The sequence below is a fragment of the Austwickia chelonae genome, from assembly GCF_003391095.1.
In the GTDB taxonomy this organism is placed as follows: domain Bacteria; phylum Actinomycetota; class Actinomycetes; order Actinomycetales; family Dermatophilaceae; genus Austwickia; species Austwickia chelonae_A.
On the sequence record NZ_CP031447.1, the window covers coordinates 1 to 57,671 of the forward strand.

The window sequence follows — 57,671 nt, forward strand, 5'->3', positions numbered from 1 at the left end:
GTGACCGACCAGAGCGACGACTACACCGACATCTGGCGGGACGCCCTCGACTCCTTAGAACTCACCCCCCGCGACCGGGCCTTTCTTCATCAGGGGCGACTGCTCGGTCTGTTGAACGGTACCGCGATCGTCGCCGTTCCGGACGACTTCACCAAGGACGTCATCGAGACCAGAGTCCGCGCTGAGCTCGCTGCCGCCCTCTCCACTCGGATCGGTGAGCCCACGACCGTAGCCGTGACCGTTGATCCACAGCTGAGACATGACGCGCTGCCGCTCGACGACCTGAGCACCGACCCACTTCCGCTCGTACCGAGCTCTCAGCCTTCCGAAGCGGATCCAGCACCGGAGCTTTCTACAACAGAACAGCTTCAGGAGAACTCGCCCACCTCGGTCCGCCGTCAGGAGAGCAACGGGCGGGTCGTCTCCGGAGAAGCCAGACTGAATCCGAAACACACCTTCGACAGTTTCGTGATCGGGGCGAGCAATCGTTTCGCCCATGCTGCCGCCGTTGCCGTTGCCGAAGCCCCTGCAGAGGCCTACAACCCACTGTTCGTCTATGGCGATTCGGGATTGGGTAAAACCCACTTGCTCCATGCCATCGGCCACTACGCCCGGCAGATCTATCCCAACGTCCGAGTGACATACGTCAACTCCGAAGAGTTCACGAACGATTTCATCAACTCAATCCGCGACGACAAGGCGGCCAGCTTCCAGCGCAGGTACCGCGAGGTCGACGTGCTGTTGATCGACGACATACAGTTCCTGGGCGGCAAGCTCCAGACACAGGAAGAGTTCTTCCACACCTTCAACACCTTGCACAACAGCAATAAGCAGGTGGTCATCACCAGCGATGTCCCACCGAAGATGCTCCAGGGCTTCGAAGCCCGGATGAGATCTCGCTTCGAGATGGGGTTGCTGACCGATGTCCAGCCTCCGGATCTCGAGACAAGGATCGCGATCCTGCGGAAGAAAGCGATCCAGGAGCGGTTGACCATCCCAGACGAGGTTCTGGACTTCATCGCCTCGAGGATCTCCACGAATATCCGCGAGCTCGAAGGCGCGCTGATCAGAGTGACCGCTTTCGCGAGCCTCAACCGCCAACCAGTGGATCTCACCTTGGCTGAGATCGTCCTGAAGGACTTGATGCCTGAAGGAAACTCAAGCCAAATTACAGCTGCAGCGATCATCGCTCAGACCGCGCAGTATTTCGGGCTGACCGTGGATGACGTCTGTGGCAGCTCGCGGTCCCGCATCCTTGTCACAGCCAGGCAGATCGCCATGTATCTGTGCCGCGAGTTGACCGATTTGTCCCTGCCCAAGATCGGGCAGCAATTCGGTGGCCGAGACCACACCACGGTCATGCATGCAGATCGGAAGATCCGGACGTTGATGGCGGAGAAAAGAAGCGTCTACAACCAGGTGACCGAGTTGACGACAAGGATCCGCACGACGTCGGTCTAAGACCGGTCTGGCTCGAACCACCCTGTCAGCGATCGGCCTGGCGGCTGCGACTGCTCCTCTGCCCAGCCTCCTGTGGACGACCCTGATCTGGAGCAGACGTCGGGCCACCAAGGAGCAGAAGGACTTCTGCAGCACGTCAGCGGCTCTGTGGGTGGTTGTCCACAGCTCTGTGGACAACCACCCACAGAGCCGGACGGGGGAGGCCACTCAGGGCATTTCCTGAGGTCACAGCAGAGTTACGGTTTCGCAACTTGCCCGTCCTCAGGAGCACCTGTCCACACAGTCATCCACAGGTGTGGATAAACCAGTTCTGAGAACTACAAAAAACTTGTCATTCGATGGCTTCCACGTGCCCATACGTCATACACAGCTGTGGATAACTCTGTGGATAACAAGGGGGTGCGCACAGCGGAAATCGCCCCTGCAGGCTGCCGTTCACCAGCGGTGCAGCCCTGTCATGGACAGGACCGCAGCGGCAAGCCAGCAGCGGGGTCGTGCTCCACCCACAGGGCAGTGGAAAACATGTGGACAATCGACCATTTCATTGTGGACAACCTGTGGACAGACAGAGGCCGCCTGTGGATTCTTGTCATTCGTCCACAACGACCGCCTGTTATGCACAGGTGTTATCCCCAGATAAATCACAAGTTCTCAGCGCAGCTGAGCTGCGCAAAAGGCAGTTATCCACAATATCCACAGGCCCTACTACGACTATGAGACTTAAGTGGCATGAACGAGCTTGCGTACGAGCGCTGTGGACAACTTGCCCCTACGGACTCCACATCGACCGGATGGGATGGGCTCTGAGCACTCCACATCATTTGTGACTCACATCACAAGTGATGTGCGCGACGCTCCGTACCTCTGGTGGCCGATTGGTGTTGGTCCCCAGGGGCACTACAGTCGGAAGGCACTGAATTCGGAGTACAGAGGGGCGGAGAGTTCGCATGAAGATCCGTGTGGAGCGCGATGTCCTCGCGGAGGCCGTCACCTGGGTCGCCCGAGGTTTGCCTAATCGTCCGCCAGTTCCAGTCCTGGCTGGGGTGCTTATCACTGCAGATGAAGCCGGGACCTTGACCCTCTCGGCCTTCGACTACGAGACCTCTGCGCGCATCATCGTGCCTGCGGACGTGAGTGAGTCAGGTACCGTCCTGGTGCTTGGGCGTCTTCTCGCTGACATCTCCCGCAACTTACCGATGCGGCCGATCGAAATCACCACAGAGGGCAATAAGGTTCAGCTGACCTGTGGCTCCAGCAGATTCAGCCTGCTGCAGATGCCGAGTGACGAGTATCCGTCGTTGCCTATCTCCCCCGACCCCAGCGGCTCCATTGCAGGAGATCTGTTCACACAGGCCGTCGCCCAGGTCTCGATTGCAGCAGATAAGAGTGACACCTTGCCGATTCTCACCGGGGTCCGGGTAGAGATTGAAGGCTCGAAGATGACTCTGCTCGCCACTGACCGATACCGGCTTGCCATGCGTGAAATGGATTGGAACCCTCGGGACCCCGAAGCCTCTGGTGTCCTTCTGGTGCCTGCTCGTACTCTGTCTGAGACCGCGAAGTCCTTGGGGGCCGCGGCTTCAGTGGAGGTCGCATTCGGTGAGGCGGCAGGCGGAGACGGCTTGATCGGCTTCGAAGCCGGCCAGCGACGAACCACGAGCCGCCTACTGGACGGTGAGTACCCGAAGGTGTCGTCCATTTTCCCGTCCAGCGTCGAAACCGAAGCGGTCATCGAGACCTCCGCTCTTGTCGAAGCAGTGAAGCGTGTGTCGCTGGTCGCAGAACGCAATACGCCGGTGCGCTTGCGTTTTTCGGAAGGACAGCTTTCGATCGATGCAGGTACCGGAGATGATGCCCAGGCGTCGGAGGCCATCGAGTGCTCTTTGTCCGGTGAGGATTTCGAGATCGCGTTCAACCCCCACTACCTCCTAGACGGTTTGCACGCGATCGGAACGGATCATGCGAGGCTGGCCTTTACCCAGAGCAACAAGCCTGCTGTCCTGACCGGCCAGAGCTCAGCCGACGGAGAGGCGGACAACTCCTACAGGTATGTGCTGATGCCGGTACGTTTCGCAGGCTGATCAACCCTCTGTCGAATGGCCCGGATCGGAACAGTTCGGAAAGGAAGATGCCGTGACATCGCCTGTCTTCGAATCCTGCCGAGTCACGACCCGATCCCGCTGAGGCAGGGGTGTATCTCCGACATCTGTCTTTGACAGATTTCCGCAGCTACGAGGTTGTCGAACTGTCCTTCTCTCCTGGTGTGACCACGCTGGTTGGTTTCAACGGGCAAGGGAAGACCAACCTCGTCGAGGCGGTGGGATATCTGGCCACCCTGGGAAGCCACAGGGTCTCCCAGGACGGTCCGCTGGTCCGACATGGTGCGGATCGAGCTGTGGTGCGGGGAGCCATCGTCCGTGAGAATCGGGAGCAACTCGTCGAGATCGAGATCATCCCAGGCAAGGCGAATCGTGCCCGGCTAAATCGTTCGGCGCAGAGCCGGCCTCGGGATGTCTTGGGCACTCTGCGGACTGTCCTTTTCGCGCCGGAGGATCTGGAGCTGGTCAAAGGTGATCCAGCTGAACGTCGACGATTTCTGGACGCGTTGCTGATTGCGCGTCAGCCACGATGGGCTGCAACCAGGTCGGACTACGATCGGATCCTGAGGCAACGCAATGCTTTACTGAAGTCCGCCGCACCTGACCTCCGTCGTCGGGCGGGACGAGGACGAGGTAGATCGTCCCAAATCTCCTCGAGCCATGATGAGCGGATCGCCTCGGCCTTGCACACTCTCGATGTCTGGGACGATCAGCTTGCAGGAGTGGGCGCGCAACTCTTGTACGGAAGGTTACGGATCCTGCAGGATCTGAAGCCTTTTCTCTCTGCTGCCTACGATGAGGTGAGCGCAACCTCCTCGTATGCGCATGCGGTGTATCGCTCTTCACTTCAGGAAGAGACCGCCAAGGAAATCCTGGACGGTGAAGTGCCGACCGTGGAGGAGCTGCGGGAAGCTTTCCACGCCACACTCGTTGAGCAACGTGCTGTCGAGATCGAGCGTGGGTTGTCGCTGTCGGGCCCCCACCGAGATGAAATGGTGCTCTCGCTGGGAGGACTACCTGCGAAGGGATACGCCAGCCATGGGGAGTCGTGGAGCTTTGCGCTTGCACTGCGGCTGGCGGCTTTCCAGCTGTTGAGGCGAGATCTTCAGAACGACCCGGTATTGATCCTCGATGATGTTTTCGCCGAACTGGACTCGGGGCGAAGAGATCGGCTCGCGGCACTCATCGCCGATGCCGAACAGGTTCTGGTGACTGCTGCTGTTCCAGAAGATATCCCTGCCGCGTTGCGGGGCGTGGTCTGTCGAGTTTCTCAGGGGACGGTCACCTCGGACGACGGGGTTCTCGTGGAGAGCGAGACCGGGAGCCTTCGTCATGACTGAAGGCCCGCACATTCCCATATCATCCACAGGATCTGTGGATAACCAAGAGATTTCTGTGGATGAAGGTAGACCCGCCTCCCGGAAGGAGCTTGCCGGGGAAGCTGAAGGATCTTCGGCTGGTGATGTATTCGCTGCTGAGGAACTACCGATCGAGTCAGCTGTCGAAGCAGCAGCCGCATCGGCGCTGGCCAAAGCCAGGGAAAATGCTCGTTCGGCAGGATTACGGCCGTCCTCAGGGCGGATCCGTTCGCGTGCCAAGGCGCGCCCCTCGGAGTATTCCGGTGCTAGAGCAGACGGGCGGGATCCGATCCTGGTGGGTGACCACTTGGGACGTTTGCTCTCTGAACGTGGGTGGCAGGTCGAGGTCGCCGTCGGGTCGGTGATCTCGCGTTGGCCTGCAGTCGTAGGTCCTGAGGTAGCGCAACACGTCGCTCCGGAATCCTTCGAAGACGGCGTACTGACGGTGCGGGCTGATTCGACCAGCTGGGCCACCAACCTGAGATATATGGTTCCGCTCCTGCTCGAACGGCTTGCTGTGGATGTCGGCGAGGGGAAGGTCACCGACCTGAGGATCGTTGGCCCAGCCTCTCGGAACTGGCGTAAGGGGCCGCGGCACTCGCGTTGGTAGCTGTGGTCATCTGCGCATGATTTAGCTCTAGATGGTGAGCCATAAGGTAGGGACTGACTGATGAAAGGACCTGTTTTTCTGACGAAGAACCAGGTCAGACCCCTATTGGATCTCGGATCGATTTCCTCTCCAGTGCCTCGCTGATGAAACTGGATTAATCCGATATGTCCTAAGAGTCGATTCTTCGCAAAGGGCCCTCAGGCGCGCGTAAACCCCGGGCCGAATACAGGGAGTCATGAGCCCGCTCATTCGCGCCTCAGTGTGGCTCGCCAGGGCCCCACTGATGCATGTCTGTCCTATGACGCGGGTAGACTGTCGATGCTACAAACGTCTCGTCGTTCGTGCCGGGGCCGTACACCGACGAAGCCCCCATCCCAGGGGCTCGTAGAACGACCGACACGAACGCCCATTCCCGGCAGGAGCGTCGTGACCGAGTCCAACGCTGAGCATCCCCTTCGCGAGGCACCAGAGAACCAGGCAGCGCCGATGGACCACATTGGGGAGACCGACCCCAACTACGACGCCAGCGCCATTACGGTCCTCGAAGGGCTAGAGGCCGTACGCAAACGCCCTGGCATGTACATCGGCTCCACCGGAGAACGAGGACTGCACCACCTGGTTTGGGAGATCGTCGACAACTCGGTCGACGAGGCGCTCGCCGGATACGCCGACCGGGTCGACGTCACTCTTCTCGCCGATGGCGGAGTACGCGTTCGTGACAACGGGCGAGGCATCCCCACCGACATCCACCCGGTCGAAGGTGTCTCAGCTGTCGAGCTGGTTCTGACGCAACTTCATGCCGGCGGAAAATTCGGTGGCGGCGGGTACAAGGTTTCCGGTGGTCTGCACGGTGTCGGTTCGTCCGTCGTCAACGCGCTCTCATCCAGACTCGAAGCCGAGGTGCGCCAGAAGGGCCACATCTTCAGGATGGCTTTCGAACGGGGTGTTGCTGTAGCTCCTTTGGCGCAGATGGAGCCCACCGAAGAGACCGGGACCACCATCACCTTCTGGGCGAGTCCAGAGATCTTCGAAACCACCACCTACGACTTCGAAACGGTTCGCGCGCGTTTCCAGCAGATGGCCTTCCTCAACAAGGGACTGACCATCACCCTCACCGACGAACGCCCTCAGGCGATCCAGGTCGCCGAAGACGAACTCGAGGAGGAAGCCGAGCTCGCGGCCGCCGAGGAAGCACCCGAACAGCCCAAGGACGACGCTTCAACGGCAGCCGAAGAAGCGCGTTCGGGTGAGGTGGCCAAGGACGCCCAGGGCCGAGCCACCGGGCGTACGGTGAGCTACCGCTACGACAACGGGCTCATCGACTACGTGACCCACCTCAACGCCAGCAAGCGCAGTGAACACGTTCACCCCGAGGTCATTGCCTTTGAGCTGGAGAATTCCGATCGGAATCTCTCCCTCGAAGTGGCCATGCAGTGGACGACCGCGTACAGCGAGTCCGTGCACACCTATGCCAACACGATCAACACGCACGAGGGTGGCACCCACGAGGAAGGCTTCCGAGCTGCATTGACCCGGTTGGTCAACGAATTTGCCCGCAAGCAGAACCTGCTCAAGGACAAGGACGAGAACCTTACCGGTGACGACATCCGAGAAGGACTGACCGCCGTCGTCTCGGTCAAACTCGGCGAGCCGCAGTTCGAAGGGCAGACAAAGACCAAACTCGGTAACTCCGAGGTCAAAGGATTCGTTCAAGGCGCGATGACCAGTGAGTTCAGCGACTGGCTGGAGCGGCACCCGAACGAGGGCAAGGACATCGTCCGCAAAGCCGTCCAAGCCGCAGCCGCACGGATCGCTGCGCGCAAGGCCCGTGAGAACACCCGCCGCAAGGGCCTGATGGAATCCGGTGGTCTTCCTGGCAAACTGCGGGACTGTCAGAGCAAGGACCCCAGCGTTTCCGAGATCTACATCGTCGAGGGAGACTCCGCAGGCGGTTCGGCGAAGGACGGGCGCAATCCCTTCAACCAGGCGATCCTGCCCATCCGTGGAAAGATCCTCAATGTCGAGAAAGCCCGCATCGACAAGGTGCTGGCCAACCAGGAAGTCCAAGCACTGATCAGCGGATTCGGCACTGGCGTGGGTGAGGACTTCGACCTCGCGAAGGCTCGGTACCACAAGATCGTGCTGATGGCCGACGCCGACGTCGACGGCATGCACATCCGTACCCTGCTGTTGACCCTGCTCTTCCGCTTCATGCGGCCGTTGATCGAAGCCGGGTACGTCTACCTGGCCCAGCCACCGCTCTACCGGATCAAGTGGAGCAACCACCCTCATGAATTCGCCTTCTCCGACCGCGAACGTGACGAAATGCTGCGTGCGGGGCAGAGCCAAGGTTGGCGTCTGCCGAAGGACTCTCCCGTCCAGCGGTACAAGGGTCTCGGCGAGATGAATGCCACTGAGTTGTGGGAGACCACGATGGATCCCGAACACCGGGTCCTCCTCCAGGTCACCCTGGACGATGCTGCTGCTGCCGATGAGATCTTCTCCGTACTGATGGGTGAAGACGTCGAATCGCGGCGCAGCTTCATCCAACGGAACGCCCGCGACGCGCGATTCCTGGACCTGTGATGCCAGGCCCGACGGAAACGGACCACCGTCGGGCCCAGGCCACGGCCCTCCGACAGGGGCCCACCTCCTGGACAACGATCTACCAACCATCTTGCGAACAGGACGACGAGCGTGAGTGACGAGCAGACTCCCGGCGGCACACAGCCCATCGAGGACGCAGCGGACGGTGTGAACGGGACCGTCGAGCATGACCGCGTCGAACCGGTCGACCTGAACGCGGAGATGCAGCGTAGCTACATCGAATACGCGATGAGCGTCATCGTCAGTCGGGCGCTTCCCGATGTGCGGGACGGGTTGAAGCCGGTGCACCGGCGGATCACCTACGCCATGTACGACGGCGGATACCGACCCGACCGTGGCTACAACAAGTGCAGCCGCGTCGTCGGCGACGTGATGGGGCAGTACCACCCGCACGGTGACACTGCTATCTACGACGCACTGGTCCGCCTGGTGCAGCCGTGGAACATGCGTTATCCGTTGGTCGACGGTCAAGGAAACTTCGGTAACTCCGGTGACGACGGCGCAGCAGCCGCTCGATACACCGAGTGCCGGCTGCAGTTCCTGGCCATGGAGATGGTGCGGGACATCCACGAGGACACCGTGGACTTCCGGCCCAACTACGACGGGAAGAACCTCGAGCCGGACGTCCTGCCGGCACGTTTCCCGAACCTGTTGGTGAATGGGAGCGCAGGTATCGCCGTCGGGATGGCCACTCAGATCCCGCCGCACAACCTTCGTGAGGTTGCCGAGGCAGCGCAGTGGGTGCTCGCGCACCCGGATGCGACCAAGGAAGAACGGCTCGAAGCCTGCATGGGCATCATCAAGGGGCCCGACTTCCCTACCCGTGGGCTCATCATGGGACGCAAGGGGATCGAGGACGCCTACCGGACTGGGCGTGGTTCGATCGTCATGCGGGCCTCTGTCCAGGTCGAGGAGATCCAGGGACGGACCTGCTTGGTGGTCACCGAGCTTCCCTACCAGGTCAACCCGGACGCCCTCAACCGCAAGATCGCCGAACTGGTGAAGGACGGGCGACTGGCCGGGATCGCGGACCTGCGCGACGAGACATCCGGCCGAACCGGGCAACGGCTGGTGATCGTGCTCAAGCGTGACGCGGTGGCCAAGGTCGTGCTGAACAACCTCTACAAGCACACCCAGTTGCAGACGACCTTCGGAGCCAACATGTTGGCGCTGGTGGACGGTGTTCCGCGGACTCTTCCGGTCTCCGCCTTCGTCCGGTACTGGGTTGAACACCAGATCGAGGTCATCGTTCGTCGGACGCGTTACCGTCTGAAGAAGGCTGAGGAACGGATCCACATCCTGCGGGGTCTGTTGAAGGCCCTGGATGCGCTGGACGAGGTCATCGCCTTGATCCGTCGCTCCCCGAGCGCCGATGAGGCCAAGTCGGGTCTGATGGGTCTGTTGGAGATCGATGAGATCCAGGCTCTGGCGATCCTGGACATGCAGCTGCGTCGATTGGCTGCTCTGGAGCGACAGAAGATCATCGACGACCACGACGAGCTGGCCCGGCAGATCGAGGATTTCAAGGACATCCTGGAGACCCCGGCGCGGCAGCGGTCCATCGTCTCCGAGGAACTCGCCGAGATCGTCGACAAGTACGGTGACGACCGTCGCACCCAGATCATGCCCTTCGACGGCGACATGTCGATGGAAGACCTGATTCCTCAGGAGGATGTGGTCGTCACCATCACCCGAGGCGGATACGCCAAGCGAACCCAGGTGAACGCCTACCGCAGCCAGAAACGCGGAGGCAAAGGCGTCCGCGGGGCACAGCTGCGTGGAGATGACATCGTCGAACACTTCTTCGTCACCACGACCCACCACTGGTTGCTCTTCTTCACCAACCTGGGCCGGGTCTACCGGGCGAAGGCCTACGAACTCCCGGAGGGGAGTCGCGAGGCCAAGGGACAGCATGTCGCCAATCTGATGGCCTTCCAGCCGGAAGAACGGATCGCGCAGGTCATGGCGTTGCCCGATTACCAGGTCGCGCCCTATCTCGTGCTGGCCACCAGGAACGGCCTGGTCAAGAAGACACGGCTGGCCGAGTACGACTCGCCCCGCTCCGGTGGTCTGATCGCGGTGAACCTACGCGATGGTGATGAGCTGGTCGGAGCCCGGGTCTGTTCCGCTGAGGACGACCTGTTGCTGGTGAGCCGTCAGGGGCAGAGCCTGCGTTTCCATGCTACCGACGACGTTCTGCGTCCGATGGGACGAGCCACCAGCGGTGTGACAGGGATGAAGTTCCGTGGCATGGACGAGCTGCTGTCCCTTTGTCTAGTTCCTGATGGCGAGGATCCCGATGTCTTCGTGGTCTTCGAAAACGGTCTGGCGAAACGAACTCCGGCGTCCGGCTATCCGGTCAAGGGTCGGGCCGGCCTGGGCGTGCGGGTGGCCGCGATCTCGGAACGTGGTGGGAATCTGGTCGGTGCCCTGACCGTCGGCGAGAACGACGAAGTCATGGTGGTCATGGAGAAGGGCAAGATCGTCCGCAGCCGGGTCGACGGAGTCCGTCGGACCGGGCGTAACACCATGGGAGTCCAATTCGCTAAACCGGATAACGGTGACGCCATTGTTGCAGTTGCCCGAAATGCCGAGGCAGAGGGTGACGACTCGGAAACGAATGAGGATTCCGCTGGTGAGGGCCTCGAAAATAGTGCCCCGATGAGGAACGATGAGAGAAATGACGAAACCGTCTCGGACACCGGAGTCACCTCTTCGGAGCAATGAGGGTGGCGGTAGCGTGGTTCTGAAAGATGACGACGCCGGAGGTGGCGAGTGACGACGAAAAGCGGCGCGCCTGGAGTGCCGAGCGCAGCTCGGGGAGAGCCGCGCCCGACGCCGGGCAAGAAAAATAGTCCGGCGAAGACGGCCAGCATGCCTACCACGCCGGTGCCGATTTCCCCTGCTAAATCTGCTGGGGGTTCTGGAAAACCAGCTCCTGGCACTGGAAAACCTGCTGGAGGGCCTCCTCCGCAGGCGACTTCTGGGCAGACCAAGCCGATTCCCGGGCGAGGACGTCCCGCGGGGGTACCGCCTCGGCAGGCTCCCCCTGCCCAGGCCAAGCCCGGACCGGTGAAAGCGCCTCCGCTCAAGCCGGGCGCGGGTCCTGCACCGAAGGCTGCACCGGGGCCGGCTAAGACAGCTCCTGTGCAGGCTCCGTCCCCGGGGCCAGGTTCAGGTCCTGCCGCGACGCAGCAGTCCGGTGCACGCCAGTCCGATGCTCGCCGGGTGAAGCTGACCCTCTCTCGGGTCGACCCGTTCTCGGTTCTGAAGATCTCCTTCTTGCTCTCTGTGGCTTTGGGGATTGCTGGAGTCGTAGCGGTGTCGGTGTTGTGGGGTCTGTTGAGCGGGATGGGGGTCTTCTCCACGATCACCGACTCGGTCAACGAGCTTCAAGCAGGGGCCTCGAGCAACAGCAAGGTTGATGTCTCGGACTGGTTCTCCTTGGGCCGGGTGGCTGCGCTCTCTGTCGTCTTCGGTGTGTTCAACATCGTGATGATGACGGCGATCTCCACCTTGGCAGCGGTGATCTACAACGTGTGCGCGGCCATGGTGGGCGGCGTACAAATGACGCTTTCGGATGACTGAACAGGGTCGGGGATCCCGTGTCCTGGTCGCGTTTTGGACGAGCAGAGAACCTGCGGTAGCCTAAGGTGCCGCCAGGTCGAAAGTCCAGGCGTGATGGGCCTATAGCTCAGACGGTTAGAGCGCTTCCCTGATAAGGAAGAGGCCACAGGTTCAAGTCCTGTTAGGCCCACCCATGTGAGAGGCCCCGGATAAATCCGGGGCCTCTCACATTTTCTCCGGACCTTGTGATCACTGCTGGTCACTCTGCGTGTCGTGGGGTCTTCTTGGTGTCTGGTAGGCGCTCCATGGCCTGCAGACCCCGGCACATGTCAATTAGCCTGAAAGACGACAGCTGCGGGGGTGGGAAGGTCAAGCTCGACTCCGCTACCTGGTCATGTCCTTCATCAGCTCAATCCAGGATCGGAGAAACCTTTGCGGGTTGCCCTTGCCCATGGAATCGCCTCATGGACGGCCGTCGTGCCGATCGGTGCCGTTCTGCTGCTGGCAGCCAGTTGGGGAAGGGAGACCCCTCCACTACTCGTCGGGTTGGTCGCGCTGACCTTAGCGATGAGCGTGTTGGCTGCGGTCCATCACGCTGAGGTGGTGGCACATCGGGTCGGGGAACCCTTTGGCTCGCTGGTCCTTGCGGTGGCAGTAACCGTCATCGAAGTGGGTCTCATCGTGACGCTGATGTCTGCGGGCGGCGAAGGAGCAGCCACCTTGGCCAGAGACACGGTCTTCTCCGCGGTGATCATCACGGTCAATGGGATCGTCGGGCTCTCGCTGCTGGTCGGTGCCCAACGACATGGGCTGCTCTATTTCAACGCTGAAGGAGCAGGCGCCGCCTTGGCCACGGTGCTCACCTTGTCCACCTTGGGTCTGGTGTTGCCCACCTTCACGACTGCTGAGCCCGGGCCACAGTACTCAGGGAGCCAACTGGCCTTCGCTGCCGTATCGGCACTCGTTCTCTACGGGCTCTTCGTCCTCACCCAGACCCGGCGTCACCGGGACTTCTTCCTGCCTGTCGAAGTCGACACAGAATCGAAGACGGGCCAGTCCGAAGATGACGAGACCCATGCCGAACCGCCCAGCCTGCGGGCGACTCTCACCAGTCTCGTCCTGCTGATCTGCTGCCTGGTGGCCGTGGTGGGGCTGGCGAAGGTGGAATCTCCTGCCATCGAGGCCGGCGTGCGTGCGGCAGGGCTACCGCACTCCTTCGTCGGTGTGGTGATCGCCCTGCTCGTCCTGGCCCCGGAGACTCTTGCCGCGGTGCGCGCTGCTCAACGCAACCGCATGCAGACCAGCTTCAACCTGGGGCTGGGTTCGGCCATTGCTTCGATCGGTCTGACGATCCCCAGTATTGCTCTGCTTTCCTTGTGGCTGCCCGGTCCTATCCACCTGGGGCTGGATCCGTTACAGATGGCGTTGTTGGTGATCACCGGCGGGGTGGCGACCTTGACGATCGTCCCAGGCCGGGCCACCCGGCTCCAGGGGACGGTGCACCTGGTGCTGCTGTCGGCATTCGTCTTCCTGGCCGCCAACCCCTGACCCTGAGGCCCTGGCGGGTGGTTGGTGCTGCGCACTACGGTAGGGGTCCTCGGCGAAGGAGTGAGGACAGATGGCGATTCCCCTGGTGATCGACACCGACACCGCTCAAGACGACTGTGTAGCACTACTGGTGGGTCTGCTCGATCCGGCAGCAGATCTGCGTGCCATCACAATGGTGGCCGGAAATGTGGGCTTCGACCGTCAGGTTCGTAATGCCTGGATGACGCTGTCGGTCGCGGGGCGGCTTGGCGAGATACCTGTTCATCTCGGATGTCGCCGTCCGCTGATGCGGGAGTGGGTCTCTGCGGAGGACGTACACGGTGACGGTGTAGGCGGGCTCACGATGGACGACTTCGGATGCGAGCCAAGCCCGGAACACGGCGTGGACGCTCTGATCCGGTTAGCCGATGAATACGCCGGCGAACTCACCATCGTGGCGATCGGGCCGCTGACGAATATCGCCGCGGCCGTGTCGAAGGATCCAGGATTCGTCAACAAGGTGAAGACCTTGGTGGTGATGGGTGGATCCAACAACGGGCGGGGAAATATCACCGCTGCCGCAGAGTTCAACTTCTATGTCGACCCGGAAGCCGCCAGGATCGTCTGCGAGGCCGGTTTCAAGGATCTGGTGATCGTGCCCTGGGCTCCGCTGACCGTCCGGGACGCCACCTTCGGGCGCGACCGGTTGGCCCGGTTGGCCGCCCTGGGTACCCCGCTGTCGCTCTTCTTCAGCAGGATCATCGAAGCCACCCTGGCGTTCGACGAAGCGGTGGGTATACCCGGGTCCACTCACCCGGATTCGCTGTCTGCTGCGATCCTCCTCCACCCGGAGCTCGTCACCAGGTCTGCGCCCTACCACGTTGCTGTCGAGACCTCTTCGGAAGCGATGCGGGGTTACTCGGCGATGTCATGGCTCGGGCCGCAGGCCTCCGCGCAGCTGGCAGAGGGAACCTCGATGGCCTCAGTGCGCACCGTTCACCAACTGGTGCCGAATGCCACTGTCATCGAGGAGATCGACGCCGATGCTTTTTACGAGTACGTGGAGGCTTTGTTGGGGACGGGTACTTCACCCTCCCGGCCAGTCGCGTAGGCTTGAGCCATGCGGAAATTCGTCGTATTGGGCGTGGCCGTCGCCACGGGATTCTTCGTCGCACGGAAGCTGCAGGCGAAGCAGGAGGACCAGGCGTTGTGGGCAGAAGCCACCGACCCTGCACCGGCCCCGGTTCGGCATCTGGGCTGAGACGTCGTAGGCTGTCCCTCGACACCCGCACTCGCGGGTAGGGCGCAGACGCGTCCATTGGGGCCTTGGCGCAATTGGTAGCGCACCTGCTTTGCAAGCAGGGGGTTAGGGGTTCGAGTCCCCTAGGCTCCACCCAGGTCAGAGGGCCCCTCCCACTCGGGAGGGGCCCTCTGACTTTTGTCGATTCAGTTATTCGCTCAGTCACCGACCGTGGAACGGCCCGTCGTCAGGCACCCTGGAGAGCATCCGGACGACGGGTCGAACAGTCCGTCACACGATCTCCAGGGGCGGGTATTTCGGGGTCCACATTCGCTGGAAGACGTCGTCGACCGGGTCGGTCAGCGGTCGACGAGCCACGCCTTCGGCTTCTGCGGCACGAGCCACTGCCAGGGCGACCTGTGCCGACACCGGACGAAGCTCGTTGATGGAGGGCAGCAGTGAGGCTCCTGGTCGGTAGGCGTTCGCGTGGGATGCAAGAGCCTGAGCTGCCGCAGCGATCATCGAATCGGTGACTCTGCTGGCCTGGCAGGCAGCGACGCCTAGACCGATCCCCGGGAAGATGAGGGCATTGTTGGCCTGAGCGATGTAATGGCGGATCTCCTGATGGTCGACCGGTTCGAAGGGGCTGCCCGTGGCGACCAGGGCTTTCCCGTTCGTCCATTCGATCAGCTCTGCCGGGGTTGCCTCGGCGCGTGAGGTCGGGTTCGATAGCGGCATGATGATGGGCCGTTCGCAGTATCGGTGCATGGCCTCCACGACTTCGCGGGAGAATGCGCCGCCTGCGGTGGAGGTGCCGATGAGCATGGTCGGTTTGACCTGTCGGACCACGTCGAGCAGGTCGATCTTCTGATCAGGGGTGAAACCCCAATCGGTGACCTCGGCCCGGGGGCGGGCGAAGGTCCGCTGGAAGTCGAGCAGATCGGTCATGTCATCGACGTACAGGCCCTGGATCCCGATGGGATAGAACTGGCGGATCGCTTCAGCCCGGGGGATACCTTGGCGGCCCATGTGGTCGAGAAGGAGGTTGGCGATACCGATACCTGCGCTACCTGCACCGAAGGAGACGATGCGGTGGTCGGTCAGCGGATGCCCGGCCACTTCGACACCGGCCAGGATGGCAGCGAGGACGACAGCTGCGGTGCCCTGGATGTCGTCGTTGAAGGTGCAGTGATCGTGGCGGTACGTCTCCAGGATGCGGTGAGCATTGCCGGTGCCCAGGTCTTCCCAGTGCAGCATCGCGTTGGGGAAAACTCGGGAGGTGGTCTCCACGAAGGTACGGATGAACTCGTCGTACCGCTCTCCGCGTACGCGGGCGTGGCGTTCACCCAAGTAGAACGGGCTGGTCAGGAGGCCGAGGTTGTCTGTTCCGGTGTCGAGGACGACGGGGATTGCACGGCGGGGGTGGATGCCGGCCGCTGCGGTGTAGACGGAGAGTTTGCCGATGGCGATCTGAATGCCACCGATACCCTGGTCGCCGATACCGAGGATGCCTTCGGAATCGGTGGCGACGACGAGGTCGACCTCGTCGGGGTCCAACCCGTGTTCGAGTAGGGATTTCTCGATCAGGTCGGGACGGTCGATGGACAGGAAGACTCCGCGCGGACGGCTGTACTCGACGCTGAACCGTTGGATGACCTCGCCGATGGTAGGGGTGTAGACGATCGGCATCATCTCTTCGAGGTGGTCGGCGAACAGCCGGTAGAAGAGGATCTCGTTGCGATCGCGCAGGTTGGCGAGGTAGTTGCTCTTGGCGAAGGGTGTCTTTGCCGACTTGTACTGCTCGTAGACGCGGCGCGCCTGGTTGGACATGGAGGTGACGCCGGTGGGCAGGAGTCCGCTGATGGCGAGTTCGTCGCGCTCGTCCTTCGTGAAGGCGGTTCCACGGTTCGTCATGGGGTTGGCGAGGACAGCTCGTCCTCGGGCGTGGATACGCAGCGATCCATCGCGGTGCGTGGTGTCGAGTTCGTAGTCGGGCATCGGTCCGTTCCCTCGGCCGTGGGCGCTGGCTTCGCGATCGTAGTGCACTGACCCGGGCCGTGGAGCGGGTGAAGGTGGCCTGGATCTGACTTCCTTGTCGGCCGAGGAGGACAACCTATGGACGGTTTGGGCGGAAGCTCTGGGAATTTACGCGAATTTTATTGTCTTATAGGCGAAACGATTTACATATGCGTCGTTCCGCATATTAGTATCGATGCATGAATCCTGAACGCATGGAGATCGCCTCGCGCTGGCTTGCCACGGCAGACCTGTTCAAGGTGCTCTCCGCCCCGTTGCGCATCGGGATCATCGAGCTGTTGGTGGAACGGCCTCGAAACGTGTCCGAACTCGTGGACGCGCTCGGAGCCCCACAACCATTGATCTCCCAGCACCTGCGCATTCTGCGCGAGACCTGCCTGGTCCAGGGCAACCGCTCTGGACGGGAGACCATCTACAGCCTGATGGACGATCACGTCGCCCACATCGTTCGAGACGCGATCGCCCATACATCGGAACACGATCCGAGCAAGCCCAAAGAGACCCACCGACCCCGGAAGGATCCGACATGAGCCACGTTCTCGCCGAACCGCACACCGACCACCAGCACGGGCCGAACTGCGGACACGAAGCAGTCGTCCACGAGGACCACATCGACTACCTCCACGACGGGCACGCCCACCGTCTCCACGAGGACCACGTGGACGAGTGCAACAGTTGCCAGTGCGAGCACTGCAGCGATCTGTGCGTGACCTGCGACTGCACCGACTGCGCATGCCCCACCTGCAACCACAACACCTGCCAGTGCGAGCACTGCAGCGACCAGTGCGTCAGCTGCGACTGCACCGACTGCGCATGCCCCACCTGCAAGCACGTGGCCTGAGCAGCAGATACCTTCCGGTTGCCCCGAAACCGGAAGCAACCGACCAGGACGTGGCCGATGTCCCATGACGGCTACGATCAGGCATCGAAAGAGGGCGTCATCGATCAGATGGCGCCCTCTTCTGAACTGTCGAGGCGGGAAGAATCACAGGCCAGGACGCAGGAGATCCCCCAATTCCGCCACGGAATCGACGACAGCGAGCGCATCGACCCACTCTGACGGCTCGCCGTAACCCCAGGAGACAGCGATGGTCTGCACCCCGTGGATGCCCGCGCCGATGATGTCGTGATGACGGTCGCCCACCATCACCGGGTACGACAGGTCGGCGCCTGCCGTGCCTAGCCGCTCCAGGGCAGACGCCACTACGGCGGCTTTGGTGCCGGTGCTCTCGTCAGGCGGGGAACCACAGATGGCGACGAAACATTCGCCGATTCCGTAGCCGTTGACGACCTCGACGGCCATCGACTCCAATTTCGATGTGGCGACTGCGAGCGGAAGGCCTGTTGCGGCCAGCTCACGGATCAGTTCGAGCATCCCCTCGAAAGGCGGGGTGCGGTCCAGCTGGGTGTGCAGCGAAGCTCGGTAGCGTCGGACGACCTCAGGGATGTGTTCTTCCGGTACTTGCACGATTTCACGCAGGGTCTGCCCCAGTGGGGGGCCGACGATGCGTCTGGTCTCGATACCGGACAACCCGAGGAATCCCATCTCGGTCAGGATGGAGTGCAGGGTCGAGACGATGGTTTCCCCGGAGGCGCTGATGGTGCCGTCGAGGTCGAAGAGGACAGCGGTGGGCTGTCCCGGTGTGCGGGTCACAGAAGCCTCTCCTGTTGCCGATGAGGGTGGGCAGAACATGACGTCGGTGGCCCGATCAGCTGATCGGGCCACCGACGTCATGTTCTGCGGTGTCAGTAGATTCTCTTGTCGCTGTCTGCTCCGGAGGGCGGAGGCATATCTGCGGAACGGGCCTCGGTGGACGGCGGGATCAGGTCGTGGTTCTCCTGGGGTACTTCGGAGAGCTGGCCGGGCGAAGTCTCCGGAGTGGTGGATTCACGACCTGTTGTCGGGGGCACGTACGGGTCGGCCAGCGGGCGGGCCCACGGGTCGTCCTGTTCCGCGGCTTTCTTGTTCACGTACCAGGCGATCGCGCCAGCGATGGCGACGATTCCAGCAGCGGCCAGCAGGCTCGACCCGAAACGAGATTTGCGGCGTTCCGGTGCGACGACGGCGTCACCTTTCAGGACGAGTGCGGCGTCGGTCGCCCGGTGCATCGCGTCGGATTCCTTCACTTTCTGGAGGGCGTCGGACTTTGCTGCGGCGCCAGCTGCGACTGCTGCTGAGACGGCGCCGACGACCTTGGGGACGACCTCGTCGACGAAGGTGTCCTTGGCCTCGGAAACGCGGGGAAGGACATCGTCCTCGACGCGGGCTCGAGCCTCGTCGAGTTTGGGTGCGACGGCGGCTCCTGCAGCAGCGAGGGCTGGCGCGGCCAGGTTCTTTCCGTGGTCGGCCTGCTCGGCGACCTTGGCTCGGACCTTGGATGCGGCTTCGCTGGCGGCGGGGATCAAGGAGTCCTTCAGTTCGCTGACGTCGGACGTGCTGACTGGCAGCTTCTCGATCGTGGGGACAGTGACCTTGTGCTTCTTGCGCTGGAACACGGTTTTCCTCGCTCTCCTAGCATCGCCATCGGCATCGAGACCGGAAGGTGGGGCGACGTTGCGGCTCTCACGAAGCCCATTGCCCATCCTGCCGTTTTTCATGCCTCTCCGACCAACGTATGACGTCTCGTGAACTATCCCGGGGCAAGCGCGGAAGGTGTTTCGTCACATCTGTCCGACATCGCGGCAGGTTCAGGTCGACCAGTGGTGGGGTGCTCATGGAAGGATGGCGTTCATGAACGTGACGCTGCACACCAATCACGGCGACATCAACGTGGTGTTGTTCCCCGACCACGCCCCGAAGACGGTCGACAACTTCGTGGGTCTGGCCAAGGGCACCAAGGAGTACAAGGACGACGCAGGGCGGACGAATCCCACCCCGTATTTCGACGGGCTGACCTTCCACCGGATCATCCCCGGTTTCATGATCCAGGGTGGTTGCCCCTTGGGTGAAGGCTTCGGTGGCCCTGGGTTCATGTTCGACGACGAGATCAGCCCGGACAAGGACTTCTCGAAGCCGTACATCCTGGCCATGGCGAATGCCGGTAAGCGCGGCGGACGGGGGACCAATGGTTCCCAGTTCTTCATCACCGTTGCGCCGACGACCTGGCTGCACGGCAAGCACACCATCTTTGGTGAGGTCGCCGATGAGGAGAGCCGCAAGGTCGTAGACGCCATCGCCGGTGTCCGGACCGGAGCGAACGACAAGCCGGTGGAGCCGGTGGTCGTCAACAGCGTGACCGTGGCTGAGTGACCTGTCTGCAAGTTCCACGCTCGTGAACCAGAGCGTGCAGGACATGTGACGCCCCCCGGCACCCCCGGGGGGCGTCATGCGTTGGGGGTCGTGACAAGGAGGAAGTCCATGACCACGCCGTACGGTGCACCTTTGCCGGTGTCCGGCCCCATGTGCCCGCGCCATCAGGGTGTACTCACCTATGTCACCTGCCAGCGGTGTAACCGACCCGTCTGCCCGCAGTGCCAGGTTCCGGCCTCGGTGGGTGTCCACTGCGTGGATTGCTCCGCGGAGAGCCGTCGCAGCCGGCCTGCGGCGGTGCGACGTGCTTTGTCCGCAGAAGCGCAGCCGTATGTGACCTATGGGTTCACTGCGGTGATCTGTGTGGTCTACGTGGTGCAGCTGATCGTGCCCTCGCTGACGTCGAAGATGACTTTGGTGCCGATGCTGGCTTGGCGAGAGCCGTGGCGTCTGTTGACCAGTGCTTTGGTCCACGATCCGAACTTTCCGTTGCATCTGGTGGGCAATGCTTTGCTTCTGATCCTCCTGGGGAGGGTGGTGGAGCCGGCCCTGGGACACCTGCGCTACGCGGTGATGTGTGTATTGAGTGCCTTGGGTGGCTCGGTAGCCATCGTGTGGATGAGTGTGCCGCCGGAGAGTCCATTGACTCGGGATCTGAGCTGGGTGACTCCGGTGTTGGGTAGTTCGGCTATCGGCTATGGACTGATGTGCGCCCTTCTGGTCCGGGAGATGCGGGGGCGAGGCGATGTTCGAGGAGTGACCGTTCTGATCGTCCTGAACGTGGCTTTCTCCTTGATGATGCCGAATGTCTCCTGGCAGGGGCATCTTGGTGGCGCTGTGGCCGGTGCTTTGGCGACATGGCTGCTTTCTGCTGTGGGCTCACCGTTGAGGCCGCGGGCGCTCGCCTGGGCGGTGGCGGGAGTCGGGAGCCTGGTGATGGTGGGTGCCATCGTTGCCAGATTCGCTCTGGTATCTCCCTATTGGGGAGGTTTCTCCATCTGATTCCCGGGCTGAATCGCATAGCTCGTCGTTCAAGTGGGTCGCCTTGTGTCTCAACATGATCAGAGGGTTATCCACAGACTTATCCACAGTTGGGGATGAATAACAGCGGTGTAATCACAGTGATGTGAACAGCTGTGGACGAAGGAGGAAGCTCTCGTGGAAAACAGGGCTGGCCTCGGTGTTCATAATCCTGGAAGGACGTGCCGGTCCGAGTTATCCACAGAAGTTCTCCACAAGGCGTGTGGATAAGAGTGCTGATCTGTGGACAGAGCGCTCCGGACAGAACACCTCTGGGCACACAAGGGCAGCAACTCGTTCAGTAGGACGACCCACGCACGAAAGCGCGGCCACCCTACGGTGACCGCGCGCTCGTCAGAACTGCATCAACGCCAATTCGTCGTCATCAAGAAACCGGCTATCAGCAAACCGCCGCCGACTGCCAGGTTCCAGTTGCCCCACTGCTGTACTGGCAACTTACCCAGACTCACGTAGTAGACGACCACCCATAGGCAGCCCAGAATCATCAAGGTGACCATGACCGGAGCCCACCAAGAGGGACTCACATCATCGACCTTGGACTTCGGTTGAGACACCGGACGACGCACGCTCGTCGGAGCAGACTTCGCCTGTTTCTTGGCCGGGCGGGACTCACTCACTACGAACTCCTGATCGAACGCGATCCACAAGAAAGCCAGAATACCTCTCTAGGGTAAGTGCAGTCGGGTCGAAGGGTGTAGAACTCCGCCGAGTCGGGGAAGAGCCAGCGACTCACCGACGTCCCAGGACGATAGCCGACGGCCTTCTCGGCGGAAAGTACCCAGGAGAACATGCCCGACCCAGGCAAGATTCACTCAACGGCGACCGAACCGGGCCGACAATCAAATGTGACCAGCGAAACAGGAGCTCGTGGACAGCCTCCGAGCCGACACCGGGCCGTCGCTACCGTGACCGGAGTCCTCGGTGAACTGCTCATCACCTTCGGTCTCCTCGTACTCCTCTTCGTGGGATGGCAGGTGTGGTGGGTGACCCGTGCAGCCTCCCAGGCATCAGCCAGTGTGGTCTCCGACCTCGGCCGAGAATTCGCAGATCCCACTCTGCTCGGCGCATCCGGCACCACCGGCCCGGCACCAGCCACCGCCAGCGCGATCACGAATGCCAATACCACCGTTGGAAAAGCCTTTGGACTGATCACCGTTCCCCGCTTCGGCAATGGTCCACAACCGGTGCTGCAAGGTACCTCCACCGCTCAACTGGACAAAGGCATCGGACACGACCCCACCTCTGCCATGCCGGGTCAGATCGGCAACTTCGCCACCGCAGGCCACCGCGACACCTACAGTCACCCCTACAACCGCATCGATGCTCTCCGTGAAGGAGACGACATCGTCGTCGAAGTCAAGGATGGATGGGCTATCTACCAGGTCGACAACTCGAAGATCGTTCTCCCACATCAGGTCGAGGTCTTCGCCCCGACGCCCGACCGACCCGGAGTCACTCCCACCGAAGCCTGGATGACGCTGATCGCTTGTGAGCCGCACTGGACTGCACAGAAACGCTGGGTGGTCCACGCCAGACTCCACCACTGGATTCCTCGCAATACGGATACTCCTGATGCAGCCGCCAACCCTCTCGTGCGGGCAGCTCTCGCTGCGCCGAGCGATCGACCCCAAGGAAGATGACATGTACGCCGCACTCTGGCGCGTTCTACCAGGGCCAGCTCCTGCCCGTGCCCTGATCTGCGCCATCCTGCTCGCTATCGTCATCGCAGTCTGCTTCAGCTGGGTTTTCCCCTGGGTCGCCGAACGCTTGCCGGTCAACGATCCCAGCGTTACTGCACATGTCACCATGCCGGCGGGTACGACAGTACGCTGACGGGCGAGACAGCCCATCGAAGAGCGAAGAAGAGCCCCGTGACCAGGATTCTCGTCGTCGACAACTACGACAGCTTCGTCCACACCATCGTCGGATACGTCGAACAGATCGGCGCCGAGTGCGATATCCGTCGCAATGACGACATCGAACCGGACGAGTGCCGCTCCTACAACGGTGTCCTCATCTCACCAGGGCCAGGCGATCCCGAATCTGCGGGGGTCAGCATCGACATGATCCGAGCTTGTGCACGGGAAGACATCCCGATGCTCGGTATCTGCCTAGGACACCAAGCACTCACTGTGGCCTACGGAGGTGTCGTCGGTCGGGCCCCGGAGCTCCTCCACGGAAAGACTTCTCCAGTGCATCACGATGGTGAGGGAGTGTTCGAAGGCTTGACCTCGCCTTTCACCGCGACCAGGTACCACTCCCTGGCCAGCGTGCCGGAAAGTCTCCCTGACGTCCTGAAGGTCACGGCACACACCGAATCCGGGATCATCATGGGCATCAGACACCGTGACAAAGAACTTCACGGCGTCCAATTCCACCCGGAAAGCGTGCTCAGCGAAGGCGGACATCGACTGATCGCCAACTGGCTGCTCAGGTGCGGACTCGAGGACGCCGTCGAGCGTGCCACCGGACTCAGCCCGCTGGTGGACAGCGACTCCGTGGCGAACGTACGGGTCAGCGGCTAACGGACAGGGTTGCCAGCCGGAGGCTGCAACGGCGGCGCGACCGGCGGCGGCGGAACCGGCTGAGGCAATGATGCCGTCGGCGACGGGGGCTTCGGCGTAGTCGTCGGTTTCGTCGGGGGCAGAGGATCTGACGGAACCGTGACTGTCACCGTGGGTACTGCACGGGGTCGTTCCCGGATGATCGTAGTCCGTACCTCGGTGCCCATCGGGACGCTCTGCCCTGCATAGTCATGACGTTGGACCGTCCCGGCCACACCATGGCCGTCGATATATGAGGGCACCAGCTTCAGCCCCAGCTTGATCAGGATCGCCCGGGCTTCGCTCTCCGGTTTGCCGGACAGATCAGGGACCCTGACCTTGCCATTGCTCACATACAAGGTGACCGTGGCGCCTTCAGGCACTGTGGCGCCCGCCTTGGGATCGGTTCGGACCACCCGGTCAGGCCCTTGCTCGTTGCTCTCCACCGATTCGACCCGGACCACCAGGCCCGCATCCTTCAGGATGGACTGAGCCCCGGCCTGGTCGTAATTGGTCAGCTCAGGGATCGTCACATTGCCCGGCCCTGAACTGACATCGAGACTCACCCGGCTGCCGGAAGGAGCCTGCAAGCCCCCCTCAGGGCTTTGACGCACCACAATGCCTTCAGCTGCTTTGTTGGGAACCCGGCGAATATCGGCCGCCAAGCCCAGTCGCATCAGCTCGTCCTGTGCATCCTGCAAGGTCTTCGTTCGGACATCAGGAACCGTCACCCCACCGACATCACCGATCTTGCCCTGATAGGCCAGGATGCCCATCGTGACCACCAACGCCAGCCCGATCGCGGAGGCCACCGCGATCAAGAGCTGCCGACGCCGCGAAACCCGAGGCAGAACCAACGGTAGCGAATCCGTCGAGGAATCCTTCTTCCCCGATGATTCTCCCGGCTGGCCACCTTCCCCGGACTGCTCTGGCTCACCGCCCTTGGCGGTCGCCACCTCCTGAACCGTGGTTTCCGCATCGGCTGGATCCACAGGAACAGGGAGAAGCACCGCGATGCTTGGCTTACGCCCTGCGGCCAAGGCCTCCAGATCTGCGGCGAACTCGCTCGCGCTGGAGTACCTCTCCTGAGGCTCCTTGGCCAAGGAGTGCAGCACCACAGCGTCGATCTCGGCAGAGAGTGTCTCATCGTGGACCGACGGAGGCTGTGGGGTCTGTCCGACATGTTGATAGGCGATGGCCAGCGGGCTGTCCCCGGTGAACGGTGGACGGCCGGTCAGCAACTCGTAGAGCACACACCCGGACGAATAGACATCGGCTCGAGCGTCAATGCTCTTCCCCTGCGCCTGCTCCGGGGAGAGGTACTGGGCGGTGCCCACCACTACCGATGTATTCGTCAGTGTCGCAGCTGAGTCGGCGATAGCCCGGGCAATGCCGAAGTCGGTGAGTTTGACCTCGCCTTCAGTGGTGACCATCACATTGGCCGGTTTGATGTCCCGGTGTACCAGCCCGTTCGCGTGGCTGAACGAGAGCGCCCGCAAAGTGGCTGCCATGATCCGGCAGGCCTCTGCCGGCTCCATCGGCCCGCCACGTTCGTGCAGCATCTCCCGCAGGGTTTTGCCGTGGACCCGTTCCATGACGATGAAAGGAACGGCGATGTCCGCGCCGCCCAATTCCGTGGCCGAATCCTCACCGGAGTCGTACACCGCCACGATCGAGGCATGGTTCAGACCGGCCGCAGACTGAGCCTCTCGTCGAAAACGTTGGAGGAAGCTCACATCCCGGGCGAGATCCGAACGAAGAACTTTGACCGCGACCTCACGGCCCAGACGGGTGTCCCAGCCGGCGTGGACCTCAGCCATACCACCGCGGCCGATGAGTTCGCCGATTTGGTAGCGGCCGACCAAGACCCGTTCGTCGGTCATGGTCGATTCACTCCCCTCAGCAGGCATCGGCTCGGTCAACACAGCTCCCTAGAAAAGCGTCTGGACAAGGTGGTGCGGTCGCTGGGTCAGTTAACGCTGCCCGGAGGTCGGCGATGTGGAAGAACGCTCCCGCAACCCCATACTGACGGTCAGCGTGATCGGTCGGTCCAACGGTTGAACACCCGCGGGACTGATGTCAACGACCGTACCTGCTGGGAGCTCCGACTCCACATCCTTGGTCGAGATATTCGTGAAGCCTCGCCGGCCCAATGCTCCCGCGACGATCTGAGCATCCTTGCCGCGGTAAGTAGCTAGATCAATGCTTCCTGAGGAGGATGCAGGTTTCTGGGGCGACGAGGGTGCGCTACTCGGACGAGAAGGAGGTTGCGAGGAAGACGAGGACGATGAAGACGAGGACGAAGCCGACGAGGATGACGAAGACGACGACTCCGAAGAAGTGTTCGGCGGAGCCGAGATCGACACCCCGGACGAGGGCTTCGGTGATGACTTCCCGCTCTCGCCCACCAGGCCGGTCATCCGCAACACGGCGAAGATCGCCACGAGGGTGAGTACGCCGAAACCGGCCACCATCCACGGATTCGTCTTGCGGCTCGGCGGGGGCACCGGACGCGATGGCCCTGACTGTGCCGCACCGTACCGGTCAGCAGGGTGAGTCGCATACGCGGTGGGTGAGGTCAGTTGCCTGGTCGAGGACTGCTCTGGCATTTGCCTGGTGTGTGCAAAGCCCTGGGGTACGGCCGCTGCGGCCGCAGCAGGCCCGCCCTTCATCGCTTTCGCCACGGCCCGGGCGCTTTCCGGGCGTTGCGAAGGATCCTTCGCCAGGCAGCTCTCGATCACCGCAGCCATCGCATTGGGCACGGTGACCGGCAGCGGCGGCGGCACATTGTGGACGTGGGCCATCGCGGTGGCCACGGCCGACCCCTCGTCGAAGAGACGCTCCCCGGTCAACAGCTCGTAAGCCACGCAACCCAACGAGTAGATGTCCGAGCTGCCGGAGACCGTCTTCCCCATCGCCTGCTCCGGAGAGATGTACTGGGCGGTGCCCATCACCTCGCCGGTACGAGTCATCGGGGCAGCATCCTTGGCCCGGGCGATACCGAAGTCGGTGAGCTTCGCCACCCCGTCCGGACGCAGCAGGATGTTCGCCGGCTTCACATCACGGTGGATGACCCCGGCTTCATGGGCTGCCTGCAAAGCCTCGGCGCACTGCCCGATGATCATCGCGGTCCGTCGAGGAGACTGCGCGCCCTGCTCTCGAATGATCTGTGAGAGCGGCTCTCCCTCCACGAATTCCATGACCAGCCAGGACGCACCGTCATCTTCGCCGTAGTCGTACACCGTGGCGATATTGGGGTGACCCAATAGCGCCGTATGACGTGCCTCCTCGCGGAAACGCTCAGCGAAACCCTCCTGCTGGGCCAAGTTCGCGGAGAGGAGCTTGATGGCGACGGTGCGGCCCAGGACACGGTCACTGGCCCGCCACACCTCACCCATGCCACCTACGGCGATGCGAGAGACGAGGGTGTAACGATTACCGAAGACGGTACCCGGGTCGATGCTCATCGATTGATCACAGCCTTCATGACTTCCTGCGCCAAAGGTGCGGCGTTGAACGAGGGACCGGGGCCCGGCGCAGGCAGACCGCCGTTTTCGACGAGAACCGCGACCGCAACTTTCGGGTCGTCAGCCGGGGCGAAGGACATGAACCAGGCATGAGGTGCAAGAGCACGACCCTGAGCGTCGTGGTTCTCCGCAGTACCGGACTTTCCTGCGACCTTCACACCAGGGATCCGAGCAGCCGCGCCGGTGCCGACCGGTGACTCGGTGACCTGGACCATCATGCGGTTCAGCGCGGCGGCGATCGGCTCGGTCGTCGCTCGGGAGTACTCCTGGGGTTTCGTGGTGTCGATCACGTCCAGGCCGGAGCCTCGGGTCTGACGCACGAGATAGGGCTTCATCACCGAGCCCTTGTTGGCCACACCCGCGGCGATCATCGCGATCTGCAAGGGGGTGACGTGGACGTCCTGCTGGCCGATGGCGGTGTAGGCGATCTTCGGCGGAGTGTCCATGACCCCGGTGGTCGACGGAGTGACCTTCATCGGGATGGAGAGTTTCTCACCGACCCCGAACTTCTTGGCCTGAGCCTTGAATGCATCCGCGCCCAGATCCAGCCCCAACTGGCCGAAAGCGGTGTTGCAGGACATGGCCATGGCCTCGGTCATGGTGACCTCACCGCTGCCGCAGGGACCACGCCAGTCGTTGGGCAGCTTCGCCGACGTCTGCGGGATGGACAGTTGCGCGACCCCGGTCAGCTTCGAGTTCTCGTCTTTTCCTTGTGCCATGCCCGCCGCTGCGGTGATGACCTTGAAGACCGAACCTGCTGGGTAGAGGTCACCGGCGATCGCACGGTTCACCAACGGCTTCGAGGGGTCGGTGTTCAGGCTCTTCCACGCTTTTTGCGCATTGCTGCCGTCGAGAGTGGCGATGGTGTTCGGGTCGTAGTGGGGATGGCTGACCATCGCAAGGATCGCCCCAGTCTTCGGGTCGAGGGCCACGATCGCGCCTCGACGATTACCCAAAGCCTTGTCGGCGGCCTGCTGGACCTTCGGATCGATCGTGAGCTCGAGGTTCACGCCAGTAGGGCGTTTTCCGGTCAACAGATCGCCTAGACGCCGATAGAAAAGAGCGTCCGACTGCCCGGACAGCAGTTCGTTGTTGGTCAGCTCGAGAGCATTCGCTCCATACCCCAGGGAGAACCACCCGGTGAGATGCCCGTACAACGGGCCCTGCGGGTAGGAACGCTTGAACTTGATGTTGCCGTCGTTCTTGTCGGAACGTGCAATCTGTGTCTGATCGACCAGGATCGCTCCACGTTCCTGCTCGTAGGCGGACAACAACGTACGTCGGTTCCCCGGGCGGTCACGCAAGGTCTTGGCGTCGGCGTACTGGACCCATGACCCGAAGACCAGCAGTAGCGCGAACATTCCGGCAACCAGGACTGACAGGCGGCGGATAGGCGCGTTCATGGACTCTTCACCACACTCGTGGGCGCGTCGGCAGCGGCAGAGGTCTCATCGGGATCCGGCAGCGGCCGACGCGCGTGATCGCTGATCCGAAGCAGGATCGCCACGATGGCCCAGTTGGCCAAGAGCGATGAACCGCCCGCGGAGAGGAAGGGCGTGGTGAGACCGGTCAACGGAATGACACGCAGGACGCCACCGACGATGGTGAAGACCTGCAGCGCCATAGTGAAGGACAGACCCGCGGCCAGGAGCTTGCCGAAGCCATCGCGCGTGCCCAGGGCGGTCCGTAGACCGCGTTCGATCAGAAGAGCATAGAGGATGAGGATCGCGAAGATTCCAACGAGCCCCAATTCCTCACCGAGGCTAGCGATGATGAAGTCGCTGTCAGCCAGTGGAGTGATATTCGGTCGCCCCTGGCCCAAACCGGTTCCGAGCATTCCGCCAGCGCCTAGACCGTACAGGCCCTGACGCAGCTGGTAACTCTGCTCGAAGTACTGCTCCGCCCACGGGTCCAACCAGATGTGCACCCGGCGTTGAAGGTGCGCGAACAACAGGTAAGCCACGAAAGCGCCACCGCAGAACAACGTCATCCCGATCGCGATCCAGCTCTTCCGCTCCGTCGCGATGTACAACATCCCCACGAAGAGACCGAAGAAGAGCAGCGATGTACCCAGGTCGCGCTGAAAGACCAGAACCGCGACCGAGAGCGCCCAGGCAATCAGGATCGGGCCGAGGTCACGAGCCCGAGGAAGACGGATACCGAAGATCTCCTTACCCGCCAAAGAGAGCGCATCACGGGTCTGGATGAGATAGCCGGCGAAGAAGACCGCCAGCAGGATCTTGGCCAACTCACCGGGCTGGAAGGAGAAGGGCCCGATCCGGATCCAGATCTGGGCACCGCCAGCCTCGACACCGAGCACCGGCAACAAGGGGAGGAGCAGTGCGACCAGGCCAGAAGCCATCGCGGTGAAGGTGTACCTGCGCAGGATGCGATGGTCGCGTAGAGCGATCAGCACGACCGAGGCCACGACCATCGACAGCCCAGCCCACATGATCTGGCGAGGCGCGACTCCGGAACTGCTGCCCACCGCGATGTCCAACCGGTGAATGATCACGATGCCCAAGCCGTTCAACAACGTGGCCACCGGCAACATCAAGGGGTCGGCATAGGCTGCCCGCCAACGGAGCACCAGGTGAAAACCTATGGCGAAGGCCAACACCCACACGCCCTGCGTGAACAGGTCAACCGGGATCTTCCCAGTAGTGGCCAGACCGACGTTCAAGTAGGCGAGCAGCACGATGATGACCGCGAAGATCAACAGTACGAGCTCGATGTTGCGTCGCGTACGGGGACGAAAAGTGCTCACCGTGGTCATGGCGATGTCCCGCACGGCGACGTGAATCGCTTGTTACGGCACTCGTGCGCCGCCTTACGCATCTCATCGACGCGTTGCCGGGCGAAGCGGAGATCACCGCGCATCTCCCCATCCAACCGTGTACGCCACATCTCCGGAAGATCCGATACCGGTACATCGCTCTGGGTCTCCACCTGCGAAAGATGGATCGACCCCAAGGTCTGGGGTACGCCACGGTAGATGGCGACCTTCCCGTCGGAGTGCCCGACGTAGTACTGACTCTGAGCCCACTGCCACCCACTGAATGCAGCCGCGCCCAAGGCAAGGGACAGGACCGAGATGATGACGACCACCCGGACCCATGAACGGGAATGCGGATCGTCGTCGTCATCGTCGACATCGTCCTCATGCGGAGAGCCAGCAGCCATCCGAGCCAACGCTGCCGCTTTTTCTGCAGGTGAAGCAGGAACCCCAGCTACCCGGTGGCGCCGTTCTGCAGCGGCACCCACGATGGTCGGCTGCGGGGAGACATCGACCGCGGTGGGCACGATATCTCCCAGGACACAGGTGACATTGTCCGGAGCGCCGCTGCGCATGGCCAGATCGACGAGTCGCCGTGCGGTCTCCAGAGGGTCGTAACCCATCCGGATGACCTCCGAGATCGTGTCGAAGGCGACGTAATCGGACAGGCCGTCCGAGCAGATCAGGTAACGGTCCCCGATCCGGGGCTCCCGCATCGACAGATCCGGCTCATCACCAGGAGCACCGGTCAACACCCTGGTCACCAGCGAGCGTTGCGGGTGATACTCAGCCTCCTCCTTGGTGATCCGGCCTGAATCGACCAAGGTTTGTACGAAGCTGTGGTCCTTGGTGATCTGGAAGAACTCTTCACCACGCAACAGATAGGCGCGGCTGTCGCCGATATGGACCAGCGCCAGGCCATGAGAACCAGCCTTCATCAACGCGGTCAGGGTCGTCCCCATCCCCGCCAACTCGGGATTGGCCTCCATTTCGGAAGCCAAGGCCTCATTGGCCTCCGAAATGGAAGCTGCGAGGATGTCCAAAGCATCGTCGGATCCGTGGCTGTCCCCGTCCAATGGGGCAAGCCTGGCCAGAACCAAGGACGAGGCCACATTTCCGCCGGCATGGCCACCCATGCCATCGGCCACCGCCAACAGGTGCGGGCCGGCATAACCGGAGTCTTCGTTCCGCGATCTCACCAGACCGACATCCGTATGAGCCGCGAAGTCCAGGGCAAAGGTCATGGACTACCGCCTGAGTTCCAGCACCGTGGTGCCGATCCTCAGCTGGCTACCGTCACGCATCTCAATCGGTTGCGAGATGCGCTGCCCGGATACGAAAGTGCCATTGGTGGAGTTGAGGTCCTCGAGATACCAATGCCCTGCCTCTTCGAAGATGCGGGCATGACGGCCCGAAGAGAAGTCGTCATCGAGGACGAGGGTGCACTCCGGGTTACGACCCAGAAGTACCCCCGACGCCCGAAGCGGCACTGTCGTGCCGCGCAACGGGCCTTCCACGATGACCAGCGAACGCAACCCACGCCCCCGACGCTCTGCTCGACTAGAAGGCACATTCGAGGTCGGACGAACTTTCGCCCGACCGTCGGCAGCCTTCTTCACGATGCGAGTTCCGTACAGGTCGCTGCGGATTACCCCAACGATGCTGAAGACGAAGAGCCACATCAAGATGAGCAGACCGAGCCGTACAGCGGTGAGGGTGAGTTCGCTCAAAGTCCCTTCACCGCCTGCCGGAGCGGATGACCAAGCTGGTCCTCCCGAGGGTGATCCTGTCTCCGTCGGTCACATGCTGGCTGGTGATCCGGTCACCGTTCACGAACGTGCCATTGGTCGAGCCCAGATCGCGCACCGAAATGGCGAAGTGCGGCCCGTCATGGGTCACCCGGATCTCGGCATGACGACGGCTGATACCGGCGTCTTCCAAGGTGATGTCGACATGAGGGTCCCGTCCCAGCACGGTCAACGCGCTCAGCAGCGGATATCCATGCCCGTCCATGTCCAGCCACGGGCGCTCGGTCGGGTCGACCCGAGCTGCCGAAGGCCGCGACGGGGCTTCCCGGGGATCCCGGTCGTAGTCGTCGTATTCCCTGCCGCCATAAGCGGCATCCCGGCCGACAGGAGCCTGCGACGACCAGCGGTCGGCCTGAGCTTCCTGGTACGGGTCGTACGGGTCCCGACGGGGGTCTTGCGCCGCATACGGGTCATGAGGCTGACCGTAGGGGTCGCGTCGCGGGTCGGGATCGGCGTACGGGTCCCGACGGGGGTCTTGCGCCGCATACGGGTCATGAGGCTGACCGTAGGGGTCGCGTCGCGGGTCGGGATCGGCGTACGGGTCCCGACGGGGGTCTTGCGCCGCATACGGGTCATGAGGCTGACCGTAGGGGTCGCGTCGCGGGTCGGGATCGGCGTACGGGTCCCGACGGGGGTCTTGCGCCGCATACGGGTCATGAGGCTGACCATAAGGATCGACCGCTCCTGCGCGACCCGCCGCAGCGGTGCTCGCCAGGGAACCAGCTGCCGCACTCGCTGCGTGACTGGCCAATCCGGCCGGACCTTCCGCCGGGGCCTCTGCCTCCGACGAACGGAACGGATGTGCTCTGCGCAATTCTTCGGCATGTTGACGACGCCGCATCTCGGCCGCCTCCTGCGGATCTTCCTCCAGCTCCCCTTCGGGGATGCGTTTGGCTGTGGCCGGACGAACCCGGAACACTCCGGTCTCCAATTCCTCGCGGGAACGGAAGTCGATGTGGAACGGCCCACCCGGAACATAATGTTGCTGCTCGGCATGTTCTTCAACGCTGGCGATCAGCTCTTCCGCCAACACGTCGGCATAACTCGTCAGTCGCTCGTAATCACTGGGGGACAGATCGATGACGAAAAGATTGGGCACCACGGTGCGCCCTCTGCCGACCACGGCAGCACGGTCATCCATGGCCCGTCGCATCGCCGAAGCGATCTCGACGGGTTGAACCTCTGCACGGAACGCCCGCGCGAAGGCGCCGTTGACGGCACTTTCGAGCTTGCGCTCGACTCTATCGAACAGGCCCACGACGCTCCCTCCTCACGCGACAACTCATATCCAGCGTATCTGTACGACCTGGTAGAGACCTGAACCCACCCGGTCGTGACGGTATATGCCCAGCTCTCACATCTCCTCGTGAGTGTCTGGGTCATAACCCCATTGACGCCCGTTCGGACGTCCTAGTCCAGTGATCGTAACTATTTCTTCCGCGGACAGCTCAAAGTTGAAAAGGTCGAGGTTGTCCTTTTGCCGAGACGGATCAGCTGACTTGGGCAGCGGAAGGCAGCCTCGCTGAAGGTGCCAACGCAGAATGACCTGCGCCGAAGACACCCCGTTCCTGACTGCGATCTCCTCGATCTGGGAAGCGACCCGCTTCATGCGAGCCACTGGACTCCACGACTGGGTGACGATTCCCATCCGCCTATGGACACGAAGCATTTCCTCCTGCGGGAAGGAAGGATGAACCTCGATCTGGTTCACCGCCGGCACCACCCCCGTCGCGGAGATGACGTCCTGCAGGTGGCGTTCTGAATGGTTCGACACCCCGATGCTGCGGACGAGGCCTCGCTCACGACAGGCCACCAGGGCCTGGAAGGCTTCGACATACTGACCAACGCTCGGGTTCGGCCAGTGGACGAGAACCAGGTCGAGCTGGTCGAGCTTCATCAACCGCAGGCTTTCCTCCACACAATGCACCGCATCGTCATGGGCGTGGAAACGGCCCGGTATTTTGGTCGCCACCAGGACTTCTTCGCGGGGGACGCCGCTGCGTCGAAGTGCTTCGCCGACCTCCTGCTCGTTCTCGTAGTTCACCGCCGAATCGATCAAACGGTACCCGGCTTCCAAAGCGGAGACCATCGCTACGATCCCCTCCTCCCCCCGGAGCGGATAGGTGCCCAGTCCGATCTGGGGCACGACGACGCCGTCGTTCAGCATGTAGGTAGGAACGGTCATCTCGATGCTCTCTCTCGGACACAAATTAAGGACCTGGCTCCCCCGACCGTACGGCCTGGAGCCTGCCTTTACCGAGCGGGGCAATCTCTCAACCAAGGGGAGAAGACCCTTCCACGAGCAGCTCGTCTCATCATGCAGACCGCTTTGGGTGTGCTTTGAGCAGCGCGAATTCGCGTATTCACTCATCCGTGTCGGGCTACTGGAAGGTACGACTTCCCTTACCCGCAGGTCACCTTGAGGGTGGAGAGCATGTTCACCCTTGAAGACCTCGACCTGTCCGAAGAGCTCGAATTCTTCCGTGCACACGGAACTGACCTCATGAGTGCACCGGAGCAGGACGACCAGGCAACGACCTCACCCGAGGCAGATGCTCGGCTGCACCCCGCCGACTACTTCATCGCCGGGGTCTAAACCGCGACCCTCTGCTGACACGGCGTCGTCCTGCGAGGTCATGCCTTCGCCGGGCGACGCCGACCCCACAACATCAGACCGATGCCGGCCAGGGTGGAGATACCGCCCAACCCGGCAGCTAATACCGTCAACACCACATCGAGGGTGCCGACCGGGCGGCCGGCCTTCGCAGCCTCGATATCTCCCGAGCAGGTCACGGTGTAGTCCCCGCCCTGACGGGCCGTGAAGATCGAAGAGCTCTGCCACAACACGTCAGAACCCTGGAGCAGGACCGGGCTGGCGTGCTCCACGGACACCGGGGCGTCCTCCCCATCGGCCACGACACACTGCGAAGCCCCACTGCCCCGCTCTGTGTACAACATCCGTTGTTCACCGGCGTCCAAGCGGATGATCACCGGCTGCCCCTGAGGCAGCCGCACTGCATTGCCGATCGTTTCAGCCGACATCGAACCCAGATGCATGGCAGCTATGCCCATCGTGAGCAAACCCACGATGAACAGGCCGATGCCCAACCCCGTCAAATGACGCCAAGGATGTGTCGGAGGGTGGAAAAGCACATGATCGTGATCCGTCAGGTCATGGTCCGCGAGGTCGCTGTCAACGCCCTCGCGGAGAGACGACGGGTTCTCTTCCTGATGTTTTCCGTCAGCTTTTTCCACGCTCTCGACGTGCGCAGGTGACGAAGACTCGGCGAGTGGGGCTGCGGCCGGACTCTGATCAGGCGCCACCTCGGAATCAGACCCAGGGCGCCGTGACGAATCCCGTCCGGGCGGCGAAGGCTGCTCAGTCATGACTCTCCCAGCGACGGCGGCACCCGCGAATCACGGGCCACCACCACTGTATCCAGAGAGAACAGCTTGCTTCTCCCCTCGTCCCCGCTGCAAGGTCACTTCCGGTGCGGCCAGAAACGCTCGTACCACTTCGGCTCCTGCTCACCGATCTCCATCTCGACGACAACCACATCGCCGAACAGGGAGTAGGAACGGACCGTGACCCGCGGGGAATCCGGCGAAGGAGCCGTACGACGCCGATCTTCCAGATCGCCGAAGATCGAGGAACCACCCAGGGACACATCCGTTCCTGGCGGCACGATGACTTTGACATCCCCGAACAGCTGCCAGGTCTTCATCTGCACCTCTGCGGCGGAGAACGACGCCTCCCGCAAATCGAAGATGCAGTCCCCGAAGACGCCCAACGTGGTCGACCGCTCGGCCACCGTCCACGGCCCCCGACGAGTCACATCACCGAAGAAAAGGACAGACCACCCCTTCGAGGGAGATTTCGAGCCCTCAGGCCGGCGTGTGATGACCGGCCCCCGTCGACCTGGACGCGGTCGATCGGTGAGGACCCCTCCCTCTCCGATGACAGGCATGTCGAAATACGCGACCGGACCAGGTGGGGGATCTCCAGGAAGCCGATCCTGCGGTTCCTTGCCGTGGCGAGGCTGCGTCATAAGAGCACCTTATGACGCAGCGCCCACAAGTAGCCAGAGAGAGGGGCAGCCTGGGCAAGGGGTGCCCCATCAGCCAGGAAGCTACTCCACGTGTCGAAATGAGCGGTGTTCCCGGGACGAAGAACGGGGTGCGGCCTCAACCCGGCCGCACCCCGTCACCTCGATACGAGAAGCGTCGATCAGTCGTCGGACTTCTCGATGACCTCAGCAAAATCAGGGCTCGGCGTCCCTGTGCCGTACAGCCGTTTGTTCACCAGGAAAGTCACGAACCACAGCCCGATCCCGACCACCAACAGGACCCCGCCGATCGCGAAGTCACGCGGGTTACGGCCGGAGAACGGGCTGGCGAGGAAAGCGGAGAAGAGCCCGCCCAAGATCGGCAGGAAGGTCGGGGTCCTGAAATGGGAATGAGCGACCTTGTCCCGGCGCAGCACCAGGACGGCGATATTCACGATGGTGAAGACGACCAACAGCAGGAAAGCCGTCGTACCGCCCAGGTCCTCAAGGTCGGCCCAAGCTACCAGCGCGAAAGCCAACAGCGTGGTGAACACGATGGCCACCCACGGGGTGCGACGGACCGGAAGAACCTTGCCCAGCATGTGCGGAAGCACCCGCTCGCGGCTCATGCCGTAGACCAGGCGGCTGGCCATCAGCATGTTCAACAGCGCCGTATTGGCAACAGCGAACATCGTGACCACGGCGAAGACACCCACCGGGAACCCTGGCCATCCCGCTTCCAAGACCTGGATCAACGGAGTACTTCCCTGACTGAGTTTCTCGGCCGGGACCAACGAGATGGCGGAGATGGCGACCAGCAGGTAGACGCATCCGGCCAAGGACAAAGCGATCAGCATGATCTTCGGGAAGGTCTTTGCCGGATCCTTGGTCTCTTCGGCCATGTTGACGCTGTCCTCGAAACCGACCATGGCGAAGAAGGCCAAGGCGGTGGCCGCCGTCACAGCACTGAAAGCAGACTCCCCTTCGGGGAAAGAGATATCCATCAGGTGACTGGTGTCACCTTTGCCGCTCAACAAGGCATACAGGCCTACTCCGACGATCAGGGTCAGACCAGACATTTCGACCAAGGTCAGCACCACATTCAGCTTCACCGACTCGCTGACACCACGCAGGTTCACCAGCGCAATCACGGTGAGGAAGAACAGCGCGCCGACCACCATGAAACCCTGGTCGGACTTCCACCCAGCCGCCTTCGCGAAATTCGCAGCAAAGGCTTTTGCCGCAGATGACGACGAGGTCAGCCCCGAAGCCATGACGGTGAAAGCGACCAAAAAGGTCAGGAAGTGGACGTTGAACGCGCGATGGGTGTAGGTCGCGGCACCACCGGCTCGCGGATATTTCGTGACCAGCTCCAGATAGCTGCACGCGGTGATCATCGCGACAAGGAAGGCGCAGAGGAACGGTAACCAGACCGCCCCTCCGACCTCCTTGGCGACCTTGCCGGTCAAGGCATAGACGCCTGTGCCCAGGACGTCACCCATGATGAAAAGCAGAAGAAGTGCGGGGCCGATAGCTCTCTTGAGTTCTTCCTTCTCAGTCGAGCCGGAGGCGCCCGCAGGAGTTGCGGCAGGCGCAATGTCATTTGCCATGGAGAGAGCCTGCACTGTCGAAGGCCGATCTGGACAGCCCAAATGACAACGATTTCTCGCAAAGTTGTTACAGAGAACCCACCAAAAGGGGAAAAAATCGGCAAAATTGCCGACAGCAATCCAGGGTCAGGGCCCCGTCCCGGTCAGCCTCCGCAGTCGCATCGCCCCGTCGCAGGTAGAGCCATGAAGCATCGGTCGCAGATTTTCAAAGGCGCAGGCTCAGGCTTGGCAGGCTTCGAAACGGCAGCCTTTCTAGGTCGACTCACCCGTGGCTCTGCCGGTTGACGCGGTGCCGAGACCCGGGCTGCACGCGTCGCCCGGGGAGCAGGTTCCGGAGCCATCGCACGCACCGGTTGGAAGGTCTTGGGCTCAGGGAACCCCCACAATGTGGCCAGTTCCACCGCCTCGGGGATCGGACGCATCAAGGGGCCATGTGGCACCCGGTAGCGTCCACGAACCCCAGCACGCCAACTGTCGCGCAGCGCGACCAACCCCTGGCCGATCCGAAAATGCTCCCACTTGCCACTCTCCCCGAGAGTGATCGCGAAGAACTCCGAGCCCGTCCACAAACACATCGCGCTGCGGGTCCCCGGTACCCCATCGATCCAGATCCCCATCGGGGTCTGGGCCTCCATCATCAACTCCAAGGCGGCCAAGGTCGGCTCTCCGAAGCGGCCGCAGATACGCACCGCCCGTCGACCCATGATTTCCACTCCACAACCGCGACCCTTGGCTACCAAGGACACGGCGACCACGTCAGCCGAAGGGTCGGACGAATCATGCGGGGCCTGCCCGCCGGGTGCTGCGGACTCGCTCATGACTCCACTTCTACCAGGAGATGCTGAACAGCTCGAACCCGCCGGGGTGCATCAGCTCCGCCCACGCGCGACAACAGCGATCTCACGGAGAATATCCGCCGAGAACGCGTGACCCGGCTGATTGGATGAAGTCCATGTCGCGGCGTGCACTTCTTCTTTTCCTCGGGCTCGCGCTTTTCTGGGGGATCCCTTACCTCCTCATCAAATACGCGCTCCTCTCCTTCACCCCGGCCACCTTGGTCATGCTGCGGACCCTGATCGGAGGTCTCGTCCTCCTCCCCCTCGCCCTCAGGGAAAAAGCCTTTCCAGCGGTGGCCCGACACTGGCCGGCCGTCCTGGTCTACACCCTCGTCGAGATCGTCATCCCCTGGCCTGCTCTCAGCCACGCCGAACAAGTCATCCCCAGCGGGCTCGCCGCTCTCCTCATCTCGGCCGTTCCCGTCGTCGGAGTACTGCTCGGACTGGCCACTCGGCGACAAGAACATCTCGGGCGATCCGGAATCGCCGGTCTCATGCTCGGGCTCGGCGGGGTCGGGCTGCTCGTCGGACATCACAGCATCAGCCCGCAACAGCCAGGAACCGGACTCGCCCTGCTCGAGATGGCTGCGGTCGTCCTGGGCTACGCCGCAGGACCGCTCATCATCCACCGTTGGCTTCGTGACGTCCCCTCCAGCGGCATCATCGTCGTCAGTCTGCTCGTACCGGCACTTCTCCTGACGCCCCTGGCCGTCGCCCAATGGCCGACCCGGATCGAGAGCAGCGCGGTCATCGCAGTGATCCTCCTCGGTCTGATCAGTACGGCGCTGGCCTTCCTGGCGCTCTTCGCGCTCGTGCGTGAGGTCGGCGCCGTCCGGGCCACCGTAGTCACCTACCTCAACCCCGCCGTCGCGATCATCGTCGGCGCGATCTTCTTGAAAGAACCCATCACCGCCACGACGCTCGCCGGATTCGTCGCCGTCGTCGGCGGCTCGGTCCTCGTGCATCGACGTCCGGCGGCAGCCACCGACAACGCAGGGAACGTCCAGGCCACAGCAACACCTGACCCCGGGCACCCGAACCCTCAGGCATAACGTTCCAAGACCGCCACAGCCGATGCGCCACAGCTGGCCCCGAACGAGCGCATCATCGCCAGATCCACCTCACGATGCGCCCACAGGCACGCCGGGTCGATCAACCAATGACGCCCGGACAACAACTCCTCAGGAACCAACACGTCACCCATGCCATCCGGCCTATCACGCCGTGTGAAAGCTCAGAGCGAGGCAGCACCGGCCGACGAATACCAGCGGGAGCAGTGCCGAGCATCCACCCGTCGCCTCCCGACAACCCACCGTCAGGACCGAGGAACGACCATGCTCGTACTGCGCACCATCCCGACCGCCGACCTTCCGCCAGCACTTCCTGGACGTCACGACCTACCCGGCTGCCTCGCCGGAGATGCACCAGTCACCGACCACTGCTGTGAGTTCCACCGCGCCGACTGGGCCCGCGCCGTACGTTGCGCGACCTGGGCCTGGTACTGCAGGCGACCCGACGAGAGCCCTCAGGACTTCCTCGAACAAGCGATCAACCTGCCTGACCGGGTACTGGAAGCCGCGCGATCTCTGCTCGTCGACCCGATCATCCTGCACATGGAAGGTGGACGGCCCGCCGCCATCGCGGGTGGACATATGCGGGTCGCGGTCCTGCGCCAACAGCGAAGCTCGCATGCCATCGTCGAATGTTTCAAGATCGACGAGGCTCCTATCGCCGGTGAATTCCTGGCCCCTGAACTGGTCATCCGAGGCTGATCCCGAACAGTCGGACCCGTTGCCACGGACATGACAAGGGTCCGGCACCCCCTGGATGCTGGACCCGTACGGGGGACCCGTGTCTTAGTCGCGAGCTGCCGCGCGGGCGTTGTGCTCGGCGATCAATCTCTTCTCCTCCGGGCCGACCATGGCGAGGAGGCCCACCGACAGCACCGCACAAGCGGTCAACAAGGCGTAGGCGACATGCCACCCGTAGTGCTGCGCGACGATACCGATCCCCGTCGATGCCATCGTCGCGCCCAGGACGTACCCGAACAGGCCGGTGAACCCGGCTGCCGTACCTGCCACGTGGCGAGGCGACATGTCCAGGGCCTGCAGGCCGATCAACATGACCGGTCCGTACACGAAGGCGCCGATGAAGAACAGGTAGACCATCAGCACCCAGAAGGGCGTACCCACCGGGGACAACCAGTAGAGAACGATGAAGACCGCGACGCCCAACATGAAGGTGACACCGGTGCGACTGCGGTTGCCGGCAAAGACGCGGTCTGAGATCCAGCCACAGGCCAAGGTGCCGAAGATGCCGGCCAGCTCGAACAGGGAGAAACCGGCGATGCCTTTGGTGACCGAGACCTTGTGCACATCCGACAGGTAGATCGGTGCCCAGCTCAGGACGCCGTAGCGCAGCGTGTACACGAAGACATTGGCCAAAGCCAGGAGCACCATGGCCCGGTTCATCAGGATGTGCTTACGCACCAGCTCCCAGGTCGAGGGCTTTTCCAGCTCGGAATCGTCCACCGCAACCTTGTCGGGATCATTGCGGTACTCCTCGATCGGCGGCAGACCCACCGACTCGGGAGTGTCCCGGATCATCACGAAAGCGACCGCTGCGACGCCCAGAGCCAGCACCGCAGGGAACCAGAAAGCAGACTGCCAGGCGCCTCCGGTCATGGCCAGACCGGCTGCGGCAGCTGCGCCCACAGCCATGCCGCCGACATTGTGCGCACAGTTCCAGATCGAGGTCTTCCAACCACGTTCGCTGGTGGAGAACCAATGGACGAGGACCCGGCCACTGGGAGGCCACCCCATGCCCTGGACCCAGCCGTTGACAAACATGACGATCGCGAAAGCCGCCAGGCTGCCAGAGACCCACGGCACGAAAGCCACGACCAGGTTCGCCACCGCCGAGAGAGCCAAACCGATCGGGAGGAAATAACGGGCGTTTGAGCGGTCGGAAGCCATCGCCATGAAGAACTTGCTGAGCCCATAAGCGACCAGGGCGGCGTTGGCGATGAGTCCGATACCGGTCTTGTCGATATTTCCTTCGTCAAGAAGGATTTTGGAGATCAACGGGATGTTATTGCGAATCAAGTAGAAACCGGCATACCCGAGGAATATCCCCATGAAGACCTGGAAGCGCAATCGTGGATAACGACGGGACACCTCCTCGTCGGACAAGCGCGGCGCAGGCGGGGGTGCGGAAAGCCAGGAGACGCGCGTCGTACGCGTCGTGGTCGTCGTGGTCATCGGTCACTTCCGGTGTCTCGTCAGGAGTGGCGACGAACCGGGTGAGCTTCGTCGCCACCGACATGGTGGAGAAGAAATCGACCAGGTCACAGAGAGGAGCGGTGACGAGCGGTGACAGCGCTGTTACACCAGGACGATCACAGAGGTGTTCTTGCCAGGGGTCGGGTCCGGGTTTTGTTGTGGCTCTGTGACCCGGGGTGACGGCGTGTTGACGTGAATGGAGTGGGGCCCTACGTCCCAGGTTCGTTTTCGACTAAGAAACCGAGCCAGACAAGGACCCCACGTGATCACCTATCGTGCCACCTTGCCCGCGACACGCGGATCGGGATCGCCACCGCCTACCGCGCCCCCAGCGAAACCGGCACCGACCTGTGGTACTCCGGCAAACACAAACACCACGGCGGCAACATCCAGGTCCTGACCGATTCGACCGGGTACCCGATCTGGATCTCCCCCGTCGAACCCGGCTCCACCCACGACCTGAGCGCCGCCCGCCAACACGTCCTGCCCGCGCCCCCGCCGGATCGGCCACATCATCACCGCCGCCCTCGTCCTAACTCAACATCAACGGAGGCCGCTGGTGAGAAAACCTCACAGTGTTCTCGGTAAGAGCCAGGAACGCTCCGCGCAAATATCGACCCGGACGAATTCACCGACCTCGAATTCCACGGAAAAAGGACCAGAAGACGCTAAGACGACTCCTTCAACGGTTTCCACCACATAATCGATGCGTTCCCCCAGATAACGCACCTCCTGGACGACTCCGATATCCCCGCGGACCTCACAGCGGAACGAAGCGACCTCGGAGGGGCATCCCAACCGGACCGCATAGGGACGCAAGAGGACAGTTCCTTGTCGCCCGGCGCGAACGGTGGCGGGATCCGACGGGATCCTCAGCTCATGACCCAACAGCCGGACCTGCGCCGTCGTAGACCCGTCCTGCAGGATCACCCCGTCCACCTCGACCGGAAGCATCGCAGCTTCCCCGAGAAAATCAGCCACGAAGGCATCCGAAGGGCGGGCATAGACCTCACGAGGAGGCCCTACCTGCCGGACCTGCCCCTGCCCCATCACCACCAGGACATCAGCCGTCGACAGTGCGCCGCCCAGATCGTGGGTCACATGGATCACCGTCCCGCCCAGACGGCTACGGGTACGCACGATCAGGTCGAGGAGCTGACGACGCAGCCGGGACTCCAAGCCCTGCAAGGGCTCGTCCAACAAGAGCACGGACGGACGGAGAATCCAGGATCTGGCCAGCGCGACCCGCCGGGCCTGACCACCGGAAAGCTGCTCAGGCAGGAGATGAGAGACGCCAGTCAGACCCAGCTGCAGCAGAGCGATATCAACCCGTTCGGCGAGCGCAGCAGCAGACAGCCCGCGCAGGGACAGGCCGTACCCGACGTTCTCCCGGACCGTGAGTTCTGGGAAAAGAGCGTCTCCTTGGAAGACCATCGCGGTCGGCCGGGCTGCAGGTGGCTCATCGGTGTGTTCCCGGCCGTCGATCGAGATGGTGCCAGCAGACAGACGTTCCAGTCCTGCGATGGCCCGCAGCAGGGAGGTCTTCCCCGAACCGGAGGGGCCGACCACGGCTACCACGCTGTCTGCGGGGAGGGAGAGCGCCACGTCGCGCAGGGCATCGTGAGCCGCTCCCGGAAAACGCAGCGACACCTCGGAGAGCTCCACCTGGCCGGTCACGAAGACGTCCTCCTCGAGGGTTCCACGGTATTGCTGTAGGAGGCGCGGGGGCCGACGCGGACCCCGGCGGTCGGCCGCGCCGGAGCCGTGCACCAGGCCGCTGAACCCACCAACACTCCCAGGACCACAGCCATCGCGCAGGCACTGCTGAGGCGGCCGGTCTCAGCTGCTGTCACCAGGTCGACTGGTAGCAAAGGTGTGCGCGAAGTCGCGAGCAGTGCAGCAGGGGCCAGCGCCGACAACGACCGGGCCAAGGTCGTGGGGATCTCCCCGAGCAGCACCGGCCGCGCGTGGGGCAGAACCACATCACGAATGACATCTCGACGACGGGCTCCCAAGACGTAAGCCGCCTCCGCATACGAAGGAGGCAGCCGGCGTAGACGTTCGGCCACAGCCAAGGCATTCCCCGGTAAGGAAGCCATGACCGCTACCACCATCAGGGCCAGCCAGGTGAGCCCTTCGCCGACGGCCACCCCCGGAGGCAGCACAGCGGCGAGAGGCATGGACCACCGGGTGATCGCGACCCAGGCTGCGAGCCCGCACACCAGCGGCGGTAACGCATGGAGAGCGACGGTCAACTTGGCCGGCAGGGCCGTCGGCCGATCGGCCAGATGCCATCCCAGGAAGAACCCCAGTGGCAAGGTGAACAACGTCGCGCACAGCCCCAGGAGCACTGTGTCGGCCAAAGCGTTCTGCCATGGTCCGATCAGAACCGCAGCGAGATGCTCCGAGGTCAGGCCGTTGTCACCGATCAGGCCCACCGAGGCCGAGAGGACCACCACCGAGGCCGACGTGATCGCTGCGGCGACCACGACCTGCACCGTCACCGACAGCCGAGACCATCCGCGGGCTGGATGGCGCACTGGAGCGACCTGACGGCGCAGCGCTGGGCGGGGCGAACCGCCCAACCGGTGTACCGCCACCGCGATGAACAGCCAGGGCACCACCAAAGCTGCTGCGTGGGCGATGGCGTCGGCAACATCGTTCTCAGCGGTGGCGGCCTCGAACAGCCTGGTCGACAACACCGTGTACCCGCCGCCGATGACCAGCGGATCGGCCAGATCTGTCACGGATTCGGCGAAGAGGACCAAGAAGGCCACTGCCAACGCCGGACGCAGTTCTCGGAGCTCCACGTCGACCAGCACACGCCACCGGGACGCGCCCAAGTCGGCCGCGGACTCCGATGCCCGGCGATCTCGGACGTTCAGGGCATGCAGGACGATCAAATACGCGAAAGGGAGAGCGGACAAGGTCGAGCTGATCACCAGGCCCGGTAAACCGTAGAGCTCACCACCAGATACCGACCACCGGTGCACGATGCCGTTGTGCCCTACCAGGACGAGCAAGGCCAAGGCGATGGTCGGCGGGGGGAGGAGAAGTGGTGCCGGGCAGAGCAGATGGACGAGCCTGCGGCCGCGGAAAGCATGCTGATGCGCGTGAGCGCAGGCCCAGGCCAGGAGAGTTCCAGACAGTGCGACCAGCGTTGCCATCACCAAGGTATTGCGCAGGACCAAGGCGCCACCGCCGAGGAGACGCGCCACCGCATCACGTCCGTCCGCAGTGATCAGGACGGCGGTGACCGGGGTGAGCAAGGCGATCAACACCGCACCGAGTCCGGTGGACCATCGCCAGGACGAATGACAGCTGTGGAAGACGACATGAGGACGGCTGCTAGCTGAATCGGTCACGGCCGCACCTCAGCGGCGAAACCGGCGATCAATTTCTCCGTCGCGCGAGCGTCCGCTGCTCTGGGGGAAAGCAGTTTCACCCCAGGAGTCAGCTCCAGTCGATGATCGACGGCCAAGTCCGTCCGGGTCGGTAACTGCGGGAAACGCTCTCCTCGCCGGGAGAACTGACCTGCCCGGGATATGGCGAAGTCGACGTAGACACCCGCCCATTCGGGATGCCGTGTCGACCTGAGGACCGCGACTGCGCCGACCTCGGCACCGGTTCCTTCCCGGGGATAACTGATGACCAGCTGCCGACCGACTTCGATCTGTCGGGCACAGTGCTGAGTGAAGGTGAGTGCGATCGCGGCCTCACCCCGGGCGACGACCCCGGCAGGGGCCATTCCGGATCGGGTGTACTGCAGGACATTGTGGTCAAGACGATGCAACCAGGCCAAAGCGGTCGCGTGGTCGCCGAAACGGTATGCCTGTACACCGACGATCGTGATCCCGGTCCCGGAGGTCAGCGGGTTGGGCGAGGAGATCCGCCCGACCAGGCGAGGATCGAGCAGATCCTCCCACGACCGAGGTATCGGCACCCCCAGGTCTTTCAGAGCGGCGGGATCGGAGCAGAAGCCCAGGTTGCCGCGGTAGACGCCGGTCCATGCGCCGTCGGGAGCGCGGTACGCCGTAGGGACGGTATCGGCCTCGGCGGGTCGGTGAGGCCGCAAGAACCCACGCTGATCGGCCAGGACGTAGAGCTCGGAGGGCCCGCCGTGCCAGACGTCGTAGTCAGCTGCGGCATCGCCGCGGGACATCCGGCTCAACGCCTCCCGGGAGGACAAACGCACCATGGTGACCGGTATCCCGGTGTCCTCGGTGAAGGTGTCGGCCCACTGCCGACACAGCTCTTCGATGGACGAACAGAGGACGTTGAGGGATTCGGCTCGATGCGAACGCAGGACATGGGCCCCACTCCAGGACAGCAGACCCAGGCACAGCACGACCGCCAGGACGAGTCGAGGACGCCGCAACGAGTGAAGCCGACGTGGCCGCGGCCTCATGACGGAGCTGGGCGCTCTGGCACTGGTTCGTCGTCGAGTCGAGGCATGAGATAGCCACTGCCCCGGGCCGTGACGATGAGCTCATCGCCTGATAGACGAAGCTGACGTCGTAAGCGGTACACCGTGGTCTTGATCATGTCCCGGCCGCCGACGGTCTCCCCGGTTCCCCAGACTTCGTTGAGCAGATCACGCCACCCGACAACCGACCCGGAGTGTCGGGCCAGGACGGTCAGCAGGCGGTGCTCGACCTGGCTGAGGCGGAGCCTCCTGCCCTGCCAACTGGCTGTTCCGGCGTGGACGTCGATGAGGAGCGGTCCGTTGACGATCAGCTCACCGGTGTGACGTTGGCGGGTACGTCGGATGACTGCTTGCGCGCGCAGGGCCAGTTCTCTGGGGGAGAAGGGCTTGGTGATGTAGTCGTCGGCTCCTGCGAGGAAGCCGCCGACCCGGTCGGATTCGTTGCCGCGGGCGGTGAGCATCATCACCGGGACGTCGGAGCGGGTGCGGATGCGTCGACAGAGTTGTTCGCCGGAGGCTCCGGGCAGCATGACGTCCAGGATCACCAGGTCGACTTGTTCGGCGTTGAGGGTCGTCCATGCCCGCTCGGCGCTAGTTGCTGTGATGCACTCGAATCCTTGTGTTTCTAATGCGAATTCAATGATCGATAGCATCTGCCGTTCGTCATCGACGATGAGCGCACGAGGTGCTCCTCCGGTCACTGATCCTCCTGTGCGCTGGTGGGTAGGGTGATGAAGATGGTGGTTCCATGGTCGTCGACGGTGTCGACGAGCACACGTCCGCCGTGTTCTTGCAGGATCGATTCGGTGATCATCATGCCCAGCCCGGTGCCTCCGCGATGTGCGGAGTCTGCGGCGAAGGGTTCGAAAAGGGCGGCGCGTGTCTGCTCGCTCATTCCTGCGCCGTCGTCGCTGATGGCGATGACGACTTCGTCCTGGCTGTCGGTCACTTCTACGGTGATGGTGACTCCTGGCCCGGCGTGTCGGGCGGCATTGTTGATGACATTGAAGAGTGCTTGGCGGATGAGTCCGCGGTCGGCGTGGATCAGCAGTGGGCGTCCTTGGCCGATGACGCGCAGGGGTGCGCTGTGGATGCGGCGCAGGGACTGCACTGTTTCCCGAACGAGCAGGTGAAGGTCGAAGGCGCTGATGTCGAGGCGGAAGAGCCGGTTCGCCATGCGGGCTTCGGTGAGGAGGTCTTCGGCCATGCCGATGACATGTTCGGCATTGGTGGCGATGGTGGCGACGAACTCCCGTTGGCGTTCGTTCAGTGGCCCGGGGGTCTGCTCGGCGAGTAGTTCTGTGGCTCCTTTGATGAGGGCCAGCGGAGTTCGGACTTCGTGGGAGAAGACGCTGGGGCGTTCCAGGCGCGCGCGGAGCATCTGGGCGACCTGGTCTGCTTCCATCCGGGCATGGCGGATGTGGCGGTGTGCGTACCACCAGGTGAGGGTGGCGCCGACGGTGAGTCCGGTGAGTCCTGTGCCCGTGATGAGCAGCAGATTCGACAGCTGCATCGCACCAGTGTCACAGGCTCGACTTTCTCTTTGGTAACGATGTCGTTACCTATTGTGATGCACCTGCGATGAAAGGTGACGAAAGTCATTGTCAGACTAATTTGCTCGGATCCGGCCCCGATGTTCTGCAGATGTGGTGGGGTCGATTGCCCTTACGAAAGGTTCCACCATGGGTGCACAACGTCGTCATCTCACCCTCGCCTGTCTGCCACTTCTGGCCGGAAGCCTGACCTTCGGTGGGGGTCTTGCCGCGCACGCCGGTGGGCAGCAGACCGTCGAACCTCCCCAGAAGCCGACCTCTGCGGCACCCGCGCCCACTCAGAAGCCAGGATCGCCCAGCCAGAAGCCGAGCAGGCCGGCCGGGACGAAAACCTTCGACCTGGAGTCTCACCGCGGGGGCCGTGGCGAGACCACTGAAGAATCTCTGCGTGCCTTCGAGAAGAGCCTCGCGCTGGGGGTCAGCACTCTCGAGTTCGACATCGTGCTCACCAAGGACAAGGTGCCTGCGGTCTGGCACGACCCGAAGGTCCTCGACACCAAGTGCACCGACACCAAGCCTGCTACGGCGGGTGACCCGATGTACCCCTATGTCGGCAAGCTCATGCACGAGCTGACGTGGGCTCAGGTGCAGACGCTCGACTGCGGTAAGAAGCTCGACAACTTCCCCTACGCCGAGGTGGTCAAGGGCAACAAGATCATCAAGCTCTCGGACGTCTTCGACCTGGTCAAGAAGAAGAAAGCCGATGTGCGGTACAACATCGAGACCAAGATCGAAGGGGAGAACCGTCGGGAGTCCGCGACCCCTGAGGAGTTCGTCAAGGTCATCCTCGGTGAGGTCGACAAGGCCGGTGTCGCCGACAAGGTGATGGTCCAGTCCTTCGACTGGCGTTCGCTTCCCTTGGTGAAGAAAGCCAATCCCAAGATCCCGACCGTGCTGCTGTGGGACGAGACCACGTGGAAGAAGGGGTCGCAGTGGACCGGCGAAGCCGACTACGACGCGATGAAGGGCGACATTCTCGCTGCAGCTAAGAAGATCGGCGTCGATGTCCTTTCCCCGGGTTACTCCCAGCCGTACGGACGCAAGCCCGGCGACAAGGACTTCAAGCTGATCGCTGACAAGGCCCTCATCGAGAAGGCCCACCAGGCCGGGATGAAGGTCGTTCCCTGGACTCTCAACGACGCCTCTGCCATGGAAGCGCAAATGGACGCCGGTGCTGATGGCATCATTACCGACTACCCCACCAAGCTGCGTGAACTCATGCAGAAGCGCGGTTTGCAGCTACCGCCCTCCTACTCGTGAATGCCCTTCTGATGAAATGACGACCTCCGGTGCGTGAAGTGCACTACATCGATGTAACCCCTACTTGGACAACCGGGTTCAGCGCCGTTTCGGGTGGGGTGGCCATTGATGGAGCAGAGACTTCACGCATCGGAGGTACCCCTACGAGCTTCGCTTGACGGAGCTCGTAGGTCCTCCACCTCGATCGTGGTGGGCAGGGTCACCGCCAGCAGTGCTCCGCGACTGAAAGATGGCGACATGGTGTCGGAAACTTTCCGGGTGCCGACACCTCACGTTGCTGCAGAATCGCTGATCATCGGCATATCCATGGGACACACCGGGCCCGGCGTGCGCCTCCCGGCCGCCTCGGAGCTAGCGTGTTCCCGTGGCACAGATGACTCTTACCGATGCGCGGCTGTACCTCTGTACCGATGCACGCACCAGCCCGGAAGACCTGCGTGCCTTCGTGCGCGCCTGCTACGCCGGCGGCGTCGACATCATCCAACTTCGTGACAAGAAGATCGAAGGAAGCGACCAGCTGGCAGCGCTGGCCGTCGTCTCCGAAGAGGCTCGACGCAGCGGTCGCCTCGTCGCAGCCAACGACCGGGCCGATATCGCCTTCCTCGCCGAGGCCGATGTCCTGCACGTCGGACAGGGCGACCTCGCCCCGACCGCAGCCCGACGGATCGTCCCCAACGCGATCATCGGACGGTCCACCCACAACGAAGCGCAGATGAAGGACGCCGCAGCAGACCCCGATGTCGACTACTTCTGCACCGGACCCGTATGGCCCACTCCGACCAAGCCAGGCCGTCCTGCAGTCGGGCTCGACCTGGTGCGTGCCGCCGCCACACACGTCGGATCCAGCGGGAAACCGTGGTTCGCCATCGGCGGGATCGACTTCGACACCATCGACAGCGTGGTCGAGGCCGGAGCGACCAGGGTCGTCGTGGTCAGGGCTCTGACCGGAACAGACGATGTCGCCGGGGCAGCCCGCAGGCTACGTGCCCGTCTGCCCTGACCAGCACCTCCCTCCGCGGGGCCGACTCCGGTCAGGCCCCGCAGGCCGAGGGAGGAAACCCTGCCCGTCTGCTCGACAGATGATCTGTCATCACCGGTTGTAAACCGCGGGCCCGAATCGCAGCCCGCACCTGATCCACCGAACGTTCGTCTGCGATCGCGAACTGTTCGTCACCGCTGTCCTGGCCTTCCAGCTCCGCTGCATGCTCACCCACCCCGGTGGACACCCCGGCGGACATCTTCGTCGCCGCCACTCCGATGACCCCGTCCCGGAAGGCCGACCGCTCCCGCGTGGAGATCGTGATCGAGGCGAAAGGCAGGAACAGCCGGTAGGCGCACATCACCTGCAAGAGTTCGGCCTCGTGGACGTCACTGGCCGGGACGATCTGTTCCAGCTGATCGGCCAGAGGAAGACGGCTGCCCCTGATGGGCCGTAGGCGAGGAACCGAGAACCCGATCTCCGCGTGCGGATGACGCTGCTGCACCAGCTGTGCGTGAACCGCCGTGGCATAAGCATCCCGACGGAAATCGGACAGACCGAGCAAGGCCCCGAAGGACACCCCCCGCATCCCGGCCGCCAAGGCCCGCTCCTGCGACTCGAAGCGGTACGGGAAATGCCTCTTGTACCCGCTGGGGTGAAAACGGTCGTAAGCATCGGTGTCATAGGTTTCCTGGTAGACGCTGACGAAGTCGGCGCCCGCCTCGTGGACCATCCGGTAGTCGGCCACCGACAACGGCTGCACCTCGATCCCCACCGTCGGGAAATGATGTGCGGCCTGCCTCACCGCCCGGGCGACGAAGGTCGCATCGGCGAACTTCGCCGACTCCCCGGTGAGGATCAATACCTCCTCCAAACCGGTTGCCGCGATCGCCTTCAGCTCCGCATCGGTGCCCGCCTCGTCCAGGCGGACCCGGCTGATCCGGTTCGTACAGGAGAAGCCGCAATAGGTGCAGATGTTCTGGCAGTAGTTCGACACGTACAACGGGGTGAACATGCTGATGGAGGTGCCGAAGCGATCCCGGGTCTCCCGTTGTGCAGCCGTGGCCACCTCCTCCAACACCGACCCAGCCGCTGGAGACAACAGCGCCGCCAGATCGGTGTGGGTCCGTCGTCGTCGACCGAGTGCAGCCCGGACATCCGCCACCCCAAAAGTGGAGAAGTCGGGGACGGCGGCCTCGGACAGAACCGCCTCCATCACCCCCGAATGCATCCGGTCGAACTGGGGGCGCCAGCTCATATGGTCGATCTTGCCGTCGGGCCGGCGAGGCAGCGGCACCACCGGAGGAATCTTCGTCATGACCGATCGACTTCCTGCAGAAAACCGGTGACCGGCGAAGACGGTGCCGCGCCACTCTCCAACACTCGTCCTGGGCCAGCCAGATAGGCGGCCCGCCCGGCCTGGACCGCGCTGCGGAAAGCAGCCGCCATCCCCGGGACGTCCCCGGCAGTGGCGATCGCTGTGTTCGCCATGATCGCTGCGACACCCATCTCCATCGCCTCGCAGGCCTGGCTGGGGCGACCGATCCCGGCGTCCACGATGATCGGCACCTCGATCTCGTCAACCAGGATCTGGATGAAATCACGGGTCGACAAACCACGGTTCGATCCGATCGGAGAGGCCAAGGGCATCACTGCCGCCGCACCTGCGGACACCAGATCCCGGGCCACCGTCAGATCCGGATGCATGTACGGCAGGACGACGAAACCTTCATCGGCCAGGGCCTGTGTCGCTCGGACCGTCTCGGCATTGTCGGGAAGCAGATAACGACTGTCGCGGATGACCTCGACCTTCACGAGATCTCCACATCCCAGCTCCCTCGCCATCCGAGCGATCCTCACCGCTTCTTCGGCGGTGCGGGCCTCGGAAGTATTCGGCAACAAGGTCACCCCCTCCGGGATGACATCGAGGATGTTCCCCTCCCCGCCGGTGTAGGCCCGGCGCACGGCCAGGGTGACGATCTGAGCCCCGGCATGTTCCACCGCAGCTCGTACCAGATCCAGGTTGTACTTACCCGACCCCAGGATGAACCGGGAGGAGAACTCGCGACCACCGATCACCAACGGATCGGACGGCCCCGCTGCAGCACCTTCGACAGGAGATGCCGAGGAGAAGGACATGGTGACGTCCCTTCGCTAGAACGAACTAGTGCAGGTTCGACGGGTGTGATCTCAGCCGGGGGGGCGACGATCCACCCCGATGTGCCCCGGCACCCCGCGTCGTGGCCACTGTACTCCGCGCCCGCAGAACCACGGACAGAGAAATCAACCCTCCAGAGCGAGGATGATGCGGACCGTCAGCATCGCCTGCGCACCGGCACAGGCCATCACCCGCGGCGCAACCATCGGGGCACCAGTGCCGATATCGCTCACCCCATCGCCACAGACCCACCACCGTGAGCCCACCTGCCGGGTCACCATCGTGTCGGTGCGGTCATGACCGGCCATCCCCGAGGCGCCCACCACCACCACTCGCGGATCACCTATCAGCAAGGACTCCGTCAACATGGCTTTCGCCGCTGGATCGTCGAAGGCCTCGCAGACGACCGCGCATCCGGCGAAAACTCCAGGAGCGTCCTCTGCCGTGACCCGGACATCCCGGGTGGTGACCTCCAGATAAGGATTGATCCGAGCGATCCTCGCCGCCAAGGCAGCCGTCTTCGATACGCCCAGATCGGCCAGGTCGTAGGCCTGACGATTCAGATTCGCCAGGTCGACGACATCGTGATCGACCAGGTGCAAGCTTCCCACCCCGGTGCGCGCCAGAGCCAGCGCGATCTGGGAACCCAGACCGCCCAGACCTGCCACCCCGACCCTGGCCTCGGACAGCAGGGCGACCTGTTGCGAACCCATCCGGCCCGCCAGAGCAGCCCGAATCTCCTCCGGCCCAGGCGCTTCGTCCATCAGCCGCCCCCCACGAAATGCACGATCTCCACCCGGTCCCCTTCGGCGAGGACGTACTCGTCGAAGGACACTTTCGGGATGATCAGTCCGTTGACCTCTACAGCGATCCGTTCCTGCCGGTAGCCCTCGCCCTCCACCAGCGACGCGAGGGACCAATCGGACTGCCACGGACGTGATTCTCCATTGACGACGATCATGGCGGCTCCTGGTCGATGTGCTGTCGGGCACCATACCCGGCAACGGCGCCGAAACCACTCCTACTGGGGAGTAAGAGGGGATCTCAGCTCAGACATGAGGAATATTTCTGTCTTTGAGTATTTTTCGGGTTGGCCGATCGTCCAAGAAGAGTCATCATGATGTGATGTCAGTAAAGGGCCTTGCTGATCACACCATGTTCCTTCTCGGCGCTGCCGTCGTCTTCGTCGTCCTCAACAGAGGCGCGGACCTCGCAGCAGGCCGAGCGGTCGCCGGTGCGCTCGCCGTCTACCTCGTCCTCTTCGGGATCGTGGCGATCTACCGGTACCGACAACGGGGCTTGCAGCCGAATGACAACGACAAGTACTACCTCTTCGACTCCCTTGAGCTCGATGACGCCGCTGAACGTGCCAGGAGGCTGGCCGAGCGAGACGCCGTCGAGCGGGAGAACTCAAAGAAGGAAGCTGCTGCTGCAACGCCGACAAGCGAAGTGGCAAAAGCCACCCCTAGCTCGGAGAACGGCTCAGCTCCAACAGATATCCACCGATAGGGCCAGCATCCCGGTCACCTTGATCCGGGGTCTCGGTATACGGGGACTCCTGTGAGAAATCCTCGTCGAGTCGGTTCGTCGAGCAACCGGAGAAGGTGAGTCTCGTGCGGGAGGCCACTGCATCGGACCATGCCACTGCTGTCATCGACGCCCTGATCTCCTACGGGGCATGCCTCTACCTGATCCACCTGGGTGCGCTGCCATCGGCGATGATCGCCGTCACGCTGTACCTGGTGATGATCGTGCTCTTCAACGGCTACCGCCGCTATTTACGGACCGTCCGTCCGATACGCCGTACTTACCGGATCACCTCGCCGAGCGATGAACGTCCCACGGACCGGGTGTTACGCGACGTCGCCTGATCCTGCCGGGCAGACCGGACCACGTCGACCGGAAAGGTGCCAGGAGAGGCATGGCCAGGGATCAGCTCTCCACCGATTCCGCTAGATGCAGGACCGAGGATCCGCTGGCGAAAGGCGCCTCGGCCAAACCGTACCGGCGTGCCATCGCCTGGGCCACCGTCTCAGCCCACCCGTCCGAGCCATCCGGAGCAACGGGGTCACCGACCACCAACGTCCGTTGTGCACGCCAGATACCGCCGACCGCAGCCTGCGGGCAGGCCCGGCCTGCTTCGTCGATGAACAACCACCCCAGGGACTCCTCACCGATGTGGGAGAACATCGACCCCAGAGACGAGAACGACGTCGATATCAGGGGCACCACGAGGAAGAAAGACTGCCACGCGGCCAGCGCAGCCTGCGGGGAGACATCGTGCGGAGCTGCTCCCGACAGGATGTCCAAGGCTGCTCGCATCGTCGAGATCATCCGACGGGCGGAATGGGCGAACAGTGTCCGATGCAATTCCAAAGCGGACAGGAAGAGCTGCGAACGGGCTTGGTTCAAGGTCGCATCCAGCCACGGCGCTGCGGTCAGCCCCTGGCCGGAATCGGCGAACCAGGCATCGTCCGGGTAGGTCTCCCGCCAGCGTTCCCGGTCGGCCTGTATTCGGGCGGCCAGATCGTCAGCGCGCTGACGGGCGGAGTCCAGGGCTTCCTGCGCGCGGGCACGTTCTTGTGCCTGAGTGGTCAGCTCGACGCTGATCCGGGCGATGTCCTCCCGCGCGGCTGCCCCATGTTTCTCCACGGCGATCACGGCTTGGACGAGCTCGTCGGCAGTCTCTGTCCAGTCCTTCATCCGGCGGCCCATCGTGAGCACCTGCTCGAAGGCGCCCGGCTTGGTCTGGTCGTGGGCCCGTTTACGCTTACGCGCATCGGCAGCGTCCTGGTCTGCTTTCTCCGCTGCCTCACGAGCGGCGTACAACTGGGCGAGAGCAGGCGCTTCTGCCTGGACCAGGGAGTCGAAGCGCTCCTGGGCGACACGGAGCTCATGGTTCGCGACCCGGGACGTGGTCAACCTCTCCTCGGCTGCCTCGCACTCCTGGAGGAGCTGGGCCACCAGCGTATCTGCGGACAGGAAACGTTCGCAGGCTTCCTGCCAGGATCCTTGCGGAGAGAGCGCGGCTCGCTCGAGGAAGGAGCGGAAGGTCGGCGGGAGCTCGGCGTAGTCGCGTCGGTCGGTCCAGAAGGACTCGGCGAAAGCGGCCCGGTTCGTCCGTGACCCCAGACGCGCAGCCACCAGCCCCCAGGCCTTACCCTGCCCGACGCCCCGTTGGGCGCGTCGGACCTGCGTGGCGATGTCACCGAGGTGGTCGATCTCCTCCCAGGGCGGCGCCAGCGAGGCCGTGTCCGAAAGACCATCGGTGTCCTCGTCGAGGGCGACGGGGTCAGGGGAGGCCAACACCATTTCGAAGCCGGTCAGGCTCGGGTGGGGTTGCCACGCCGTGCGATGGTAATGCCCCTTCCACGAATGGCTCCGGACGAAGGCATCCTGCGGGCCGGGCAAGGCAGCGATCCGGCGAGCGCGTTCGACGACCAACCCGGCGAGGACGTCACGGACCGGCGGGGCCTCGTGCGATTCCGGCGAAACTCCCACGGAGTTCAGCCCGGTGCGTGCGGCCAGATCGCCCAAGGTGAGGTTGACTGCGAACTGCTCGCTCAGGCTCGGGTAGTCCTGCGGCGGTGCCGGCCAACGCCCCCGGGGAAGCGAGGTCGTGGACAGGGTGTTCAGGGTGCCTGATACGGGCGTGGTCCGGCCTGATTCCGCCGAGCCGGCGGCAACCCCGATGTAGGACAGCAGGCCTTGCCCGGACCGGCTATGGGCCAGTGTGTCTGCGGCTCGGGTCAGATCGGCCAAGTAGGGGCTGTTGACCAGGTCGTCGACGCCGCCGCGGTCGGAGCCAGACCGGATCGGAAGGCTGACCACCTGGATCGTCGAGGCTTCGGTGACGAACAGCTCTGCGACGGGGGACCCTTCTTCGGCGCCAGCTGCCAACCACGCCATGACGAGCAGTTCGGCCAGGGTGTCGAGGGTGAGAGGGGTCGCCGAGATTTCTTCGAGGAGTTCGGCTGCCCGGAGGTGGAACAGATCGGCTTGTCTGTGGAAGGCGTCGATCTGTCCGTCGACCCACTGATCGGTGAGACATCGCGTCCACGCCCAGGCTCCGGAGGAGAGGAAGGCCGACGCGGTCACCGGGTGCCCGTCCGCGGTCACGGTCAGCCCGGCGATGGCGCTCATGCCCGGTGCAGGCGCATCTGTACTGGGTGACGTTGCCCCCAAGGCCTTTGTCACGTCGGCCCGGAAAAGATTCAGGTCGAAAGCCCCCAGGTAGACGCGGTGCAGCCAGGTCTGGTGCTCTCCTTCCGGGGGTAGCGCGCACACGCCGTCGGAGGCCCAGGGCAGGGGGCCTCCGGGGGCACAGTGAGTGATGATGACGCCGTCGTCAGCCGCTTCCGAGTCCGGGATGCTTCGAGGAGAAAGTAATTCCATGTCTCGCCACGCTTGGGCGACCTGCGTGGGAAGAACGGATTCAGACATGGAGGCTCCTGATGTGTGCTGCTTCGCAAAACTCTAGGCCGAGCACGCCGTTCTTCTCCTACCCGATGGCAAGGTGTGTGCAAACCGTGCCGTTGAATGCGCCGAGGGTCAGCGACTGGTCATCTGTTCGCATGCTTCCCACAGCTGGTGTCCCAGTGCAGGGTCGTAGGCCGAGGCGCGCGCCGATACCGGCCGGGGATAACCACGCGTCTCACCGATGCCGTCGGGGCCTATGTAGAAGCCGCCGGGCAGATCGGGCACGGTTGCAGCGTAGAGCTCGGGCAGCGCGCCCATCCAAGCGGGCTGGGCTGCCGGGGTGGCGACGAAGAAGCGTGAAGCCTGATCTTTGAATGAATTCCCGCTTCTTCCAAAGAGATTCGTGGATGACATTCCGGGATGTGCTGCGATGGATCGCAGGGTGCTCCCCTCGCGAATGAACCGACGCTGCTGTTCCAGGGCCAGGACGATGCAGGCCAGCTTCGACTGGGCGTACGACTTCGCGCTGTCGTACGGGCGGGAGTTCCAATCCAGGTCAGACACCTCGACCGTTCCGAACCGGTGTGCGATCGACCCCAACCAGACCACCCGATCGGTCAAGACGGGCAGAACCGATTGCGACAGGAGGAAATGGCCGAGCACATTGGTCGCGAATTGCATTTCATGCCCGGCGGCAGTGCGGGCCAAGGGAATGTCCATCACTCCGGCATTCAGGATCAGGACGTCGACGCGGTCCAGCTCAGCGGCGAAATTCGCCACCGACTCCAGATCGGCCAGGTCGAGATGACGCACCTCGGTCGATCCGCCCATACCGACTCGCGCCGCTTCGCCCTTGGTCGTATTCCGACAGGCCATGACGACGTGGGCGCCCTTCCCGGCCAGGGCGCGCGCGGCCTCGAAGCCGATTCCGGAATTCGCGCCGGTGATGACGAATCTGCGGCCGGTCTGGTCGGGGATGTCGACCGTGGTCCAACGAGACATCTGGATTCCTCTCGGGGAAGGGGTGGCTGGAGATATTCTCGCTCGGATTGTTCGCGGGAGGCTTTCGGCTGCTCCGGCAGGCCTGATATCCGCGGAAGTGAGCTGAATCATCTCGATATATGGATAAAAAATTGTGAGGGGGATTCACGGAATTACTGCGTGTGACCAGCGCATACGCAAAGAGGTCCTCAATGAAGTACCCACTAGATGGACGGTCCCGACATTGAGATCTCCTTCCGCAGATCATGTCGGAACTTGTACGACCGACCAGCCACGTCAGGAACCCACATGTCCCAGACATCCGCAGCCACTGCCCTCAAGGAGGGGCCACCCGGGAAGGAGGAGTCGACCCTCGACCCGAAGGCCACCACCCCGGCCACGGCCCCGGCCACCGCCGAAGCCGCACCCAGGCCCTCCTTCATGATGAACATCCTGAACGGAATCGCTCTCGGCGTGATCGTCTCCCTGATCCCTGGCGCCTTTCTCGGCGAAATCCTCAAGGTGCTGCTGCCGACAGCGCCCTGGCTGAAGGTCCTCCTCGACGCCACCACGGTGTCCACCTCCATGATGGCCGTCGTCATCGGATTCTTCGTCGGACTGAACTTCAAGTTCACCCCCATCGAATCCGGATCGATCGCGATCGCCACCCA

The 57,671-nt window shown here is 63.0% G+C and carries 54 protein-coding genes, 2 tRNA genes, 1 pseudogene and 1 riboswitch (1 of these 58 running past the window's edge); of the genes and pseudogenes, 28 read left to right on the forward strand and 29 right to left on the reverse strand.

Annotated features, from left to right (window positions below):
* The 12 genes from dnaA (at position 1) to DX923_RS00055 (ending at position 14,622) form a co-directional block, all read left to right on the forward strand.
* Entirely contained in the window at positions 1-1,461 is a 1,461-nt protein-coding gene (dnaA, locus tag DX923_RS00005) for a chromosomal replication initiator protein DnaA (RefSeq protein WP_116111759.1), read from the forward strand.
* Between the two features lie 947 nt (positions 1,462-2,408).
* Positions 2,409-3,542: a DNA polymerase III subunit beta gene (gene dnaN, locus DX923_RS00010; RefSeq protein ID WP_116111761.1), complete on the forward strand. Its 1,134-nt coding sequence runs from the start codon at positions 2,409-2,411 to the stop codon at positions 3,540-3,542.
* Positions 3,543-3,652: 110 nt separating this feature from the next.
* A complete protein-coding gene (recF, locus tag DX923_RS00015) occupies positions 3,653-4,900 on the forward strand; it encodes a DNA replication/repair protein RecF (protein ID WP_116111763.1) in 1,248 nt (415 codons plus the stop codon).
* Positions 4,901-4,955: 55 nt separating this feature from the next.
* Entirely contained in the window at positions 4,956-5,528 is a 573-nt protein-coding gene (locus tag DX923_RS00020; protein ID WP_240322674.1) for a DUF721 domain-containing protein, read from the forward strand.
* Positions 5,529-6,014: 486 nt separating this feature from the next.
* Positions 6,015-8,114: a DNA topoisomerase (ATP-hydrolyzing) subunit B gene (gyrB, locus tag DX923_RS00025; RefSeq protein WP_240322852.1), complete on the forward strand. Its 2,100-nt coding sequence runs from the start codon at positions 6,015-6,017 to the stop codon at positions 8,112-8,114.
* Positions 8,115-8,336: 222 nt separating this feature from the next.
* On the forward strand, positions 8,337-10,862 hold the full coding sequence (gene gyrA / locus DX923_RS00030) for a DNA gyrase subunit A (RefSeq protein ID WP_240322853.1): 2,526 nt from the start codon (positions 8,337-8,339) through the stop codon (positions 10,860-10,862).
* A gap of 501 nt (positions 10,863-11,363) precedes the next feature.
* Positions 11,364-11,723, forward strand: a complete 360-nt coding sequence (locus tag DX923_RS00035; RefSeq protein ID WP_162872659.1) for a DUF3566 domain-containing protein — start codon at positions 11,364-11,366, stop codon at positions 11,721-11,723.
* Between the two features lie 95 nt (positions 11,724-11,818).
* Positions 11,819-11,892, forward strand: a tRNA-Ile gene (locus DX923_RS00040).
* Positions 11,893-12,179: 287 nt separating this feature from the next.
* The gene (locus tag DX923_RS00045; RefSeq protein ID WP_116111771.1) at positions 12,180-13,250 is read left to right on the forward strand and encodes a calcium:proton antiporter; all 1,071 of its coding nucleotides are present in this window, start codon (positions 12,180-12,182) and stop codon (positions 13,248-13,250) included.
* 70 nt (positions 13,251-13,320) lie between these two features.
* The gene (locus DX923_RS00050; protein ID WP_116111772.1) at positions 13,321-14,340 is read left to right on the forward strand and encodes a nucleoside hydrolase; all 1,020 of its coding nucleotides are present in this window, start codon (positions 13,321-13,323) and stop codon (positions 14,338-14,340) included.
* 9 nt (positions 14,341-14,349) lie between these two features.
* Positions 14,350-14,490, forward strand: a complete 141-nt coding sequence (locus DX923_RS15980) for a DLW-39 family protein (RefSeq protein ID WP_006503836.1) — start codon at positions 14,350-14,352, stop codon at positions 14,488-14,490.
* 59 nt (positions 14,491-14,549) lie between these two features.
* Positions 14,550-14,622: transfer RNA gene (locus DX923_RS00055), tRNA-Ala, on the forward strand.
* 138 nt (positions 14,623-14,760) lie between these two features.
* On the opposite strand, the gene DX923_RS00060 is transcribed toward DX923_RS00055, so the two are convergent.
* A complete protein-coding gene (locus tag DX923_RS00060; protein ID WP_116111774.1) occupies positions 14,761-16,467 on the reverse strand; it encodes an NAD-dependent malic enzyme in 1,707 nt (568 codons plus the stop codon).
* Between the two features lie 218 nt (positions 16,468-16,685).
* Here DX923_RS00060 and DX923_RS00065 point away from each other — a divergent pair, with 218 nt between their 5' ends.
* Positions 16,686-17,036 (forward strand): ArsR/SmtB family transcription factor, encoded by a 351-nt coding sequence (locus tag DX923_RS00065; RefSeq protein WP_116111776.1) that lies wholly within the window; start codon positions 16,686-16,688, stop codon positions 17,034-17,036.
* Positions 17,033-17,347 (forward strand): hypothetical protein, encoded by a 315-nt coding sequence (locus DX923_RS00070; protein ID WP_116111778.1) that lies wholly within the window; start codon positions 17,033-17,035, stop codon positions 17,345-17,347. The genes DX923_RS00065 and DX923_RS00070 overlap by 4 nt, the downstream gene beginning before the upstream one ends.
* 144 nt (positions 17,348-17,491) lie before the next feature.
* Here DX923_RS00070 and DX923_RS00075 read toward each other — a convergent pair whose 3' ends face one another.
* Complete coding sequence (locus DX923_RS00075; protein WP_162872660.1) at positions 17,492-18,160, reverse strand: HAD hydrolase-like protein; 669 nt, start codon at positions 18,158-18,160, stop codon at positions 17,492-17,494.
* A 92-nt stretch (positions 18,161-18,252) separates the two neighbouring features.
* Positions 18,253-19,002: a hypothetical protein gene (locus tag DX923_RS00080; protein WP_116111781.1), complete on the reverse strand. Its 750-nt coding sequence runs from the start codon at positions 19,000-19,002 to the stop codon at positions 18,253-18,255.
* A gap of 235 nt (positions 19,003-19,237) precedes the next feature.
* On the opposite strand from DX923_RS00080, the gene DX923_RS00085 reads away from it, so the two are divergent.
* Complete coding sequence (locus DX923_RS00085) at positions 19,238-19,756, forward strand: peptidylprolyl isomerase (protein ID WP_116111782.1); 519 nt, start codon at positions 19,238-19,240, stop codon at positions 19,754-19,756.
* Positions 19,757-19,864: 108 nt separating this feature from the next.
* A complete protein-coding gene (locus DX923_RS00090) occupies positions 19,865-20,758 on the forward strand; it encodes a rhomboid family intramembrane serine protease (RefSeq protein ID WP_116111784.1) in 894 nt (297 codons plus the stop codon).
* 383 nt (positions 20,759-21,141) lie between these two features.
* On the opposite strand, the gene DX923_RS00095 is transcribed toward DX923_RS00090, so the two are convergent.
* Positions 21,142-21,444 carry a cell division protein CrgA gene (locus DX923_RS00095; protein WP_430732285.1) on the reverse strand — a complete coding sequence of 101 codons (303 nt, stop codon included), beginning with the start codon at positions 21,442-21,444 and terminating at the stop codon, positions 21,142-21,144.
* Positions 21,445-21,642: 198 nt separating this feature from the next.
* Here DX923_RS00095 and DX923_RS00100 point away from each other — a divergent pair, with 198 nt between their 5' ends.
* From DX923_RS00100 to DX923_RS00110, 3 genes are read left to right on the forward strand one after another with little or no spacing between them, the layout of a single operon-like run.
* Positions 21,643-22,437, forward strand: coding sequence for a class E sortase (locus DX923_RS00100; protein WP_162872661.1), 795 nt, complete (start codon positions 21,643-21,645; stop codon positions 22,435-22,437).
* A gap of 1 nt (position 22,438) precedes the next feature.
* Positions 22,439-22,630 (forward strand): hypothetical protein, encoded by a 192-nt coding sequence (locus DX923_RS00105; RefSeq protein WP_116111789.1) that lies wholly within the window; start codon positions 22,439-22,441, stop codon positions 22,628-22,630.
* 38 nt (positions 22,631-22,668) lie between these two features.
* On the forward strand, positions 22,669-23,322 hold the full coding sequence (locus DX923_RS00110; RefSeq protein ID WP_116111790.1) for an aminodeoxychorismate/anthranilate synthase component II: 654 nt from the start codon (positions 22,669-22,671) through the stop codon (positions 23,320-23,322).
* On the opposite strand, the gene pknB is transcribed toward DX923_RS00110, so the two are convergent.
* The 8 genes from pknB to DX923_RS00155 all read right to left on the reverse strand — a co-directional run bounded on the left by pknB (position 23,319) and on the right by DX923_RS00155 (position 33,636).
* On the reverse strand, positions 23,319-25,262 hold the full coding sequence (gene pknB / locus DX923_RS00115; RefSeq protein ID WP_240322675.1) for a Stk1 family PASTA domain-containing Ser/Thr kinase: 1,944 nt from the start codon (positions 25,260-25,262) through the stop codon (positions 23,319-23,321). The two genes, DX923_RS00110 and pknB, sit on opposite strands and share 4 nt — an antisense overlap.
* A gap of 51 nt (positions 25,263-25,313) precedes the next feature.
* Positions 25,314-26,807, reverse strand: a complete 1,494-nt coding sequence (locus DX923_RS00120; RefSeq protein ID WP_116111792.1) for a serine/threonine-protein kinase — start codon at positions 26,805-26,807, stop codon at positions 25,314-25,316.
* Positions 26,804-28,270 carry a peptidoglycan D,D-transpeptidase FtsI family protein gene (locus DX923_RS00125; protein ID WP_116111794.1) on the reverse strand — a complete coding sequence of 489 codons (1,467 nt, stop codon included), beginning with the start codon at positions 28,268-28,270 and terminating at the stop codon, positions 26,804-26,806. Before DX923_RS00125 ends, DX923_RS00120 begins: the two co-directional genes overlap by 4 nt.
* Positions 28,267-29,643 (reverse strand): FtsW/RodA/SpoVE family cell cycle protein, encoded by a 1,377-nt coding sequence (locus tag DX923_RS00130; RefSeq protein WP_116116058.1) that lies wholly within the window; start codon positions 29,641-29,643, stop codon positions 28,267-28,269. The genes DX923_RS00125 and DX923_RS00130 overlap by 4 nt, the downstream gene beginning before the upstream one ends.
* Entirely contained in the window at positions 29,640-30,887 is a 1,248-nt protein-coding gene (locus DX923_RS00135; RefSeq protein ID WP_116111795.1) for a PP2C family protein-serine/threonine phosphatase, read from the reverse strand. Before DX923_RS00135 ends, DX923_RS00130 begins: the two co-directional genes overlap by 4 nt.
* A 3-nt stretch (positions 30,888-30,890) precedes the next feature.
* A complete protein-coding gene (locus DX923_RS00140) occupies positions 30,891-31,373 on the reverse strand; it encodes an FHA domain-containing protein FhaB/FipA (protein WP_116111797.1) in 483 nt (160 codons plus the stop codon).
* Between the two features lie 7 nt (positions 31,374-31,380).
* Positions 31,381-32,709, reverse strand: a complete 1,329-nt coding sequence (locus tag DX923_RS00145) for an FhaA domain-containing protein (RefSeq protein ID WP_240322676.1) — start codon at positions 32,707-32,709, stop codon at positions 31,381-31,383.
* Positions 32,710-32,805: 96 nt separating this feature from the next.
* Entirely contained in the window at positions 32,806-33,636 is an 831-nt protein-coding gene (locus DX923_RS00155) for an aldo/keto reductase (RefSeq protein WP_116111799.1), read from the reverse strand.
* Positions 33,637-33,885: 249 nt separating this feature from the next.
* On the opposite strand from DX923_RS00155, the gene DX923_RS15985 reads away from it, so the two are divergent.
* Positions 33,886-34,047 (forward strand): hypothetical protein, encoded by a 162-nt coding sequence (locus DX923_RS15985; RefSeq protein WP_162872662.1) that lies wholly within the window; start codon positions 33,886-33,888, stop codon positions 34,045-34,047.
* 38 nt (positions 34,048-34,085) lie between these two features.
* On the opposite strand, the gene DX923_RS00160 is transcribed toward DX923_RS15985, so the two are convergent.
* From DX923_RS00160 to DX923_RS00175, 4 genes are all read right to left on the reverse strand, one after another.
* The gene (locus tag DX923_RS00160) at positions 34,086-34,775 is read right to left on the reverse strand and encodes a hypothetical protein (RefSeq protein WP_205413069.1); all 690 of its coding nucleotides are present in this window, start codon (positions 34,773-34,775) and stop codon (positions 34,086-34,088) included.
* Positions 34,776-34,933: 158 nt separating this feature from the next.
* Positions 34,934-35,500, reverse strand: coding sequence for a LiaF domain-containing protein (locus DX923_RS00165; protein ID WP_116111802.1), 567 nt, complete (start codon positions 35,498-35,500; stop codon positions 34,934-34,936).
* Between the two features lie 179 nt (positions 35,501-35,679).
* On the reverse strand, positions 35,680-37,107 hold the full coding sequence (locus DX923_RS00170) for an APC family permease (protein ID WP_240322677.1): 1,428 nt from the start codon (positions 37,105-37,107) through the stop codon (positions 35,680-35,682).
* Between the two features lie 143 nt (positions 37,108-37,250).
* Complete coding sequence (locus DX923_RS00175) at positions 37,251-37,925, reverse strand: hypothetical protein (protein WP_116111806.1); 675 nt, start codon at positions 37,923-37,925, stop codon at positions 37,251-37,253.
* 134 nt (positions 37,926-38,059) lie between these two features.
* Between DX923_RS00175 and DX923_RS00180 the strand changes: the two genes are divergently transcribed.
* A complete protein-coding gene (locus tag DX923_RS00180; RefSeq protein WP_162872664.1) occupies positions 38,060-38,995 on the forward strand; it encodes a DMT family transporter in 936 nt (311 codons plus the stop codon).
* Here DX923_RS00180 and DX923_RS16515 read toward each other — a convergent pair.
* Positions 38,986-39,147 (reverse strand): fructosamine kinase family protein, encoded by a 162-nt coding sequence (locus DX923_RS16515; RefSeq protein WP_240322678.1) that lies wholly within the window; start codon positions 39,145-39,147, stop codon positions 38,986-38,988. The two genes, DX923_RS00180 and DX923_RS16515, sit on opposite strands and share 10 nt — an antisense overlap.
* Before the next feature lie 130 nt (positions 39,148-39,277).
* Between DX923_RS16515 and DX923_RS00190 the strand changes: the two genes are divergently transcribed.
* On the forward strand, positions 39,278-39,715 hold the full coding sequence (locus DX923_RS00190; protein WP_116111809.1) for a hypothetical protein: 438 nt from the start codon (positions 39,278-39,280) through the stop codon (positions 39,713-39,715).
* Positions 39,716-39,799: 84 nt separating this feature from the next.
* Here the strand turns inward: DX923_RS00190 and DX923_RS00195 are convergent, their stop codons facing one another.
* Positions 39,800-41,203, reverse strand: coding sequence for an MFS transporter (locus DX923_RS00195; RefSeq protein ID WP_116111810.1), 1,404 nt, complete (start codon positions 41,201-41,203; stop codon positions 39,800-39,802).
* Positions 41,204-41,557: 354 nt separating this feature from the next.
* Here DX923_RS00195 and DX923_RS00200 point away from each other — a divergent pair.
* Positions 41,558-41,698 (forward strand): annotated as a pseudogene (locus DX923_RS00200) (transposase family protein); the annotation flags it as partial.
* A gap of 96 nt (positions 41,699-41,794) precedes the next feature.
* On the opposite strand, the gene DX923_RS00205 reads toward DX923_RS00200, so the two are convergent.
* From DX923_RS00205 to DX923_RS00225, 5 genes are read right to left on the reverse strand one after another with little or no spacing between them, the layout of a single operon-like run.
* Positions 41,795-42,901 (reverse strand): ABC transporter ATP-binding protein, encoded by a 1,107-nt coding sequence (locus DX923_RS00205; RefSeq protein WP_116111812.1) that lies wholly within the window; start codon positions 42,899-42,901, stop codon positions 41,795-41,797.
* Positions 42,898-44,589, reverse strand: coding sequence for an ABC transporter permease (locus tag DX923_RS00210; RefSeq protein ID WP_116111814.1), 1,692 nt, complete (start codon positions 44,587-44,589; stop codon positions 42,898-42,900). Before DX923_RS00210 ends, DX923_RS00205 begins: the two co-directional genes overlap by 4 nt.
* The gene (locus tag DX923_RS00215) at positions 44,586-45,602 is read right to left on the reverse strand and encodes an extracellular solute-binding protein (protein ID WP_240322679.1); all 1,017 of its coding nucleotides are present in this window, start codon (positions 45,600-45,602) and stop codon (positions 44,586-44,588) included. Before DX923_RS00215 ends, DX923_RS00210 begins: the two co-directional genes overlap by 4 nt.
* A gap of 26 nt (positions 45,603-45,628) precedes the next feature.
* Positions 45,629-46,351 carry a response regulator transcription factor gene (locus tag DX923_RS00220; protein ID WP_116111817.1) on the reverse strand — a complete coding sequence of 241 codons (723 nt, stop codon included), beginning with the start codon at positions 46,349-46,351 and terminating at the stop codon, positions 45,629-45,631.
* Positions 46,348-47,163 (reverse strand): sensor histidine kinase, encoded by an 816-nt coding sequence (locus tag DX923_RS00225; protein WP_116111819.1) that lies wholly within the window; start codon positions 47,161-47,163, stop codon positions 46,348-46,350. Before DX923_RS00225 ends, DX923_RS00220 begins: the two co-directional genes overlap by 4 nt.
* Positions 47,164-47,332: 169 nt before the next feature.
* On the opposite strand from DX923_RS00225, the gene DX923_RS00230 reads away from it, so the two are divergent.
* Complete coding sequence (locus DX923_RS00230; RefSeq protein WP_116111821.1) at positions 47,333-48,463, forward strand: glycerophosphodiester phosphodiesterase family protein; 1,131 nt, start codon at positions 47,333-47,335, stop codon at positions 48,461-48,463.
* Positions 48,464-48,836: 373 nt separating this feature from the next.
* Positions 48,837-49,463, forward strand: coding sequence for a thiamine phosphate synthase (gene thiE, locus DX923_RS00235; protein WP_116116060.1), 627 nt, complete (start codon positions 48,837-48,839; stop codon positions 49,461-49,463).
* 31 nt (positions 49,464-49,494) lie between these two features.
* On the opposite strand, the gene thiH is transcribed toward thiE, so the two are convergent.
* The 4 genes from thiH to thiS form a co-directional block, all read right to left on the reverse strand.
* Positions 49,495-50,760: a 2-iminoacetate synthase ThiH gene (thiH, locus tag DX923_RS00240; RefSeq protein ID WP_116111822.1), complete on the reverse strand. Its 1,266-nt coding sequence runs from the start codon at positions 50,758-50,760 to the stop codon at positions 49,495-49,497.
* On the reverse strand, positions 50,757-51,581 hold the full coding sequence (locus DX923_RS00245) for a thiazole synthase (RefSeq protein ID WP_116111824.1): 825 nt from the start codon (positions 51,579-51,581) through the stop codon (positions 50,757-50,759). The genes thiH and DX923_RS00245 overlap by 4 nt, the downstream gene beginning before the upstream one ends.
* Positions 51,572-51,688: riboswitch (TPP riboswitch) on the reverse strand. It overlaps the preceding gene by 10 nt.
* A 37-nt stretch (positions 51,689-51,725) precedes the next feature.
* Positions 51,726-52,364 carry a sulfur carrier protein ThiS adenylyltransferase ThiF gene (gene thiF, locus DX923_RS00250; RefSeq protein ID WP_116111825.1) on the reverse strand — a complete coding sequence of 213 codons (639 nt, stop codon included), beginning with the start codon at positions 52,362-52,364 and terminating at the stop codon, positions 51,726-51,728.
* Positions 52,364-52,561, reverse strand: a complete 198-nt coding sequence (gene thiS / locus DX923_RS00255; RefSeq protein WP_116111827.1) for a sulfur carrier protein ThiS — start codon at positions 52,559-52,561, stop codon at positions 52,364-52,366. Before thiS ends, thiF begins: the two co-directional genes overlap by 1 nt.
* A gap of 164 nt (positions 52,562-52,725) precedes the next feature.
* Here thiS and DX923_RS00260 point away from each other — a divergent pair, with 164 nt between their 5' ends.
* Complete coding sequence (locus DX923_RS00260) at positions 52,726-53,109, forward strand: hypothetical protein (RefSeq protein ID WP_162872665.1); 384 nt, start codon at positions 52,726-52,728, stop codon at positions 53,107-53,109.
* A gap of 104 nt (positions 53,110-53,213) precedes the next feature.
* Positions 53,214-53,471 (forward strand): hypothetical protein, encoded by a 258-nt coding sequence (locus DX923_RS00265; RefSeq protein ID WP_116111830.1) that lies wholly within the window; start codon positions 53,214-53,216, stop codon positions 53,469-53,471.
* 61 nt (positions 53,472-53,532) lie between these two features.
* On the opposite strand, the gene DX923_RS00270 is transcribed toward DX923_RS00265, so the two are convergent.
* Positions 53,533-56,043, reverse strand: a complete 2,511-nt coding sequence (locus DX923_RS00270; RefSeq protein ID WP_116111832.1) for a DUF1204 domain-containing protein — start codon at positions 56,041-56,043, stop codon at positions 53,533-53,535.
* A 108-nt stretch (positions 56,044-56,151) separates the two neighbouring features.
* Positions 56,152-57,021, reverse strand: a complete 870-nt coding sequence (locus DX923_RS00275; protein ID WP_116111834.1) for an oxidoreductase — start codon at positions 57,019-57,021, stop codon at positions 56,152-56,154.
* Between the two features lie 288 nt (positions 57,022-57,309).
* Here DX923_RS00275 and DX923_RS00285 point away from each other — a divergent pair, with 288 nt between their 5' ends.
* A protein-coding gene (locus DX923_RS00285; protein ID WP_205413070.1) for a PTS transporter subunit IIC crosses the window boundary here: on the forward strand, positions 57,310-57,671 show its start. The gene runs 790 nt beyond the window's last position; only the first 362 of its 1,152 coding nucleotides appear in the window; its start codon is at positions 57,310-57,312; its stop codon lies off the right edge, out of view.

Excerpts from the sequence above, each read along its gene's own strand:
- DX923_RS00070 (WP_116111778.1), top strand. The coding sequence starts at position 17,033 with ATGAGCCACGTTCTCGCCGAACCGCACACCGACCACCAGCACGGGCCG.
- DX923_RS00245 (WP_116111824.1), bottom strand. The coding sequence starts at position 51,581 with ATGTCCTTCTCCTCGGCATCTCCTGTCGAAGGTGCTGCAGCGGGGCCG.
- DX923_RS00090 (WP_116111784.1), top strand. The coding sequence starts at position 19,865 with ATGACCACGCCGTACGGTGCACCTTTGCCGGTGTCCGGCCCCATGTGC.
- DX923_RS15985 (WP_162872662.1), top strand. The coding sequence starts at position 33,886 with ATGTTCACCCTTGAAGACCTCGACCTGTCCGAAGAGCTCGAATTCTTC.
- DX923_RS00225 (WP_116111819.1), bottom strand. The coding sequence starts at position 47,163 with ATGCAGCTGTCGAATCTGCTGCTCATCACGGGCACAGGACTCACCGGA.
- DX923_RS00270 (WP_116111832.1), bottom strand. The coding sequence starts at position 56,043 with ATGTCTGAATCCGTTCTTCCCACGCAGGTCGCCCAAGCGTGGCGAGAC.
- DX923_RS00105 (WP_116111789.1), top strand. The coding sequence starts at position 22,439 with ATGTACGCCGCACTCTGGCGCGTTCTACCAGGGCCAGCTCCTGCCCGT.
- DX923_RS00230 (WP_116111821.1), top strand. The coding sequence starts at position 47,333 with ATGGGTGCACAACGTCGTCATCTCACCCTCGCCTGTCTGCCACTTCTG.
- DX923_RS00175 (WP_116111806.1), bottom strand. The coding sequence starts at position 37,925 with ATGAGCGAGTCCGCAGCACCCGGCGGGCAGGCCCCGCATGATTCGTCC.
- DX923_RS00125 (WP_116111794.1), bottom strand. The coding sequence starts at position 28,270 with ATGAACGCGCCTATCCGCCGCCTGTCAGTCCTGGTTGCCGGAATGTTC.
- DX923_RS00190 (WP_116111809.1), top strand. The coding sequence starts at position 39,278 with ATGCTCGTACTGCGCACCATCCCGACCGCCGACCTTCCGCCAGCACTT.
- gyrA (WP_240322853.1), top strand. The coding sequence starts at position 8,337 with ATGCAGCGTAGCTACATCGAATACGCGATGAGCGTCATCGTCAGTCGG.
- DX923_RS00180 (WP_162872664.1), top strand. The coding sequence starts at position 38,060 with ATGTCGCGGCGTGCACTTCTTCTTTTCCTCGGGCTCGCGCTTTTCTGG.
- DX923_RS00170 (WP_240322677.1), bottom strand. The coding sequence starts at position 37,107 with ATGGCAAATGACATTGCGCCTGCCGCAACTCCTGCGGGCGCCTCCGGC.
- DX923_RS16515 (WP_240322678.1), bottom strand. The coding sequence starts at position 39,147 with ATGGGTGACGTGTTGGTTCCTGAGGAGTTGTTGTCCGGGCGTCATTGG.
- DX923_RS00260 (WP_162872665.1), top strand. The coding sequence starts at position 52,726 with ATGTCAGTAAAGGGCCTTGCTGATCACACCATGTTCCTTCTCGGCGCT.
- thiE (WP_116116060.1), top strand. The coding sequence starts at position 48,837 with ATGACTCTTACCGATGCGCGGCTGTACCTCTGTACCGATGCACGCACC.
- thiF (WP_116111825.1), bottom strand. The coding sequence starts at position 52,364 with ATGGACGAAGCGCCTGGGCCGGAGGAGATTCGGGCTGCTCTGGCGGGC.
- dnaN (WP_116111761.1), top strand. The coding sequence starts at position 2,409 with ATGAAGATCCGTGTGGAGCGCGATGTCCTCGCGGAGGCCGTCACCTGG.
- thiS (WP_116111827.1), bottom strand. The coding sequence starts at position 52,561 with ATGATCGTCGTCAATGGAGAATCACGTCCGTGGCAGTCCGATTGGTCC.
- DX923_RS00155 (WP_116111799.1), bottom strand. The coding sequence starts at position 33,636 with ATGACCGTTCCTACCTACATGCTGAACGACGGCGTCGTCGTGCCCCAG.
- DX923_RS00130 (WP_116116058.1), bottom strand. The coding sequence starts at position 29,643 with ATGACCACGGTGAGCACTTTTCGTCCCCGTACGCGACGCAACATCGAG.
- DX923_RS00060 (WP_116111774.1), bottom strand. The coding sequence starts at position 16,467 with ATGCCCGACTACGAACTCGACACCACGCACCGCGATGGATCGCTGCGT.
- DX923_RS00050 (WP_116111772.1), top strand. The coding sequence starts at position 13,321 with ATGGCGATTCCCCTGGTGATCGACACCGACACCGCTCAAGACGACTGT.
- DX923_RS00195 (WP_116111810.1), bottom strand. The coding sequence starts at position 41,203 with ATGACCACGACGACCACGACGCGTACGACGCGCGTCTCCTGGCTTTCC.
- DX923_RS00135 (WP_116111795.1), bottom strand. The coding sequence starts at position 30,887 with ATGACCTTTGCCCTGGACTTCGCGGCTCATACGGATGTCGGTCTGGTG.
- gyrB (WP_240322852.1), top strand. The coding sequence starts at position 6,015 with ATGGACCACATTGGGGAGACCGACCCCAACTACGACGCCAGCGCCATT.
- DX923_RS00085 (WP_116111782.1), top strand. The coding sequence starts at position 19,238 with ATGAACGTGACGCTGCACACCAATCACGGCGACATCAACGTGGTGTTG.
- DX923_RS15980 (WP_006503836.1), top strand. The coding sequence starts at position 14,350 with ATGCGGAAATTCGTCGTATTGGGCGTGGCCGTCGCCACGGGATTCTTC.
- thiH (WP_116111822.1), bottom strand. The coding sequence starts at position 50,760 with ATGACGAAGATTCCTCCGGTGGTGCCGCTGCCTCGCCGGCCCGACGGC.
- DX923_RS00065 (WP_116111776.1), top strand. The coding sequence starts at position 16,686 with ATGAATCCTGAACGCATGGAGATCGCCTCGCGCTGGCTTGCCACGGCA.
- DX923_RS00165 (WP_116111802.1), bottom strand. The coding sequence starts at position 35,500 with ATGACGCAGCCTCGCCACGGCAAGGAACCGCAGGATCGGCTTCCTGGA.
- DX923_RS00275 (WP_116111834.1), bottom strand. The coding sequence starts at position 57,021 with ATGTCTCGTTGGACCACGGTCGACATCCCCGACCAGACCGGCCGCAGA.
- DX923_RS00120 (WP_116111792.1), bottom strand. The coding sequence starts at position 26,807 with ATGAGCATCGACCCGGGTACCGTCTTCGGTAATCGTTACACCCTCGTC.